This window comes from Chitinophaga rupis (assembly GCF_900109685.1).
Classification (GTDB): domain Bacteria; phylum Bacteroidota; class Bacteroidia; order Chitinophagales; family Chitinophagaceae; genus Chitinophaga; species Chitinophaga rupis.
This window is the reverse complement of the sequence record NZ_FOBB01000008.1, coordinates 57,672-115,342: the sequence shown is the minus strand read 5'-3', so window position 1 is coordinate 115,342 and position 57,671 is coordinate 57,672. Positions and strand designations below refer to the sequence as shown.

Here is a 57,671-nt window from a genome sequence, read left to right as displayed (position 1 = left end):
GCGCATAGGGCGCCCTTTAACTTATGTATTAAGTTTGCCATTGTGTCTGTAGGAGTTTAATTGTTTGAAATAGCCGGCTTAGTAAATACCATGCATGGGGATTACCGGCACTGCAAAGTAACGGCACCGGCTGGTACAAGGCAATGCAGAAAAGCAGGTAAGATTTGGATTTTTAGCGGCTTCGCTTTCTGTATCCCAGTGGAGAGATCTTTTCCGATATAGTAAAAAGCCGTGAGAAATAAGCATGATCATCATATCCCAGCTCTCCGGCTATCTCTTTAATGGTAAGATCCGTATAATACAGCAGGCGCTTGGCTTCCATGATGATCATTTTTTGGATCCAGTAGCTTACTGTAAAACCGGTAAAGTCTTTAACAGCTTCATTTAAGTAAGGGGTAGAGATCTTTAAAACACCGGCATAGTCAGAAGGTCTCTTTTTAACCTTATAATGCTGGAATAACAGGGCTTTAAACTGCCTGGTGATGGTAGTGCTCCGGGATTCCTTTTGCCCTTTACCCGTTTCTCCATTGGCATATTCCCGTGTGATGGTTCCTATTATAACATCCACCAGCCCGCGTTTTATGTGCTGCTGGCATGCATCGGCCCCGGTGGCCTTCACCTCATCAGCAAGGAAGGTTAAACAGCCGGTGAGCTTCTTTTTCTTTTGTTCTGAAACAGCTGCCGGCTCGTGCAGCAGGAAGTACTGATCCAGGATCGATTTATAGGTTTGCTGCACCAGGGAGGGTTCTACCGTTAGCATCCATACGCTGTCATTAGTCGCTGAAAAATGATGGATCTGCCCTGGCAGAATGAAATACACCGTACTGCCTTTAAGCATTACCTTCCTGAAGTCCAGCTCCAGGTTCAGCTTTCCTTTTTCCTGGAAAATAAAAATATAGTTCTCATCGCGGTGGGGGACCTCGGTAGCCGCTGTTTTAATGATCTGTGAAAAGCTGACAAGCTGCAAGCCATGATGTTTGACCTCATCGGTTGCAATAGTGGGGATCATATATTTATCTTTGGGCATAAGGGGTAATTCAGCTCAAAATACTATTTCCATCCATCCTTAAAAATAAATCTGGCAGGAGATCACTGCGGTTATACATCCATTCGTAATTAAAAAAGGTGCACATTTGTTGCTATCACCGTGAGAAAGGATGCAAATGTCACAACCTAAGAATTTTAGCGGCTTCGTAAAAGTACGCGGAGCCCGGGAACATAACCTGAAGAATATAGACCTGGAAATACCGCGCGATGCCTTTGTTGTATTCACCGGCGTTTCCGGATCCGGTAAGTCATCACTGGCATTTGGCACCCTGTATGCCGAAGCGCAGCGCAGGTACCTGGAATCTGTTTCGCCTTATGCAAGAAGGCTTTTTAACCAGATGTCGGTGCCTGAAGCAGATGCTATAGAAGGGCTGCCGCCCGCCATTGCCTTACAACAGCAGCGGGGCGCAGCCAGCACCCGCTCATTTGTGGGCAGCGTAACCACCTTATCCAACCTGCTGCGGATGCTGTATTCCCGGGCAGGTGATTATCCCAAAGGGCAATCCATCATTTATGCAGAGGGCTTTTCACCCAACACACCGGAAGGCGCCTGCCCGCATTGCCACGGCCTTGGGCGTGTGTACGAGGTAACGGAAAAATCCATGGTGCCGGATGATACCCTCACCATCCGCGAACGCGCTGTAGCGGCATGGCCTACTGCCTGGCAGGGGCAGAACCTGCGGGAGATCCTCATGACGCTGGGTTATGATGTAGACACCCCCTGGAAAGACCTGCCTAAAAAACAGCGGGACTGGATCCTTTTCACAGAGGAGCAGCCCGTGGTACCGGTATATTCAGCCTTTACGGCTGCAGAAGTACGGGATGCACTCAGGAGAAAGCTGGAGCCCAGCTATATGGGCACCTTTACCAGCGCCAAACGTTACGTGATGCAGACCTTTGCCAACTCGCAAAGCCAGCTGATGAAAAAGCGGGTATCCCAGTTCATGCTCAGCGCTGAATGCCCGGTATGCCATGGCAAGCGTGTACGCCCGGCCTCCCTTGCCGTAAAATTTGCAAAGCTGGATATTGCCGAGATGTCCGGCATACCGCTGCTGCGCTTAAAACACATCTTTGAGCCCTATGCAGCAGGCGCCCCTGCTGCCGGCCATAAAAATGCAGGGCACCCTGAAAAGAACCTGGTTACACAACGGATAGCGGAAGATATGGTCAAAAGGCTGGATGTGCTGATAGACCTTGGCCTGGGCTACCTGACCCTGGAGCGAAGCACCCCCACCCTTTCACCCGGTGAATTACAAAGACTAAGGCTGGCAACGCAGATCCATTCCAACCTGTTTGGCGTGGTGTATGTGCTCGACGAGCCTTCAGCCGGGCTTCACCCCGCTGATACACAAGCCCTGCTACGGGCGCTGGACGGCCTTAAAGCAGCCGGCAACTCCCTTTTTGTAGTAGAGCATGAGGTGGATGTGATCCGGCACGCCGACTGGATTGTTGATGTAGGACCTGCTGCCGGTGAAAAGGGCGGTGAAATATTATATAGCGGTCCGCCGGAGGGGTTAATGCGTGTACCCGCATCTGTTACCAAACGCTATCTGAATACACAGCCGCACAAAGCCCGTACAGCAAGGACGCCCAAAGGCTGGCTGCGGCTGGAAGGCGTTACGCGGAATAACCTGCATAATTTCAACGCTGCCTTTCCATTGGGCGTTTTTACCAGCGTTACCGGCGTATCCGGATCAGGGAAAAGCACCCTGGTAAGCCAGGTGCTGGTAGAGCTGGTGGCCACCCAGCTGGGACAGGCAGTACCGGCAGCCTATGAAGAAACAGAAATGCCGGAACAGCAGGTTTTACCGCTGGAAGGCCGTATTACAGCAGGTATGGATGCTGTTAAACGTTTGATAGTGGTAGATCAAAAACCGATAGGCCGTACACCCAGGTCCAACCTGGCCACCTATACCGGGTTATTTGATCCCATCAGGAAGCTGTTTGCAGCCACCAAAATGGCGAAAGCCCGGCATTATGATGCAGGCCGCTTTTCCTTTAATGTTGCAAAAGGGCGCTGCAGCCACTGTGAAGGAGAAGGCTTTGTGATGGTAGAGCTGTTATTCTTACCCAGTGTGTATGCACCCTGCCCCACCTGCCAGGGTACCCGGTATAATAGTAAAACGCTTGAAATTAAGTACAACGATAAAAACATTGCGGAAGTACTGGAAATGACGGTAGATGATGCTTTTCTTTTTTTCATAGATGAACCGCAAATAAAAAGACCGCTGGAAACCGTACAGCAGGTGGGCCTCGGCTACCTGCGGCTGGGACAGCCTGCAACAGAACTTTCCGGCGGCGAGGCGCAACGTATTAAGCTGGCCACGGAACTGCAAAGAACACAGCACGGCAACTCACTATATATACTGGATGAACCTACCACCGGCCTGCACCCATCAGACGTTGAAAAACTGATGGACCAGCTTAATTTGCTGGTAGACCAGGGTAACACGGTTATTACGGTTGAACATGATATGCATGTAATTGCTAACAGCGACTGGATTGTGGATATTGGTCCCGGTGCGGGCGATGAAGGCGGTAAAGTGGTGGCTGCGGGCCCTGTAGCTGATATTGCAGAAAATAAGCACAGCCGTACGGCGCCTTTCCTGGCAAAATATCTTAATAACGGAAGCAACAAATAGTCAGGCTAAGACAGCTGCCTTAAGCGGCACTGGTATGTTTTTCCAGCTTTTGCCGGATGCCGCTCACCAGCATTGCAAAACTTTCCGGTTTGATCAGGTAATCATCCGCACCTAATTGCATGCATTGCTGAATAAAGGTTAACATGGCAGAGGTGGAGAACACTATGATGGGCACATCGGTTAAATTCCTTCTTTGCCGGAGCTCGGCCAGTAATTCCATGCCATTCATCCTGGGCATGTTCAGATCCATGAAAATAATATCCGGGTTACTGAATTTCCGGTCGTTCATTAATTCCAGCGCATGCTCGCCGTCATATGCAGACAGAAGCTGAACAGTGCTGGTCACTTCTTCGAGCGCATCTTTAAATACTCTCCGGTCCTCAGCGTCATCATCTACCAAAAAAATCGTAACACCCTTGCTCATATGACTTGTAAAATATTTTGCCTATAATTAGTTTTCACCTGTTCCACCTTCCCGCTGTTACTTACCACAAAAATGTGACCGTTATTTTAAGTACTTATCCATTACCGTTCTTATCTCAACGATCAATGTTTCAAATTTATTGGGCTTCACCAAATAATCATTGGCTCCCAATTGCATGCACTCGATGATAGCGGATCTTTCTGAAGAGGTGGAATACAGGATAATGGGTATCAGATCAAAGCTTTCCATTCTGCGTAACTCAACTAATAACTCGGCGCCGTTCATGCGGGGCATATTCAGATCCAGGAAAACGATATCCGGATCAACATTTCCACCATTTATCAATTCCAGCGCATGTTCACCGTTAAAAGCGGAGAGCAGGAAAGCAGAGTTATCAATTGTTTGGAGAGCGGATTTAAAAAAATCCTGGTCATCAGTATCATCATCTACCAGGAACACCGTTCTATTCTTACTCATGGTATTGGATATGTACAGTAAAAATAGCAATATTTTTATTAATAAGATAGATATCAGACCCGGGAATGTCCTAAAAAAATCAAGGGCCGCCCTGTAAAGGGCAGCCCAATTTTTGTCAACCTTGACCCTGCCTCTCAGCAGGGCCTTCATCCGTGTTGGTTTTTGATCGGATAGTCAATTATCAACCTAAAAAAAGTTACAGGAACGGCTGCAGCCAGTGCTTTATTTCCTGCCAGGCTTCGGGCGCAAAATCGCCTTTCAGCTGAGAGATCTCTTCATTGGTGCAGGTATTACAATGCAGGAACAGGTGGTTCAGCCCTGGTATTACCTTTACCGTTACCTGGTTATTACCGCTTTGCTGCAGGGTATTTTTAATCATGTCCAGGTTTTCTTTATAGGGCACCATCATGTCCTTATCGCCATTCAGCGCCAGGAAAGGTACTTTGATCTGCTGCAGGAAAGGTGCCGGATCATACCGGAGATGGTACTGGTACCAGGGGCCGGTAGCCTGCCGTATGTAAGAGTCTGCAAAGAAGCGCATATGATCAAACTCACCCGGCTTATCCTTTGCATAGGCGCTGTCATCCGCATGTTTCCAGGCGGCATAGGCAGCGCGGAGCCTGGCCTCCATCAGGGGCGTATAGGCGTAACGGTAAGCGGTATCAAACATCAGGGTAGTAATGGTGTTATGCCGGTTCTTATCATAGTCTGAAATAGGCGCGGCGTTAATAATGGCGCGGTTCTGCAGCTTTAATGCATCCAGGCCCCTGGTGGCCAGCCCTGCCAGCGTTATTACAAAAGCTATATCCCTGTTACCTGCTGCAGCAATAATAGCGGCTGCGCCCCCTTCACTATGCCCTATAAACCCGATGGCTGCTACGCCGGGTTGGGTGCGTAAAAAAGCTACGGCTGCCAGCGCATCATTGGCAAAATCTTTCGTAGTGGCAGTTTCATACACACCGTTTGTTTCCCCTACCCCGCGGTCGTCTGTACGCAGCACTGCAACACCCAATGCAGCCAGGGAATCGGCCAGCGTTTTAAACATTTTATGCCCGGCCATGGTACCGTCACGGTCCTGCTTACCAGTACCGGACAACAGCACCACGGCCGGAAAGGTATGCCGGCCTGCAGGCAGGGTCAGCGTGCCGCCAAACCGGATGCTGTCTTTATTGTTAAAGTGCACCGGCTTGCTGATGGGTACTGCCTGGGCCTGGCAGAACTGTATAGCGGCCATGCTTAACAGGCAGCTGAAAATAAACTGCCGGCTCATCCTTCTTTCTTTAACAGCTCAATAATATAGGAGATCTCGTCTGCCAGCGCGCTGGGGCTGCCTTTATAACCGGTACCCAGCCAACGGATCATGCCATGCCGGTCAATGATCACTTTGGCGGGAATACCGGAAAACTGCAGTGTTTTGGTGTATTTGTTATAGGTATCATCCAAATGTCCGGAGGATGGACTTTTAGCATCCAGCAGCACATTCATATGAAAGTTCTTTGTTTGCAGGAATTTTTTGATCTGCTCCCGGTAATCGGGCCGGCTTTCCTGCGTGGCAATAAAGTAGAAATCCACGTTTTTGTCCTGGCTGTATTTATTAACGGCCATCTGCATGCCGGCCATTGCTTCTTTACAAGGGCCGCACCAGGTAGCCCAGAAATCGATCACTACTATTTTACCCTTCTGTTTATTCAAATCTGCCATCCCACCGGAAAGCTGTTCCAGCTTAAAGGCAGGGGCTTCCTTGCGGATCAGCTCTGCACGCAGCGCTTCCTGTTCAGCAGAAAGCTGCTCCGCATTCTTCATACCCTGAAAATGCGCTTCAAAGCCATTTTCATTGCCATGCTCTTTTATGTATTGTTTTTTCAGCAGGGCTATGATCTCAGGGGTAGCTTTATTGCTGCCGGCAGCATTTTCCGCTACCTGTAATGCTTCCGGCTGGCGGCCGTTATTATCCAGCAGCACTGCGTAAAGGCTCATAAAATCAGCTGTTTTGGCGTAGGGCTGGTCTTTTACTTTTTCCATCCATACCAGCGCGGTTTTATCATCCCCCTGCTGGTGCAGTATGAATGCATGTCCCATAAAGGCCGGCACGGCCAGGTTCAGCACATATTGCTTCCATTGCCGGGGCGAATAAAAACGGCTGTTGCTATCGTGCTTGTTAGTGGTATAAGCTTCAATATGCTCCACCAGCTTTTTTGAATAGGGAAATGCTTCCGCCAGCTTAATTTGATCATGCGCCAGTGCATTCACAATCAGTAAGCGGTGAAATTCAGTGAGGCATATTAAAGGCGCCAGGTCCATCATCTGGTCCAGTATTTCCAGGTTCTTACTCCTCATCACCTGCTGGTACACCACGCCGCGGTAAACCTTTTCATAGTACATCGCATCTGTTTCCGTATCCACATCCATGAATTTTTGCAGCGGGAACTGTTGCACAAATGTATTCCACAGGGACAGCCGCTCATTTTCTCCGGCCCGGAACATTTTGTAGATCATTTTATCCCTGGCTGTTATACCGTTGGGGAAGCGGTTAATGATCACCTGGTCCATAGAATCTGCTTTATGTGCGTCGCCCAGCAGGTTCCTGTAAGCTTTGCTGGCATTCATCAGCTCTGCTTCCGTGGCATCCGGTAATTTGCTGATGAAATCGATCTCCCGCAGGATAACGGTATTTGCCCGGGGCGCTCCGCTATGTTTCAGCACAGACATAGCGCCGTACATAATATGCCGCCTGCTGCCGGGGTAATATTTTAGCTCGTTGTTCATCCAGAATACGCCTACATCGTCTGCAATGCGGGCTGAATCTTCCACTGCGTGTGGTACCGTGCCTTCCATTATTGCCAGCCGCAGGAATGCCCAGGCAGCATAAGAAGTGGGCATTTGCCGGCCGTTCCTGTCAGATAACAAAACGGCATAGGTAGGTTTTCCGCCTTTGTCAGTAATGCCATTCGCCATAAAATTAGCCACCATAAATGCAGCGCTGTCCGGCAATAAATATTTTGCTACCCAGCCGGTATCTGTCATCTGCAGATCCAGGTCATGCGTTTCCCAGTTATTATGGCGGTATAACCATACTACGCCGCTCACCGGCGCCAGGCCTTTCAGCATGGTGTGTTCCGGGTTATAGGAAATGGTTACGGAGTCGCCTGCTATGGGCCTTTCCGGGAAAAACTTCGTGGCCTGTTGCGCCCCTGCCACACTTGCCAGCAATATCAGCGGCGCTGCCAAAGCCATTTTTAACTTATTCATCTGCGGATCACTTTATGTTTTGCTATTGGATTATTGTTATCTCGGGTTTTGTACCAGCGATGGATTTAACTGGATGTTGTACTGCGGTATTGGAAATAAATACCGGTTGCTGCCGGGGCTTAAGGTGAACGTTTCACCGGTAAGCAGGTTGGTGCGCGTAATGTTTTTTGCAAAACGGCTGTCTGTGAAAAGCCGTTTCTGATCAAGCCAGCGTACGCAGCTAAAGCAAAGCTCCCGCCTTCTTTCCTGCAATACTTTCACCAGCGCATCATCCGCACTGGTAGCGCTAAGCGGGGTGTAATCCGCAGCGCTGAAACGCGCAGCGCGCAGTGTATTTACCGTGTTCATAGCGTTGCCGGCCTCTCCGGCCCTGGCCTGGCATTCTGCTTTTATCAGCAGCATTTCCGGAACAGAAAGGCCAATGTTGCGGTTACTGCCGCTTACATTCTCTTTTGCGTATACCCGGTACACTTTACCATCCTGTGTATAGTCCTGGGTAAAATAGCTGTACCTGAAATCCTTCGGGTCATATAAGGCCAGCAGCTCGTCACTTAATACCTGCCGCGCGGAATATGCATGGCTGCTGCCGGCAATTTTGGAAAGAATGATCTCGGGATTATCCGTACGCTGCGGGTAGCTGCTGAGGGTGGGCAGGTTCAGTAAGGTATGCTGTAGCGTCAGTGCACTGTCTGCATACGAAGCAGCATCCTTATAACGCCCTATTTGCAGGTACACCTTTGCCAGCATAGCATAGGCGGCTGCTTTGGATGGATAGATGTTATGGGTATTACTTTCCGGTAAGGCGGGTATGGCTGCCTGCAGGTCCTTTAGAATATTATCATACGCCTCTTTCACGGTACCGCGTACTGCTACTTCCGCTACATCCGGCTGCAATACTAAGGGCACGCCCAGGTCAGCGGCCTGTGTGCTTTCATTATATTGTTTGCCATACATGTTCACCAGCATAAAATAGTTATAAGCGCGGTGTACACGCGCTTCTGCCAGCACTTCGTTTTTCAGCTGCGCGGTACCGCCGTTGCCGCTCATTACATCGCGTATCACCAGGTTACAGCTATAGTTGGCGGCATATAATACACGCCAGTCCTGGTCCGGGGCAAGAGCATCATAATACTGCGCGGCCCACATATAGGCATTGCGGTATTCATTGGAAAGGCTTTGCTGCATACCGGTGTCTTTATACTGTATATCGTCGGAGGTCATGTCCGGCATATCTACCGACCGTTCCAGCCGATCGGTATTATTCATCAGGTAACGGAAGTTGATGTAATCGCCCGGTGTAAGCGCCCCTTCGGTTTTTATATCAGTGTACTTGCTGCAGCCTGTGAACAGGGCGGCGGCCATCACCATCAGAAAAAATATATTGCTACGTTTCATCTGTTAATATTTATTTCGTAGTTATTTGTCTCTTATTTGCCTCAATGGATCTCCTTCGTCGATCTGATTCTTTTACGGGTCAGATGACATCGAAGATGCATCGAGACAAAAGAAATTTTAATAATGAACGAGATAAACCTCGCATTAACATGCCTTTTCCGCTGTAGCGGAACAGGTCGTGTGAGAAAATGTCTCATGCTCGGTTTCATTTAACTGCGTTTTGTGGTAAGATCAGAAACCAATGTTCAGGGAAAAATTATAGGAGGCAGCAGGCGGCAGCTTCAGATTCCTGAGCGTTGGCGGAAAATCAGGATCAATGCCGTCACTGTTCTTAGCCCATAATATTGCCAGGTTCCTGGCAGCTCCCGAAAACGTAATGTTCTTAAAAGGCAAACCGCGGTACAAGGAAGCCGGCAGCTCATAGCTCAGGGATACTTCCCGCAGCCGTATATGATCGCCGGGCAGCACGTTAATATCTGCATTGGCGTACCTCACCTGCCCGGTAATGCCATTACCCAACAGCCCCGGCACATTGGTAAATGCCTCATCGCCCGGCTTACGCCAGCGCTGCGCTAACAGGTTATTATAGTCGTAGTTAAGAAAACCATACCTGCCGGGATATTCACTGGGCACGGGCCGCTGGAAAACATACCCCAGCTTATAGGTAGCCATAACGAACAGGGTAAGGCCTTTGTAACGGATGGTTTGTGAAAAGCTGCCGAAATAAGGCGGCGCCAGGCGGCCTGCATTTTTAAGATCGCTGATATCTTTGGGCGACTGGTAAATACTCAGCGTATCGCCTTTACCGCCAATGATCAGCGGGCTGCCGTTCTTATCCAGCCCGGCATAGCGGAATGCCATCAGGTAATCTGTAGGCAGATCCTTAATAGGCCCGCCAACACCCGCAGATTGCAGCAGTGAGTTGGTAATGTTATACCGCGCATCTGTTACCTTATTGGTGTTATAGGAAAACACCAGCCTGGCCGACCATTCAAAATCTTTTTTACGGATCAGGGAGCCGCCCAAGGCCAGGTCTATTCCTTTACCATTCATGGTAGAGGTGTTGCGTGTAAGATTATCAAAGCCCAGCGTATTATCTACCGGGAAAAAAGCAAACAGGTCTGTGCCTTTCTTGTAATAAAATTCCAGGCTGCCGTTCAGGCGGTTCTCAAACATGCCATAATCCACACCAATGTTATAAACCCCTGTTTGCTCCCAGCGCAGGGCGGGATTGGCGGGTGAGATGATCCCGGCATAGGTTTGAAAGGGAGCCTGGTAGTTACTTGTTAAATAAAGCTGATCATACGGCAAAGCATTGGTGCTGATATTACCGTTAATGCCATAAGTAGCACGGATGGTGAGGTTATTGATCCAGGTGCCGGCCTGCATAAAATCCTCTTTGGATAATGCCCAGGCTACACCTGTGGACCAGAACGGTTTTGCACGGAATTTTTTATCAAGCCCAAAGTTGTTATAATCATCATAACGCGCGCTGCCGGATAAGGTGTACTTACCTAAATAGGTATACGAAAAGTTGCCCAGGTAAGAAAGGTAACGCCGGCGTTTGGATGAATAGTTTTGCCCGTTGGATGCCGTATACTGGTAACCATCTACCGTTGTATAGGGAGTAACATAATCAACCGGCTGGCTGTACTGCGTTTCCGGGTTATACCCATATAAACGGTTGTTGTTAATGTTATCAATGGTTTGCCGTACTTCCATACCTGCCAATGCATTTACCTGGTGCTTACCATTAAAATTCCGGTCAAGGTTCAGCTGCCCGCGCAGGCTGTAGTTATTTTTGGAATAGGCTGACGTTTCCATAATACCGCCTGTTGGTATGCCGTGCACCAGCTTACCATCGCTGCCAATGGAGGTAGCGCCATTCAGCATATCGCGGGTGTAATAGCTGCTGTCGCTGTGATAATTCTTGCCATCGGAGTTGGAACGCTCCACCATATACTGGGCGGTAAAGGACAGCCCTTTATAAATGGGTATGTTCAGCCCCAGGTTGGCGGCGTAATTGCTTTCATTAATGGTATTATCCAGCATGTCCATTTCATCCAGGTAGTTCATGCGCCAGGGCATATAACCCTGTGCTTCCAGCTGGTTAAGCCGGCCGGAGTAATAGGCCCGTGAATAGGATACCCTGTTACCGTTATCATCTACCAGCTGGTCATAAGGCATTAACGGAGTGGTGGAACGTCCGTACACACTGGCGCCCGGATCGCCTGATGTGTAGCGGAACCAGCTGCCGCGCAGGTTAGCGGATAAAGTAATATTCCTGAAAAATTTGAAGTCCTGGTTTACAGACAATGTCATTCTTTCACCGGCTGTTTTTTTAGCGCTGGTATTTTCCCGGTCATATGCACCGGATACAAAATAGGTATGCCGGCCGGTGCCTCCGTTGATGTTCAGGTCATAATGCTGGGTGGATGCGGGCCGTAACAGATATTTGCTCACCTGCTGCCTGGAATCGCGGCCTCTTAAAACGGCAAAGGCGGAATCTTCCTGTGCCTGGCTTACCTCTCCCCGCTTTAAACGGAACATCCAGTCTACCGCCTGGCTAATGACGCGCTGGTTGGCAGGATACGTATTCATCGGGTCCGTGATCATTCTTTTATCTACCAGCTCCTGCTCATAATCGATCATCTGCGTGGCATTCATTAAAGGAAGCGAGGAAAGCCGGGGCTTGCCGTTAAAACCCACGCCGGCAGAAAAAGAGATGTGCGGCGCGCCGTCATTCATCTTCCCCTTTTTAGTGGTGATCACGATCACACCGGCCGAAGCGCGCGCGCCCCAGATAGAGGCTGCAGCGGCATCTTTCAGGAACGTGATCTGCTCCACATCCGCGGGGTTAATAGTACGTATATCCTGCTCCGTAGGAAAACCGTCTATTACCAGCAGGGGCTTCCTGTTTACATCAGTGCTTATGCTTGAAATGCCGCGGATGCTTACGGTATAGCTTGTATTGCCCTCCACATTGCCCTGCAGGTTACCATATACAAAACTGTTATCAGATTCTGTAAGGTTCAGCTGCACGCCGGGCACCTGCCCTTCCAGGCGGTTGAGCACATTAGGCACCGGGATCTTTTCCAGGTCTTTAGCGGTTACCACGCCAAATGAGCCGGTGGCGCGCTCTTTGGGCAGGTTCACATACCCGGTGGATACTACTTCTACCTGCTTCAGCGTACCTACCCTTTCCTTTAAGGTTACATTATAGTTTTTACCTGCATCCAGCATCACGTTCCTGTTCTCAAAACCAACGCTGGAAAACGACAGCATGGTTTCATCTTCCGGGATCTGTATAAAATATTCACCGTTATCATTGGTAAAAGCCATTTTCTTTGATTCCAGGCCCAGGATGGATACGCCGGGTATACCCTGCTGCTCTGCATTGATCACACGGCCGTTAACGGCCCGTGTGCCTATGTTCGTGACCGTGACTTCTATTTGCCGGGTACCGGCCGGCTTTTCCTTACTTTTTTTTATCAGCACATTATTACCCTTTACAATAAAAGTAAGGCCGGTGTTATTGAGCAGCTGTTTTAACGCTTCGCTCAATGGCTGGTTAATACACTGAAACTGCAGGCGGGGAAGGCCTTCCAGGTCTTTTGACTGGTAGCCGAAATATTTTCCCGTTTGCTGCTGCATTTGCCGCAGCACTTCTTTAACCGTAGTGTTATCCAGGTGAAGCGTAACCGTAGCCTCATTCTGTTGTGCATAAGTAAGGGAATAGCCCAGGCATAACACTGCCATTAGCACAGTAACAATCTTTTTTGTCATCTCGTACTTTAGTTGGTTGATTAAAATGTATGTGGTCAGTAAACTACGTACCCATCATTGTTCTTTGTGTACCTGGCATTTGCCAGCTCGCATACTACATCCAGCGCATTCTCAATGGATGTGTTCTTCTTAAATCCTGTTGTGATAACCAGGTTGGCCAACCCGGTATTGCTGATCCTTATATTCACCCCGTAAAAGATCTGGAGATCCTTCAGTATATCCTCCAGTGTTTCGTCGTTAAAGCTGATATCGCCTGTTTGCCATCCGGCAATGGTGGCTGCGCCGGTATTACGTTGTTCTGCTGCGCCGGTTTGCATAGTCATGCGCAGCTCCTGTCCCTTTGTAAGTATAGAGATATCTTTTTCGTTTTTAGTGATCTTTACCTTACCTGTTACCACGGATACAATGGCCTGGCGGCGATCCGGGTAGGCTTTAATATTAAACGAAGTACCCAATACCGTTGTAGACATACCGCCCGCGGAGCGGATCACAAAAGGCCAGGCTGCGGCATTGGCTACTTCAAAAAATGCTTCCCCTTCCAGGTATACTTCCCTTTTTTCCGGATCAAAATGGTCCGGGTAACGCAGCTCTGTAGCGCCATTCAGCACAATACGGGTACTATCTGTGAGCACAATCACCTTTTTCTCATGGTTGCCGGTGCGGATGCTGGTAAAAGCTGATACTACCCCTACTCTTTTACCGGGGGCAGTATTGGCTGCCAGGGGCGCCTTCGTATGCTGCCGGGTAAGCAACCATCCGCCTGCTGTTATCAATAAAAGCAGGGCTGCGGCAGCGGCCCACCTGTAGGTTTTAAACCGGGAGCGTAAGGGCAGCACTTTCTCCCGCTGATGTGCAGTACCGGCAAGGTCCATACGGCCCTGGTTATTTACATAAGAGGCAGAGGGCGTTTCCATCCTGATCTCGCTGTAAAGCCCGTCCATTAAGGATATGATGGTTTCATCCTCCTTATGCGCTTCCAGCAGGTCAAAAAAATCGTCCCTTTCCTGGGGGGTACATTTCCCGGAAACGTATAGTCTAAACAGGTATTTGAAATGCTCTTTGTCCAAGCCTTATAATTTTTTCTGAAATCAGAAGTCAGCGGTTAAGATTGCTTATGTCTTACTTCCTGTTTCATTTTCTACGTACATGTGACGTTTGAAAAAGGGGGGATGTCCTATCGGGAAGAAAAAAAATTTAAAAAAGCTTTATTTGCCCGGCCACCACTTTACGGAGATAGCTGAGCGCGGCGGTGAGCTGATTCTTTACGGTGGAGGGGGAAATGTCCAGCTCGCGGGCAATTTCATTACGGCTGCGGCCTTCTACCTGGCTTAGCTGGTAAATAATACGGCGCTGAGGCGGCAGCTGGTTAATGGCTTCAGAAAGGGCAAACGCGTATTCCTTTGCCACAATGGTTTCATAGGTGCGGGACTCCTCCCACTGGTGGTCATTAAAATACTCCGCCCGCAGCTTACGGTCTTTGGCCAGCTGGCGCAGCACATCCAGCACTTTGTTGCGCACCATTTTATAGAGATAGTCCTCCATATTCTTAATATCATCAAACTGGTGGCGGATGGTCCAGAGCTTTATAAATACGTCTTGTATAATGTCGCGGGAAAGTAATTCTGACTGGGTTAGCTTCAGCGCAAAAAAGTAGAGGGGGCATTCAAAGTTGCGGAAATAGGCTGTAAACCGCTCCTGCAGCAACTTTTCATCCTGATCTATGAGCTCTTTTCCCTCCATTTTCAATTAGCGCATACCAGATTACGGTTGGTAGATCCGGCATAAACTTAATAAAAAAATAATTGTTTGGCCAACAATTGCTAAAATTTAGCCGGAAAATGAGCCTGATATACTATATGCCCGGGTCAGCGGATAGTTAACTTTAGGTTTAGATAAATAAAAACAGTCAGCACTATGATCACCCTGCAACGCAGCAACTCTGACAACGAAAATTTTCAGGCACTTGTAACCCTCCTGGACCAGGAATTAAAGGAACGCGACGGGGAGGAACATTTGTTCCTGGCACAATTGAACAAAACAGATCACCTGGAATATGTGATAGTTGCTTACGACCAGGATATACCTGTAGCCTGTGGCGCTTTAAGAGCCTATGCACCGGGTGTAATGGAAGTAAAGCGTATGTATGTTGTATTAAATAAACGCGGGCAGGGCATTGCCTCAAAGATGCTGCATGCATTGGAAACCTGGTGTAAAGAGCTTAATAGTACAACCTGTGTACTGGAAACCGGTAAGAACCAGCCGGAGGCCATTGTCCTTTATAAAAAGAACGGTTATAAACAGGTGCCGAATTTTGGGCAGTATGTGGGTGTTGAGAATAGTGTGTGTTTTGAGAAAAATTTAACTGAAGGAACCACCCCTTAGCTGCAGTTCCGGAGCTTACAAACAATAAAGCTACGCTATCCGTAATGCCCCAAAAAAGTGTTTGACCTTTTGGGCGTATTACAATCCAGCGTGGCTTTATTGTTACCAGGTCAGGAATTATATCCTTAATTAAGCGCTACTTTCTTTTCCCCGTTATTCACTGCCAGTATAAACTTCACCAGCCCTTTCATGTAAACCGCCTGATCATCATACATACACAAATGACTGCCATTGGGACAATATAAATAGCTCCCGTTCTGTACCTGGCCGGCTATCCACTTCATATGTTCAGGATCCATGGTATCATACTTTGCACCAATGCTTAAGGTAGGTACCTTGATCTGCGATAATTTTTCTTTAACATCCCAATTTGTTAGCTTACCGGATAAGCCAAATTCGCTGGGGCCCTGCATGGTCCTGTAAAACGATTCATTCATTTTACCCATGGCGCGTAAAACAGGGTCCGGAAATTCCGGCAAACGGCAAATATGCTTTGCATAAAAATTAGGCATCAGCAGCTCCATGTATTTGGGATTGTCAAAATCATTTTTTGCTTCAATAGCGCGGATGCTATCCAGGATCTTAGGATCTATCTGTTTTGCCAGTACATTATCTGCATAATTGTTATAATCCTTTGCGCTGGCCATCATATCAGAAATGATCAGGGCTTTCAGGTTTTGCTGGTATTTAAGCGCATATTCCATGGCTACTACGCCGCCCCAGGAATGGCCCCAGATGTAAAAATTTTCATTCGTAAGGTTCAGCGCTTTGCGCACCTGCTCTACCTCCTCCACGCTGCGGTTCAGATCATACAAGGCAGTATCCTTGGGATTATCAGAATTGCCACATCCCAGCTGGTCATAATAAATGTATTCTATTTCCTCCTGCGGGAAAAAGCTGTCAAATGCCTCCGCATATTCATGGGTAGCGCCAGGGCCACCTGTTATAAGCAATACCTTTATTTTGGGATTGTTGCCGGTACGCTTGGTCCAGATGTTAAACGTTCCTTTTGGGGTACTGATGGGGATGACCTTTACGCCACCGGTTTGCACGCCGCTATCCACGGGTGTAAAATAAGCAGTATGATCCCCGCCTGTGGCCGGGGTTTCATTGCAGGCCGCCATTACCAGCATGGCTTGCAAAAGCAGGATAATGTTGTAACTCTTTAGCATAATAAACGATTGATAGAATTGGTTTACGAAATTAGTACTAATTGCACCACAATACGTTGCTGCTACATATAAAAACGTTCCCTGCATCAAATTTAAGACAAGTATATTACAGTACTGTAGCCCTGCTTAAAGTAAAAAGTAAAAAAGTAAAAATTAAAAAGCCAAATGCCGCGAAAACAGGCAGATCCTGCGTTCGCGGCATTTAATCTTACATTTATCCCGTCATAAAGTCTTTAAAATAGCCTCTATGAACCTCCGTCGTCGGTTTACATTTTTCTTTTTTTACGATCGCTTTGCCAATCCATCAATTACTTTCACCATTTCACTAAATTCATTCGGATCATATAAGCGGGTAAGAAAAACTATTTTGCCGTTAGGGTCTATTACTACGTTACGGGTAACCCCGCTCTTTTTCACTGCAAAGCGGCCAAAGATATCAGCGCCCGGATCCAGGGCCAGCGGATAAGTGATCTTCATATCCTGGTGGAATTGCTGTACTTTTTCCAGCGGCTCATCGCGGTCAACCCCGATCAGGACCACATTCTTATCCTGGTAAGCTTTCCACACATCGCTTTCCAGGTGCGGCATTTCCTTACGGCATACACTGCACCAGCTGGCGGTGAACTGTAATACCACGATTTTTCCCCGGAGCTGCTTCAGGGAGGTTTTACTACCATCCTGCAGCAGCAGCTCAAAATCGTCCGGGGCCTGCTCCCCTACTTTAACCAGGTAGCCACGGTCGATGGCATTAGGGTCAGCGGCCTGTTTGCCCAGGTCATGATTAGCTGACTGCGCTTTTAAATGGTTACCCCAAACAGCTGATATGCTTACTACCAACAGGGTTTGCAGGATATTCCTAAATGCTTTTTTCATACTTAATAATAAGGAGAGTTGGTTTGATACACAAAGATATCAATTATCCGCAAATAACCTACTAATCCTATAGACTAATAATTTCGGAACGTTCCAGTGCCGGACTATCAGGGTCATAGCTTACAAAAACCAACAGGGAGCTGGCTTAGCTCACTATCTATTTAATTAGATAGTAACCATTATTCACAGGCTATTACCCTGCTTAAGAAAGTGCTTTTAACATTACCCCAAAAAGTACGTATGCGGCAGCTTGCATGTTCCCAAGCTCCCGTTTTAATCACCGGCCCGGTGATTGAAATTTCCTTTTTGCCAGGTTTGGCGTACTGATATTTAGTTACTAATGGGTAAAAAATCAGGTGGAAAATAAAATGAGGATCAATGGTATTAAAAAAAAATACGGCCCTGTGAACAAAGCCGTTTGCCTTTATAAATTCCACGTTATGAAAAACTGACGTAAAGATAAGTGTTTTTTGCTAAAACGTTTTAGTTAATTTTCATTTTTCTTAAAAAATTTTATAATTCCGGGGATAGATCAGGATCTGGCGGGCATTTTCCTCCTCAGGATCTGCACATATCTACCTGTCAATCATACACTTAATTTCATCCCCTGCCCCCGGGGATGGTTTAACCCTTTTATTGCAGCCATTTTGATCATTCTAAAAAAAAGGTGCACCACAAATGTGATGCACCTTCGTTTATTTAATTGCCAGGGACCTTAATCCTCTTTTGTTTTCGTATAAAAATTAAGCAAGGGAATATCCACCAGCACGGAGAGGCTGAACCGCAGATAAGTATTGCCTGAATAGTCGTTTTCAGTAGTGGTCACCTTTCTCAGGTTAGGTCCTACCTGTGCGCCCAGGTTCAGGGATATAGGGCTTTTCGGCAGGCCCAGTGAGAAGAATAAGCCTGGTGAAAAAATATCCTTCAGCTGAATGGAGGGCACTTCGTTCACAGAATCGTTCTTTACCCGGAAAGCTGCTACTGCGCCCAGGTCCACAAGAGAAAGGAACGCTGAATAAGACCAATGCGAACGGCTGGTGCTGATGGCTACCCCAATGGGTACGGTTACCCCGTAGGAATTTATCTTCACGTCCTTGTCTGCCTTAAGACCGCTAATACGTTCATAACCGGCATACAGGCCGGCATAGGCATTCAGCGAAACATTGAACGGAGATTCCCTTTTAATGCGGGAAGAACCGGCAGGCAGCGCAAATGCTTCAATAGCATCCGATACTTCCTTCGGCGAGTCTGCATCTGCTACCGTGGCCATAAAAGTACCGTAACGGAAAAAGTTCTTTGTAAGCCCGCTAACCGCCATCTCTTTTTGCAATTGCCCGTTAAGGGCTTTTTTCTGCTCAGCTGTGATGCCCGCAACAGCCAGCGAATCCTTTAATAATTTAACGATTGCGTCATGATCCCGGTTACGCACCAGGTCATAGATGTGCACTGCATCTGATACCGCAGCGGTATACCGGGCACGGTTCGCATTTACGATCAGCGAGGCGGCACCATCTGCTGTTTCAAAATACACGGAGAATTTTTGTTCAAGCCCGGGATCCTGCAGCCCTGGCAGCTGTGTTACGCGCGTGGCATATTTTAAAAGGTCTACCGATGCCTGGAAGTAAGTATAAAGCTGCTCTATTTTCATAGAATCGCTGCTTTGCCGCTCATAGGTTTTTACCAGTGTATTGAGACTTTGCGTTTTTATAACCAGGGTTGACAGGCAGTTGAACCATGCTTTAATATCTGCTTCATGGTCTGCCAGGTCGTTAATACTTTCCAGTACATTAAAAGTGCCGCTACTGGTTTTAAAGTTCAGCTGCGTAAACCTGGTTTTGCCATATTGGTATAACAGTCCTAAAAAATATTTTGCAGCTAAGGGGTTTGCTACTAATTGCTGGAGCATTTTAGGTGCAACCCAATAAGCTGTATTGGTTTCACTGGTCTGGTTACGGAGTGAAAAAGAAAACAGTTGTAAAAGCTCCACCGAGGTTCTGTAATTAGGATTGGTGACTACGCCTGCGGCGGTAAAGGTACAGTCAAATTTATCCAGCAAAGATGCATCATACAGGTCTATCATCTCACCGGGATGCACGCCGTCGCGCAGGCTGTTGGCAAAGTAAAGACCGCTGCGCAGGCTGGCTTCCAGCTCAGGATGCGCGGCAAAGAACAAGGGGTGATTATCAATGATGGAAGGCAGGTTGGCAGAGAGCTGCGCAATATCGTTCTTAAAGGCGTTCTGTAAGGTTTGTAAATAGCGGTTGTAATTATAAATATCATCGCCTACCAGGTATAAGGTGCGCCAGGTGGCAGGGAAAACGGTTTGCAGGTCCCGCAGCTCCGGTTTCGAAATTAAGTCCTGGAACTTTTTAAAGAAGGCGATGTTCAGCTCCTCCTTTCCGCGTTTAATAATAAAGTCCGTAGCACCCAGCGCAAGATTGGTTACATCCAGCCCGCCAACATTATCCAGCAGGGAGCCTACAAAGTTGTTGCTATTGTGGGCGCCGGCACCACCTATTTTTGACGTTACAAAGATCTGCAGGTGTTTGTTATCATTATAAGCAGCCTGTATAGCGTCGGGGCTATTTTTCACCTGGGCATAATAGGCCAGTATGTCCTGCCTCTGACCTGGTGAGAGATCGCCGGCAAGCCTTAATGCATCATTGATCATAGCACCTACATTAGCCGCAACTGTTGGCGGCTGCCCGGCCAGCGCAGGTGCAGGTACAGGCACAACGGGTGAAGATGCACTTGGTGCTACAGCCTCCGGATAGATACATTGCCGGGAAATGTGCAGGCTATCATTCAGGTACACATTCAGTGTAAATGTTTGCGCCAGCTGAAAGCTTTCAATTTTTCTGTCAGGAACTGCCAGTGTAAAACCCAGGTTATGAAGGAATAAGGTATCCCTGCTTGGCCCTACCGTATTCACCAGGGTTATTTTAAGCGCATGGTGGCCGGCATCATTCAGCGCCAGCTTCCAGGAGCTATCCAGGTTTATTAAGCCGGGCTTGAGCTTGCCTTTATAGCTAAAGGTCACATCTGCAAGCGTAGTGCCGTTTACATCTATCTTTAACAGATTTTCATTTTGGGAGAAGGCAGGGAAAAAGGTGCAAACAAACAGCACCATCGTCAGGTAAATTTTTGTCATCAGGCAAAGGATTTTTCCTTATGAAGGTTGAAGAAATTGGACAATTTTATAGCATAGGTATAGTTCTCATCACCGGCTATGATCATGCCGATGGCGTCGTTTTTTGCGTCAAATAAAAGCGCACCTGAATTGCCGGGCTGAGAGATCGGGAGCACAGTATTCAGCCCTTGCTGCAGCACAATCACATCCTGCACCATGCGCGACTTATCGCGGTAATCCACCTGTACTTCCGGGCACACGGCGTAAATAATGCCATTTGCAGCGGCCTGCGTTTCTACATCAAAATAGCGGAGCGTAATATGTTTCTTAATATCATCTGTTTCTACCAGGCGGTGTTTAAAGGGTGTGGACAGCTCCAGCTTTTCGATCAGCCAATCATTGGTGATAACGGGCATATTGGGCCGGCAGCGCGCCAGTCCGTAATCCAGCGTATTCAGAATGCCGCCCACTTCCAGGTCAGCTATAATGGTGTTAGTATTATTTACCACCAGCGGGTGTCGAATAAAAAGCGCATCAAAATCCGTATCCCCTTTCAGCACATGCCAGCAGGATAATACAAAGCGGTCCTCGTTAGTGGAATCTTTCAGGATACAGCTCAGCGATCCATGAGCAAAGGCCATGTTATTAAAGTTACCCACGGCATGCAGCGGTGCATTGGAGCGGGGGATTCCCGTTACTTTGACCAGCAGCCAGCCCGGCACGGGGTTAATGCCCAGCTTTGTAAGCAGGTCTCTGACCTCCTGCTCTGCTGCTGCTTCCGTTACATTTACCTGCACCTTGCAATTTCCGTCATTATCATAAAAGGTAAAGACAGCCCTTACGGAAGGCAGAGCTAAAAGCGATGCACGGTATTTCCATACAAATTCATCCTGCACAGTAGCAAATAAAGGCGTTACCTCTGCTGCCACTACTACGGCAGGTGCATTGGCATCCGGCAATACTTTTTTCACCAGCACCTCATTGTCGCTGGGTTCGGGCCTTACGCCCGCACCGCGCAGGCTTACCAGCTTCTTTAAAAGATCAAACCAGAAAGGAGCGCCCAGTGAGATCATAAGCGCAGTAAGCAAAAAACCCAGCAGGCGCAGGTCTTTAAAGGTGTTGCAGATAATATAACCAAGCGCAGCAAATTCCAGGCTGTCATTGGCCAGCATTTCCTTACGGGCATCCAGCAGCTTTAACAGGGTATCTTTTTTACCACGGAGCTCTTTTACTTTTGAAGTGTCCTTTATACTTCCCTGCAGCGCGGCCATTTTTATATCGAGGATCTGCCTGTCTGTTTGTTTTATTTCCGGCAGCAATGTTTTTACCGCCCAGCAGTTACGCTCCTCACTGGCCCGGTGCATGGAGTCGGCCACCCTTACTGATTTTGCAGCAGCATCCAGCTCCAGCAATCCGTCAGATAGCTTTGGCGTTTTTTTATGTACTACCTTATATTCTATGGGAGAGCTTAACTGGTCAAAATTCCAGCCCAGGCCCAGGAGCAAACCTGCATCCTCAATATCACGCTGCACATGCGCATAGCCGGAATCCAGTATGGCGGCCCGCCGGAGGCTGTCTTTATCCGTGATCACATTTTCAATAGTGGTATCATTGGCAATGGCAATGCTCATTTTTACCATCTCAGACCTTGCATCCGGATCACGGGCCAGGAGCTTTGTGATACGGATGGTATCGACATTAAAAAGTATAGATAACAACAGGCCGATGAGCAGCAGCAGGAACTGCATTTTACGTTTGTACCAGCCATTGGCGCGGTCCATGGTTTCATTGTACCAGCGCCGCAGCCCTTCTTTAAAAGCGGCCGTGTCGCCCTTTGCCTCCTGGTAAATGCCGGTCACATTTTTTGCCGTACGTGGCTGCATATGCAGGGTATTCAGCTTCAGGGCAGACGCTATCTTTTCATCATCCGTATTTCCCATACCCATTTCTATGAGCATACGGATGAACGTACTTACGAAATATACATCGGTAAGGTAAGAGGGGCGCGTTTCTGCAAACGGTGAGCGCCGCTCTGCCTTGGCAAGATATTTAATAGAAGGGTGCTCATAAAAACGGCCGGCCAGGCTGTTCTTAAAATCACTGTTGGGGAAAAGGAAAAACCACCGCACTGCGTTCACGATAGCGCTCCAGCGATTGCGCCATTTATCCCGCCGGGCATAATAACCGTCATTGAGCATTCTTTCCAATGCTACCCGCAGCAAAAGGGAACGCAGGTTAAAGGTGGTTGATAATAACTCGCCCAGAAGGCTGGCCAGCAGGCTGTATAGGAGATAGATGAGGGTGAGCCCTATCACCACATTTAGTACGGGGGAATCGAACATCTGTAAAGGTTAATTTACTGCTGATTGGGATTATCGGTTATATAGGGATTGAAAAACAGTAACGCTCATAGTCTTCCATCTTATCCTGTTACCTGAATAAAAGTAGTAATAAAAAAACAAAAAAGCAGTAAATTATTTGGGGTTATAAAGGCGTAATGCCGGGTTAACCGGCATTACAGGGTGGGATATAATCGTTCTATTTTTTCTTTTGTCAGATCTTTGGGATACTCCACTTCCGGGAATACATTGCTTTTGCGTGCGCCTATTTCACTATGCACTTTCTGATTAAAAATGCTGTGCAGCTGGTTGTAGGTATAATGCACGTTGTTATTAAGCTCATACACTGCGACGGTGAGCCCTGCGTAAGCGGCATTCAGCCGTTGCTGCGGCGTACCATGATGGTCGGGGGAATTGTAATAATAATCCCCGGAGGCATAAATGGCATTATAATAGGTTTGGATCTGCGCCCATAACCATTGCTTGGCCAATCCCATGTAGTAGCCCGAGAAGAAGTCGGCTTCCAGCTCCCGGTAAGAGGCTTTTGCATAATCCGTCCATCCTACGGTGAACTGTACACGATGCCCCCATTCATGGGCCAGCACACCATCCACCGGTAAAGGCGAAAGGTTATCGCTGCCTTCTATTTTACTGAAAGAACGCACCAGGTAGTAGAACATTTCATATCCAAAAAGGATCTTGCCATCCGGGCTGGCATATGCGTTACGGTAGTCTGCGCTGCTTTCGTACAGTACATGTACCTCAGCAGGAATATTATTCCAGAAGCCCTTTTGGATGCTCACTTCTCCTGCAAAGAACTGGTTGTTCTGCGCCGACTTAAAATCGTAGGTGCTGGCAGCGCCCATAACGCCGGAATTAGCGTACCCGGATGCATATCCCAGGCAACCGGCCATGTCTTTGTTCTGTGTTTCCTGAGGTGTTTTGTCATCTTTTTTACTACAGCCGGAAAGCCAGGCAATCAATATCCCGGCAGAAAAAAGGATTAACGTTTTTTTCATGTGAGAACAGGTTTTTAATAAAGAATAAACTGCTACGTAATACGCTTGGTTTAGAATGATTGATGTGCCACCATTTCAAAAATGGTGCCCGGAATGCCTATTCTTTTCATGACCCAATGTGGATGTTCCTGTTTTTTTATTTTCTTTACAAGTAAATCATTTTATCATGAAATACCGGCTCTTGTTGCTGCTGATCTGCTTTGCGCTGCCTGTACTGGCGCAGGATACTACTACTTACCTGGAGCAAAAAGATATCTTATACCGCAACGGAGAGCTGACGGATTACATGAAAGAGCGTTGCCGGCTGGATATTTATTACCCGGCTAAACAGGCCAATGCAGCGGTGATCGTATGGTTCCACGGTGGCGGGATAACCAGCGGCAGCAAAAGCATCCCGGAAGAATTGAAGCGCCATAAAATGATCATCATTGCGGCCAATTACCGCCTGAGCCCTAAAGTATCCTGCCCGGCTTATATTGAAGATGCGACGGCCGCAGTGGCCTGGGCGTTTAGCCATGCAAGGGAGTATGGTGGCGATACCGCTAAGATCATTGTATCCGGCCACTCTGCAGGTGGTTACCTGGCAGAGATGATCGGATTGGATAAGGAATATTTAGCTAAATATAATATTGACGCCAACCGCATTGCAGCCTTGTTCCCCTTCAGCGGGCAGGCTATTACACATTTTACCGTGCGTAAGGAAAAAGGCATTGCTGATACACAACCCATCATTGACAAATATGCACCCTTATACCATGTGCGTGCAGATGCGCCTCCCTTGTACCTTTACACGGGCGACCGGGAAATGGAAATGCTGGGACGGTACGAGGAAAATGCTTACCTGGCCAGGATGATGAAACTGGCCGGCCACAAAAGAACTTACCTGTATGAGTTTGATGGTTTTGGCCATGGAGATATGCCAGGCCCCGGTTTTCTGCTGATGCTTAAACAGCTGAAAGATCTTTGGAAACCCAGGCCGTGAGGTCATTATTCAACAGGGCGGAACATTTCCAGCAAATGAGCAAGCGCCTGTGGTGAATGTAAAACAGCGGTTTGTTCCAGCGTCATTTGTGCAATTTCAGCAGCTCTTGCACGCATCTGCTTTTCATAGGCTGCTATAGCAGTGTGTGTATCTGAAAAATCATCACTTAGCAGGCACTCTGCCAGCTCCAATGCATCCAGCATAGCCATGTTCACGCCTTCGCCTGCATAGGGCGGCATCAGGTGCGCAGCATCACCCAGCATGGTAAGGTCCGGCAATGCTTCCCAGCTTTGATCTACCGGCATACAATATTGCGGGCGGGGTATAAATGCGGAGCCGGCATGTACAAACAGATCGTCCCAGATAGGCGCCCAGCCGGCAAAGGCTGTTTTAAACCAGGCCAGCACCTGCACTTTATCAGCAAAATCGATCCCGCTGTTCTTTACCCAAAACTCATCTGCATTAAAACCTATTAAGAACGAAAGGCTGCCGTCACCTTTTGAGCTTACGATCAAAGATCTTTCATCTCCCATTGTAAAGATCTTTCCGCCACGTAAAAGCTGATGAATGTGAGGGATGGTATTTTCTGAATCATACACTGTGCCTTCCACCGCAGTAACACCCACATAAAAAGGTTTTACAGCCGTAATGTAAGGGCGGATCCTAGAGTTAGCCCCATCTGCTGCAATCACAAGGTCTGCATATGCAGCAGTGCCGTTCTTAAATTCAATTTTAATGGAAGATGCCTGCCTTTCCAGTGACGCAAAGTTGCTGTCCCATACCACGGTACCGGGCTGCAATGAATCCAGCAGGATGCCGCGGAGCGGGCCACGGTCTATTTCAGGGCGGGCGCTTTCACCTTCCTCAATGGAAAATTCATCCAGCAGGATATTTGCGTGTTTATCTGTAATACACAGCTTATCTGCACCAGGGCGGTAGCTGGCGTTGAATGCTTCCATTAAACCTGCTTTACGCAGCGCTTTTAAGCCGGAGTCATTATGCAGGTCTAACGTTGTGCCCTGTACGCGTACGTTCCTGTTCACATCCCGCTCATAAACCTTTACGCCGGCACCGTTCATTTGTAAGATCCTTGCCAGCGTTAGTCCGCCCGGACCGCCACCTACAATGGCGATCTGCTTGTTCTTAATTGTTTTCATTATAGAGTGTTTTTAAATTATTTCATGATGCCTTTTATTACAGTAGCACAGCATTCCAGCAGCACCTTTTCTGTAATGATCTGTTTAGGCCTTTCGGTATAGTCAAAGTATTCACTCACCAGCTCCAGCAGCACGGGGAAGATCATTGCACGGTATACATCAAAATGAAAATTCTTAATAGTGCCGGCTTTAATGTTGGCTGCTATAAAACGGTGAATAGGCGCAAAGAACTGTCCCTGCTGAATGTTCTGCTGCTGGTAGGCCTTGTTTAATAAGAGTGACGATTTACTATATTGAATTATTGCAAAAGCAGGCCGGTTATTTTTTAAATACTGGAAAGTATTCATCCAGATCTTTTTTACACCGTCAGCAAAATCCATTTGCTCACTAAAGTCTTTTAAAACGGCCTGCTCGTATGGCTCCAACACTTCATTAATAAACAGCTTAACCAGGAAATCTTCTTTATTCTCGTATTTAATATAAATAGTACGGGGTGAAACATTGGCTGCTTTAGCCAGTTTTTGCATGCTTAAATTTTCCAATCCTTCTTTGGCAATAATGTCCAGCGCAACCGTGCGGATGGCTTGCTCTTTTTCTAAATTTTTGGGCCGCATACTGTAGCTTTTATTTACAAGACAAAAATAAGTAAACGTTTATTTACTTACAACTATTTCTAAGAAGCGGAAATTAAGCTGCTATAAATCAACCTGTAATAAATAATATACTATTACCTTTTGTGGGAATATCCTATTATGTCATTAAGGATAAGCGGTTGTATGCTTTAAGATTAGTTCACTAATTTCGCCTTCTTAAACCTATGTCATGAAATTACCCTTGTTAACTTTTACCCTGCTGGTGTCCGGCATTTTTTCAAATGTGTGTTTTGCCCGGCCGTTTGCAGCTGGGGATCCGGCATCACCGGCCGCAACCAACCTGACCATGTTTGGCCGCGATACTTACCCGGGTGAGGATAGTACTTACGAACATTTAAAACAATCAGGGTTCACCACCGTGATCCTTTCCAGCTTTTATATACGTTCCAATGGTGATCTATATTCCGGCGATGATAGCAAGAATCCTATCATTCACGATGGTAAGTATGTGGGCGACCCTGAGTGGCTTAAACGGGTAGCGTCTTTAAAACAGGGCAAAACTTCCATTACCCGGATCGAGATCTTATTTGAAGGCAGGTGGTATAACCAGCCGCCGAACACTTATGATTATATACGGACCTGGGCCAATGATTCAACCGCTCCTGCGGGCGTTGTTACCGGCACCGGCGCCAACAGCACCCTGTATAAAATATGTAAGGTATTAAAAGATGCGGTAGGCGTTGATGCTATCTGTATTGATGATGAATCTGTTTACGATGCGATTTCCATTATACGGTTAGGATCAATGATCGGTAAGCTGAACATGCACATGACCCTGTGCCCGTATACAAAATTCTCGTATTGGAAAGGCATTCTTGACGGATCAAAGAAAGGGCTGATAGATGCCATCTATGTACAATGCTATGACGGCGGCGCGCGCAATACGCCCGGTCCCTGGAAAACGCACCTGGCCACGAATGTGCCCATTTACCCGATATTCCTTTGCCGCGGGGCTTTCAGCACCTGCGCCACAGATCATAACAGTAAATCACCGGATGAGATCAAAGCAGAAATGATCCGGTTTAAAAAGGAGTACCCGGGTATGACCGGCGCAGGCATCTGGCAAATGGCGGATGTAAACAAATATGTGAAGATGGATTGCGCCACGCAAATGCCGGAATCCGGTAAAGCTACTACTGTAACAGATTTCCTGGCGGATCTGAAGAAGAGCTTAACAGAGGGATTGTAGGATTAAAACGCTGGTATAAAAAAAGAGCAGGTCTCAGGGCCTGCTCTTTTTTGTTGTTAGTACCCGTCATCCAGCGTAAGGGTGGCAACCCTGTAGGCTGCCTTGGGCCAATCCGCTGCAGCAAAGGCGCGCCACCGGCTGGCATTCACCAGGTCAGCTGCTTCCTGCGTGGCTACGCCGTTATTCTTGCAGATCAATGCTTCTGCTTTGTTGAAATAAATTTCCGTTTTAATTCTTTCAGCTGCACCCGCCGCCCCGCTCAATAGACTGGGCGCCGGCTTCTAACGGATTACCATAACCGCTGCCCGGGTTGGCTGAATAAAAACAGCTGCCCCAGTCGCTGCTGCCGCCAATGGCGCCACTGATCATTCCATACAGGCCGCCTACTATCCAGCCGGGAATAAACCAGTCGCCCATAATGGTGTACTGGCGGGAGTGATACAGCTCATGCTCAAAGTCAGGCGCGCTGGTATTACCGTTCCATATATTAACGGTAGCTCCCAGGGTAACTGCGGAGAAACCGCTGGCGGAAGGATCATATTCAAAAGCGATAACGCCCCCCTTGAACCATTCCACATTATTCCAGGCGCCAAAGCCGGTACCAAAACCACCTATCAGCAACCCTGCGGTTGAGGTAATGGGTGAACGTGCAAATTTGATTGCAAAGCTGATGAAACCTAAGAAACGTTCGCCAAAGGAATCGCCCATGGAAGCTTTATCCAGGCCGCCGCAAATGGCCGGCCCGGCTACCATGGCAATACCACTGATAACCGCAAATCCCAGCCCGAATGTATTATAGCCGAACCATAACGATACAGCGCCTACTACACCGGAGTACAACATTTCCGATATAGAAAAGTCACCGCCGCTTATGGCCCAGTTAATGATATACCCTACCACGCCAGCTACAAAGCCTACGGCAGCTGCAATAGCATCGTCAATACCAAACCATAGCCCAAAGGGATCGATCATATTCACCGGGTTATTGAGCACGTATACATAAAGCTGCAGGCTGCGGGGCGCTTTAAAGAATTTTTCCGGCTGCTGTTCCAGGAAGTAAGGATCCGGGGTAAGAAAAATACCCAGTGAGGGCATATAGTAACGCCCACCGAAGAAAACCAGGTCCGGTATAGCATCATACTTTTTGCCGGAAAAGTTTTGTATAGCATCCAGCTCAGCGCCAAAAGCCATTTTACCAAACGCATAGTAATGCTGTTCGCTCAGCAGGGCCCCGGTTTGCAGGTCAGATTCCGCTACGTGGCTGCCTAAATGATCCTTATGAAAAACCACCCCACTGTTATCTTCACGCAGCATGGCAATAGCGCCGGTTTCATCAAACACCGTACGCTGCTTCTCATTACCGGATACCGTATAAATGTCATCAAAATTAAAAGTACGCTCCGTTTGCCCGTTTATGGTAGTAGCGGTTAGCACACGGGAGCCCAGGTGGTCGTAAAAATAAGTGATCTGCGTACCATCTTTATGCAACACTTTCACCAGCTGGTTACGGGCATCATATTCCATGGCAGCATCGGGCGTATGGGTAATATTCCCTGCCGCATCGTACTGGTACGTTTGTGCCGGCTGGTTACTTACACCGGTGATACGGTACGGGTGCTGCGCATCATCACGTGCAATTTGTTCTGCGCCAAACTGCTCCGGGTACTGTATAAGATTGCCCAGGTTATCATAGGCATAGTTATGCTCATAATTACCATTGGAGGCCGTGCCCGTTGCCCGTAGCAGCTGGTCCAGCTCATCATACATAAACGCGCGGGTGTGGGTTATATGCCCCGGCGCATTGGCGGCATCTGTAATATGGCTGATCAATCCCGTTTCATTATAGTCATAGGTCAGGTGCTGGTAATCCACTGCGCCATCCGGTGCAATGGTTTTAATACCCAGCAGCCAAAAGCTGCCCGGCTCATAGGTATATTCCGTGATCACACCGCTGGCATAGATAACCTTTGTACGTTTGCCCGTAGGCCCGTATTCAATTTTATTTACAATGCCGGGTATAGACTCTATTAAACCGCCACGGTTGTAAAGGATATTTACCTCCGCACCATCCGGGTATTTAATTTTCGTATAGCGTTTCAGGTTATCCTGCTCATACTCCGCCTTTAAAGGTTGTGCCAGCCCCGGGTAAGTACGTATTTTTGAACGCAGGCATCCGCATCGGGAATAGCTGAACTTTACTTCGCCAAAGGGTCCCTTTACTTTCATGAGCTTTCCCCTGGTATTCAGCTCACCGGCATCCCCTGCATCATATTCATAGGATTCTGCCAGGGTACCGTTCCGTCCTCCGAAATGTACTGTTTGCAGGCGGCCCATAGCATCATAGCTATTATATACCACATCCATCTTACCATCCTTTCTTTCTACCAGGTTGCCCATGGCATCATAAAAGAAAGTGTAGCTGCCGGCATCCCGGTAGCTGGAACGTACCCGCCTGCTCAGGCAATCAAAAGTATTTTCTACGGTAACCGCATCATTGATCAGCACCCGGGTCCTGTTGCCCGTAGCATCATAGGCATAACGGGTTACATTAGCGCTCTCCTTTTTTCTTTCTATAATAGCCAGCAGCCGGTCTTCCGAATCCAGCCATTCTGTTTTTGGCGTATCAAAATTATTATTGCCGGCTGCTTCCAGCAGATCCAGCGGATCATAAAAGCTACGGAAAGAAAGCCCCAGCTTAGTAACATAAGACTGGTGATGCCAATCCGTACGGCGGGTGCTCCGGCCAATGGCGTCATATTCATACAGGGTGAAATGCTCATCGTTCTCCTGGTCGGCTGTAGCAAATTCCAGGCTGTTGGAGAAGTAAGGCTGATACTCCCGCTTTGTTAAACCTTTGGTATTGTACTCCTTTTTGCCGGTTACAATAACCTGGTTGTTTTCTGCTTCGGCACGTACCTGCAGCTTCTCTCCCAGCCCGTCCAGGTACTCCACCCGCCTGGTTTGCGCCCCGCCCTTTTCCGCACGGGTAAGTGTGGTTTGCGAGCGGTGGGGTAAGCTATGATCATAGCTGTATTGCAAATAGGGCATGCCCGGCGCATCGTCGTGCCGGTACACTCCTGTAAGCTGCCCTGCTTTGTCAAATTCATATTTAAGTTCTACACCATTAGGATCTGTATTGGAAATAATGCCGCCGTATTTATATTCATACTCCATCTTTATTACAAGCCCGTTAGATTGTTCTACCTGCACGGGATACATCTTAAAATCATCATAACTGATAGTGGTGGTTAACCCCAGCGGACTGCGGCGTTCCAGCGTATTACCGGTGCCGTCTATACGTTGTTTAAACCGGTCAATAAAGAAGCATTCTCCCAATGCTGCATCCATTTCCTTTACATAACCCAGTGCGGCCATGTTATCCGGCTCCGCCCCATATACTGCTGTAAAGGCGGCTGCGCTCATGGCCAGCTGGCGTTCGCGGGTAATATTACCTTTGGTTGCCTGCTGCTCCGGCAGGCCGGTAAATGCCGGTCCGTCATAATACCAGATGGTAGCTTTCAGCACCTGGCCTTCCTTATCTGTTACGGTTTCCCGGCTTTTAAAGGAAGAGAGCTTTCCATCCGGCGTTTGCGCATATATGCTGGTTGTTTTCAGCAGCTGCTGCTCAAACACGCCCTGGTCATTCTTCCATCTACCGGTTTTTATTTCTTCGGTAATATTACCTGCGGCATCATAGGTGCAGGTTTTCTTTACCTCATTACATTCTGCATTGCGCTCGTAGTTCTTACTGGTGCTTTGCTGTTTTGCAACAAAATGGATCTTCCGGCCATCGGGTGCCAAGCCAACGTCCTGTATGAGATAGCTATTTTCTTCTGCCTTAAAGGGATGGGCGCTTTCCGGCGCGCCATCCTCACTATAGATCTGTGTTAATACGGGCAATCCTTTCTGCAGGGGATCCGTGTTATTGAAATAGGATACCGAACGGTTAGCTGCAATCGTATCATCGCCGTTCTCTATTCTTTCTGCTTTTGCAAAACCCATGAACTGCCTTGCCTTTCCATCAAAATGCCCATTGTAATAACGGAATGTGCTGGTGTTGGTAACACCGGTAGTAACATCCGTGCTGGTCACCTCCCTTATTACCGGTACGGGAAAAGGCAGAAAGCAGCCGGCTTTCAGCAAAGGATCTGTTGTATCCCGCTGATAGGTAATGGAGCTGCCGTGCACGATCTGTGTAGTGATACCGGTATTGTTAACAATAGATGAAAGCAGATAAGGTTTTGTACCGCCGCATATATCCAGGTAACGGTAAGCCGTTTTATTGCGCAGCGCATCCTGGTAGCTCCATAAAATACCATTGGTGCCGGCGCCTTTCATGTCGGCGATCACAATGCCGGCATTGGCTACCGGCGGCGTTCCGGTAATTATTACCGGATCGCTGAACTGCTGCCCGCTCTGATTGATCCAGCAATAGATACGGTCATAGTCTACATACAGCACATCCATAGCGCCGCTGCCATCCATATCCGCAAAGAACAAACGCGCCGGATCATAATTACGCGGCAGCCGCGGGGCATTGGCCATACGGATAGCCTTTCCCCACTTACCATTGCCCAGGTTGGGCCAGTACAGCAAACGCCCGCTGTGCACCTGCACCAGGTGAGTGCGCCCATCTCCTACCACATCTGCCATGCGGATGTGCGGATCATTCAGGTTCACTTCCGGCTGTGCATCATCGGCAAATACACGTTTTGTAACTGCAGGCTGTTGCTGCCAGCCCTCTTCCGCTTTATTGAAATAGTAATAAAAAGCTTTTCCATCGCTGTACATCATGTCCACCCGGTTATCGCCGTCCAGGTCTACCAGCCGCGTTTGTGCGCTGCCTACCGGTACATTGGGGCTTTGCCGGTAGCTAACCTTACGCCCCCAGCCACCGCCGGGCAGGTTTGGAAAATAACCGCCGGACTGCTGGCCGCCCACCATCAGGTCCGCTGTACCATTGCCTTCCATATCGGCAAATAAAAGGCTGTCCTCACTCAGGTCGGCGTGCAGCGGAATATCCTTCAATGTGTAGGGCTGTCCCCATTGCAGGTTGCCTTTATTAGGCCAGAACCTGGCTACGCCATTGGCCATTTCCATTACACCCTGCAGGCCGGTGCCTTCAAAATCCAGCAGGCTTACATCCGCACTTAGTAAAGACGGCGGGGTACTGCTGCCCTTCCCGGTAAAAATGCCCAGCTGTTTCTGCGAAGGATTAAAATGGTTGTATGCAAACGTAATGGGCGGGAAACTGATCTCCTCTACCACGTTATTTTCCTCATGCAGCGCCACCATGGCTGCCTGCTGCAATAACGAAATGTTACTGTAAGGCGCCTGTATATAGGTGAACTGGTAGCGTTTAATGGGCGCAGGCGCCGGCTGCAGCAGATTTACCTGTATGGAGCTGCAGCGCCATGTTGTTTTAATTTCATAACCAGTGCGGTAGCCGGAAAAAAGATCCGGCCTTACCGCATAGTTGAAAATGACCTCGTAAATAGCATACTCAATTTTTTTGATGTACGTATTACCGTCATTGGATTCATATTGATAAAGGATAGTGTTACCATTACTGTCGCTCATTTCATTAATGAACCAGGCATAAATATGCTCCTCAAAGGCCAGCCGTGCATTGGCGGTGGCGCCCAGCTTCAGCAGGCCGCCGGCTTTGGTGCGCACCTCCCAGCCATTGGCTGTTTTGGTGATGGTAGAAAATTCGTTCTCCACCAAAGGCCGGTATACCCCATTGCCCATATGCACCAGCTCCCTGCCTTCAAAAAGGAACACATCTGCCTCGTCATTAAATGCAGGCAGCCGTTTATCTGTGCTGCGGGTAATAGCCATCATATCCAGGGACCAGCCCATACCAAAGGGGCTGTTACCCCTGCCTGTGCTATATTTGAGGGCCAGGCTGGGTGTAAAATTATTAAGGCCTTTCGGCAGCTTGATGGGTACCTGGTACGATCCTGTGCCCGTGCCCAGGTCCGTTTTAAATGCTTCATCAATAGGCTGCATGCTTCCGCCACCGGATGGCAAAGGCAGCACATCCGGTCCTATTCCTGTGGATTTTGCCATGTTACATGCCTTTATAGGTGAAAGAATATTCCATAAAAAGGAACAGGTCTTTGATCTTTGTGCGGTCTAATCCCGCATTGTCAGCTTCCATCAGCTGTATCGTCCATTCCTTGTTCGTTTCTTTATCTATAAATACATTCAGCGGGTTGGCAGCGTCGGTACTATCTGATCTCATCACGCCAGCTGCATCCGTGACCGCCTGCACATTTATGGCTTCCTGTATTACCGTGAATTTCAGGTTAGCCGCGGGTATGCCGTCTGTTACTACTTTCAGGGAAATGTTCTTTACTACCTGGCTGATCTCATTGTAAGCAAAATCAGTGGCCAGCAGTTTGAATTTTAATTCGCCGCTGTCAATGAAGCTGAAATATTCATCCGGGAAAACAATCCGGAAAGGCAGCGCCATATTTTTGGACCCGGTTGCAGGCAGCGTGGCCCTGATGTTATTTTCCAGCAGGGTATCATACTGCGCGGTGTAATAAACGATCATCTTCACATCTGAAATGGTCTGGTAGTTCAGGTCATTAGCGGCCATGGGCATATCCAGCGTCCAGCTGGTGGCTACGCCGCAGTTCTCAAATACGTCCAGCACCCGCTGGTCCGGCTGAAAGATCACTACATCTGCGCGTGGGTTGTAATTAGACAGGTATAATGTTTCATGCGGCTGTATGCGGTAAAATGCATCGCCATTCTTTTTACGGTCGCGGGAAATGCCGGAGTTACTCAAGGTGCCATGTACACCGCCCGGCGGTATTAAGCCTTCTACCACCATTTCAATTTTTTTAATCTTACGCAGGTAAGCGCCGGGGTAAGCCATATCAAAATCGGCCAGGGCAGTCTCAAACTGCAGGCGGCCCGTATTTTTAAAGGTGGTCTGGAAGCCGGTAGGATTCAGCTCTGACAGGGAGAACATTTGTTTTACCGGTATGTCCTTGGATTTGGAATTGTTGATGCGGTCTATCGTAAAGTAGTTGATATCATTCAGCAGGTAATCGGCGCTCAGCAACCCGGAAATAATATTGGTATTGTAATCGCTTTTGATCGTATTTAACGCACGGCCGGTTTCCAGCTCGTAGGCCTTCTGCATTTTTTTAGCAATGCCAATGGCCCTTTGCAGATATGTTTTAGAGATGTACAACATACGCGTGCCCAGCTGGAACCATACTTCCGGGGTAAAGGTCTGCGATTCAAAACTGTTCAGCAGCTCCTGGGAATGTTTCTCATTCATTTCGGCGATCTTCTTTTGCTGGTTAGCTACTTCCACGCCTGCCTGCGCCATGGTCACCTGGTCGTTGGCCAGCTGCTGGTTGGCATCCAGCTCTGAAATGTTGCGGTCCATATTGGAGAGTTCCATTTCCCTTGACAGCATACCTTTTCTCCAGGCGGCATCTTCCATCACTTTATAGGCATCGCTGCCGGAGAGGGTTACATCTTTTCCTTCAGACGGGCTGTAATAGGTGTAGGACACCTCATATCCTTCCGGTCCGGAAGCGAATACACTGGCGGCTTCCAGGGCGGTGGTCTCGTAACTTACATCCGCATACTCCTTCTTCTGATCTTTTGCGTTCTGCAGGCGCAGGGCGGCCAGCGCTGCATTTTCCATGTTCACATCCAGCTCTGCCTGCGCATGTTCTACCTGTTTTTCCGCAAGGTCTACCTGGGCTTTGCTTAATTCAACAGACTGCTGCAATTGCTCGCGGGTCATTTCTTCATCTTCACCATGTGCGGTGAAATTTATATACTCCCTTTCAGCCTGTATGGCCTGTTGTGCAAAATAAGTGGCTACGCTTTGCAGGTAATCGAACTTAAAAATGGGAAAGTAATTAGTTGGGAAACCGGAATAATCCAGGCCGGCACGGATCATGCGAAGGCGGTTCCGGCTATCCAGCACAATATTCACGGCATCCGGGTTCAGGTCCGCCGCATCCGGGTCCGCAATTGCGGCTATGAGCGCGCTTACCTTTAAGCCGTAAGTATTCATTTTATCCTTATAGAGCGGGGAATCCGGCGTTTGATCGTCCGGTGTGATCACGTTCTTGTAAACGTCCAGCGCTTTTTGTATTTCATCATTTTTGTAAAATGAGTTACCCCATTCCAGGTAATTGCGGCCCATCCTGATCCATAAAGCAGGTACTTCTATATTAACATTAATGTACTGGTAAGCGGCTGCTTTCTGGTACTGGTCCTGTGCTTTATTAAATTCTCCCAGGTGATGATAACAATCTGCCAGGCATACCGGCAGCTGGTATAAATACATATGAGGCAGGTTAATGGCAATATCAGTGGCCAGATAATAACCTATATTCACTGCGTCCAGGGTGGTCAGGTCTACCCTTTTTTCATAATAAGCCGTTTTTACCTCTGCCTGGTTTATACCGGCAGCTTCTGTCCATTTAAATTTCATTACCTCATCTCCTCTTACCACACCCAATTCCTTAGCGGCAATCTTCTGGTTCTTTTCAATGTTGCCTTCAAGATCCTGTGTGATCCAGCCATCGCCCTGGTTAGGCAGCCGGAATAGCACACCGCCGCCGTTGCTGGCAGCCAGGTCATAGATAGCGCTGGGCTTAATGGTGGTACCTATCTGTACATCGCTTAAGGAGCCTTTAAAAGCGGTGGCGCCTGTGGACAATTCCTTATGGCCATTGCCATTGGTGAGTACAGCAGTATCTGTAACGGCAGATACGCTTTCTGCTTTTGCGGCTGCACTTACAGCGGCCGTGGAAAGCGCATTGGCCGTACTTTCTGCGGCAAAAGCTTTCAGCTGGGCCACAGACTGATCGGCCGTATGCGCTATTGCATTAGCTTCCTTACTAAGGGCTGCTGCTTCGCCGGCCTTACCTTCCCTGTTTAAAACGGCGGCCAGGTTCAGTTTTGTCTGGCTAACACCCAGCATGTCATTACCGCTCTCAAAACCTGCAGCGGCGGCTGCCAGGTAACGCCGGGCTTCATTCAGGTTGCCGGCTTGCGTGTACACCGCGCCTAAGTTAAGCTGCAGGGAAGCTTTTGCCTGTTTGGCATCCATTGTATCTGCATTGCTCAGGGCATCCAGTCCCTGTTTGAAGAACACTTCTGCATGCTTCCAGTCGCCGCTTTTGGCATACTCTACCCCCAGCATCGTGCTATCTCTTACAGCTCTCGGCATTTTATCGCCAGAGGTATTGATGCCCACAGCTTCATATTGCTGCGCATACTTCTGCACATCATCCGGCAGCGATTTCAAGCTTACATAGCTTACTGCCGATTGTATATTTTCAGGCGGTAAGGACACCGCCATTTCACTCCCTACTTTTAAAATGGGATCAAACAACTGGTTGTTTATAGGTATGGCCATTACAGAGGTGTGCACATACCAGGGTTTGTAAGTGGGGTACAGCAGCTGGAATACCAGGCCTTGTACATACTGGTACGTTTTCAGCGCTTCCTGGAATTTTTTCTTATAGAACAGGTTATTGGCCTTGGCAAAATTCAGCTGGATCGCACTCAGCTTCACCTGGTTCTTGGTATCAGTTTTCTGGTAAATACCTTCCTTGGCGGCAATGTCCAGCCATTTATCATGTTCAGCGGAAATGGCTTCATAGCTGGCACTTACGTAATGAAGAGTGGCTACATTTTCAAGGTACTTTGTTGGCATGGTTAAGTTTTTAGGAGTTAGGTAATACGTGGGGTTGGGAATTAATACGGCTTTCAGCCATGGTTTTACAATAGTTGCCTATGTTTGCCCATTGGACCGTATTTCTTTACTAAAAAGGATTGTTGATGCACATACAAACTTTCCTCTGTTGAGGAAAATAGCTATTGGGATTACGCTATTCCGGATAATGACGGACCCGGCTTTTATGTAGCATGAATTGAGCTGTAAGTAGGATTGAAGAAAATGAACTGTTTCAGGGGAACATAAAACCAATCTCGAAAAATAAAGCTACGCAATAATACAATGGCCTCAAAAAATAAATTCCTGAACACCTTGTCTATAGTAGCTTTTAGGAGGGTAAACAAAGCGGCAGCCGCTATTCCGTTAGCGGCTGCCGCCTTTATTTAATTCCCAGCTTCTGTTTTGCCGGTATCTGCAGGCCGTCACAATTGGCGGCTAAAGGAACGTTAACTATGGTTTAAGCTTTGCCCTTTCATACTGCAGGGGCCATTGTATATCATCCTGCAAAGCGGTGGCTGCATGTAATGGAAAATAAGCATCACGCAGGCTTTGCCGTGCTATAAAGATGAGGTCTGCCTGTTCATTTGCTAAAATAGCTTCTGCCTGTTCCGGCGTGGTAATGATGCCTACTGCACCTGTAAGGATCCCGCTTTGCTTTTTGATCTGTTCCGCAAACCCTACCTGGTAGCCAGGTGTAGCGGGTATCTTAGCTGCAGGTACATTGCCTCCGGAAGAAGCATCAATCAGATCCACTCCTGCTTCTTTTAAGATCAGGGCCAGCTTTACGGAATCTTCTATCGTCCAGCCACCTTCTGTCCAGTCGGTAGAAGAAATGCGTACAAACAAAGGTTTTCCTTTTTCCCACACCTGCCGAACGGCCTGCACCACGGCTACCACTAAACGAACCCGGTTCTCAAAAGAGCCGCCATATTCATCTGAACGCTGGTTGCTTAGCGGCGAATAGAACTGATGCAATAAATAACCATGCGCGGCATGGATCTCAATCACATCATACCCTACCTGTATGGCACGTTTAGCCGCTGCCGTGAAATCGCTGATCACCTGTTGAATGCCTGCCTGGTCCAATGCTAAAGGTGCTTCCTGACCCTCCTTAAATGGCAAAGGGCTCGCGCTGAAAGTTTGCCATCCATCCGTCGTATTTGATGGGATCTGCTTCCCTCCTTTCCAGGGCACTTCACAGCTGGCTTTGCGGCCTGCATGCGCCAGCTGAATGCCGGCTTTTGCACCCTGCCCGTGCAGGAAAGCTACGATCTGCTGCAGCTTTACACATTGCTCTTCCTCCCAGATGCCCAGGTCTCCATAGCTGATACGGCCTTCCGGGCTTATGGCTGTGGCCTCCTGCATCACTAAACCTGCACCGCCCACAGCGCGGCTGCCTAAATGCACCAGGTGCCAGTCAGTAGCAAAACCATTTACGGCCGAATACTGGCACATGGGCGATATGGTTATACGATTTTTAAAAGTAGTGTTCCCAATAGTGATGGGCGATAGTAATTTGCTCATGGTCCCTTTGATATTAAAGCCTAATAATAAGACAAATCTTCTAATTATCATGTAGCCGGGACCGGCGCTGCGCTATGGCCGCTCTCCATCAGATACCCAAATGAAAAGAAGGCGTCTCAAAGTAAGAGACGCCTTCTTTTACAAATAAGTTACCTTCCTTTAATTATTCTACGCAGGTTCTTGCTATCGTGAATGGACCAGGGCCACATTCCACATACCAGGTTTTACAGTTCCTGTCAAAGGTTTCAATGGAACCGCCTTTCAGCGTTTGTTGCCTGTCTTTGCTTAAGCTGGCAATCCGGATCTTCGATAGCGACAGTTTTTTTGATGGGATCTTTTTCATGATGCTTTTTTTAAGGGAAAGGATATAGATTAACTTTTAAAAGTTAGCCCATTTTACAGTGCTTTCCAAGGAACCGCCGTTCCTTTTTCAATAATCATATCATGTGAGCGAAAAGGGGTGGCAACAATCCGTTTAACTTTCATAGCGTTACGTAAATGGTCCTTGCAAAATCTTCAAAAACAAAAAGAAAGCGCAGATTATCAATAAAAAAAGCCGCTCCGTAGAGCGGCTATTAAACGAAAAACTCTGTTACAATCATAGAATGAGTTACAACAAGTGTAAGGCTATAGGATAGGGATAGTTATCTACTTTTAACATTGTAAAGATACCAGCAGCGGATCATATCTTTATCACATGTAGATGTTATTGCATGCAGAAAATTAACGCGTGAAAATCTTACTGCAAAATGGTCTATACACCTCAAAACTAAACGCTTGTAATTAAAACAGGTTTTAATAGTGTCATTTATACAATTATTATATACTATTTCGTACAACTAATACCACATGGCCATTCTCTGATGCTTCGCATCAGCGACCAGGTAAAATATGTTGCACCAAATATTGTTATCTGCAAAAACAGGATTAATGAAAAAGTAGTGTAAATATTTTATGAGCGCCGCCGGCTAAAACGTATCACTGTTGATCTGCTCTTTCAGCTTCATCAGGTCTGCCTTGGCATGATTCATTTTCTTCCGCCACCTGCTTACCTTTTTATTTTCTGATTGCGTTTGCTGCTGTTGCTGCGGTTGTTGCTGGGCTACCATATTGCTCATATTCGCCGGTGGGTGCTGTGTACTTTGCTGTGCATTAAATTCATCGATCTTTTTTGCAGCAGTGGTATAGCTGGTTTCAATTTTTGTGATCCGGTTCATGTAGCGGTTGTACTGCTCAATATTAATACTGCCCTGCATCCGCTTGTTTGATAGTGTTTGTTTCAGGGAATCCTGCTCCTGCTGAAAATTAAATTTCATGACTGCCGCAGTTTGTGTTTGCGGGCTATCATAAGGATCAAAGGAATAGGCTTTTTTAAACCAGGCACGGAAAGCGGTTTGCAGCGCGCTCACATTCTTACCGGTAACTGCCGGCAGCAGGGTAATGTCCTGTATATCCTGTACGCTGGTTGTACTGTCTGTCCCCGGTGGACGGCGGTTCTTCACCGCTTGTATCAGCTGCTGCAACACACCCTGCTCCTGCAAATAGATCATGAAGTAATTAGAGAGCGCATAATTCACTGTTGCCATACACAGGTTCTTATCTGCGCCGCCGTAAAAGTTATTCCAGTCGTATCCCAGCAGCTTTTCCAGCGAGGGCACCGTCTCTCCTATTTCAGCAAGGCGTTTACTTCGAAGATCATCCAGCCGCCAGGTTGTTTTATTACCCTGCAATACATCATTTTCCCAGTAAGAATTGGAATACAGGCCTGCAATGCCTTCATCCAGCCAGGCAGGAATATCGCCTGCATCGCCACGGATCACCAGGTGCCAGAGCTCATGATATAAGGTGCCTATAGTGGATGGATCATCTTCCGCAATACCCAGCAGGCTGAGGTCTGACAAAATGGAATACCCCAGCGGATCATTACCTATTTTAATATGATGTACATCCTGTGCAGCAGCCTGCAATGCGGCTTGTGAGGGCAGCAGGTACACTGTTATAAATTTATTCAACGGCCGCAGGGAATAATATTTTATGTAGAAATTGTATGCACGATCCAGGCTGCCTGCTACGCGCTCCAGGTTTTCTGCGTTGTAGGATCTGTCTTTGAGCGTAACCAGTATAAACCGTTTGTACACCCTGGCTTCATAAGCAGCCGGCAAAAAGCTTTGCAGCTTTGCCAGCGCTGTATCCGGCTGATCCATGTTAAAAATGCGCGCAGCCAGCGTTTCATCAGGCAGCATATTATCATAGCTCACCAGCGTTTTGTTCTCATAACAGTCCTCCACTATGTATCCACCTTTCCCTATCCTGCCCCGCACACCGGCGCCTACTTTGGGCAATGGGATAGTCATTGACGTTAGCAAGGTGCTGCCGGCAGCCAGTGGCGCGGGCCTTCCGGGCTGGCAGGCATTTTTCTCCTGCCGTATGAATGCCAGTGATCCATCATCCATCGGGTATTTGGCTAAAATGTAATCAAACCAGATGCTGGATCTGTCATAATACTTATCCATGCAAAGGCTCTTTGCAATAAAATAATCTACCAGGGCACATTTACCATACACGCTATCCCGCAGGCGGTTGGCTTCCTTAAATACTTCGGCTGTTTTTCCTTCCTGTAAAAGTTTGATGAGCCTTGCACGGTCTACCTGTATTTGTGAAAGAGCTGTTTTGCACGTCAGCATGACGAGGATGAAAATTAAGATCCGCATACGCTGTTTTTTAGGGGTGGGAAGATGCTGCCTGTTCTTTTGTAATAGTAACGGGCAGCTTGCTTATTTTACTGCTGTCTATTTTCCGGGTAGTGCTATCCTGTACATTCATAAAATTGGCGCCGCTCAGGTACAGCGGTACATCGTTCACATCTACCTCACCTTTGCTGATAATGCTCACCGACATTAATACAGTGCCTAATACGGCAAAGATCACCCCTGGTGAGGATGATACTACTTTAAACGTCAATACATCTTTCAGTGAGCCTTCCGTCTGCGTCTGATCTTCCCTTAATTTACCAATAATGAATACCGATCCTACAATGGCCAGGATCATACCGGTGAAGAAACCCAGGTACTTGGTATAAATGGTGGACATAGTAATGATGCCCGCCTGGTTGTAACGTTTATTAATGGTGTACTCTTCCATACGAGCCAGCACATACAATTGCTGATAGTGTAAATCGTTGGTGATGGCACTGCCCGTATCGGCAGGGGATGGCAGGCTCTTTTCAAAAATGGAGCGCTCCTGCTGGTACACGAATGCTTCAAACTTTTTCATCCGTAAGGTAGCCTGCACAATAAAAACACCGATCAGCACTGTTGGTAAAAGGATCATCCAGGGGAGCAATTTCAGCTGCCAGCTGGTATCCGGCGGCACGCCATCTGTTGATGGGGATTTGGGGGGAACATCAGACATAATAAATAATTTGCAGCTATCCGGGGTTTTGATCTCTATTGAAGGGGTAATAGCTGTACCTAAAGTAAAAATTATAATCCGGATTTCAAAACAGGAGCACCAGCCATCGTATATTTGCATATCTTACTACTTCCCCTTCTAAACCGATGTACATGTTCCAAAAAACAAGCTTTGATATTCCGGCCGGCATTACATTCCTGAACTGCGCTAATATGTCGCCACAGCTGAAAGCTGCCACTGACAAAGGTATTAACGCATTACACAAAAAACAGCACCCCTGGGTATACCAGGCAGCAGACTGGTTTAATGAGCCGGAACAATTGCGTGTAGCCGCCGCAAAGATCTTTCAAACAGCTGCAGATAATGTGGCGCTGGTACCTTCCGTAAGTTATGGTATGGCAGCAGCAGCCAGGAATATGCAAATAGCCGCAGGCAAAAGTATTGTGCTGCTGGATCGTGAGTTCCCCTCCAACTATTACGTATGGCAGCAATTAGCGCAGGCGCAGCAATTGCACATAAAAACCGTAACGCGGACCATTGGCGAGAACTGGACCAATGCCGTGCTGGCCGCAATAGATGAGCAAACCGGGCTGGTGGCCCTTCCCCAATGCCACTGGACAGACGGGGCTTTGCTACACCTGGATGTCATCAGTAAAAAAACACACGCGCTGGGCATACCGCTGGTGCTGGACCTTAGCCAGAGCCTGGGCGCGTATCCAATTAATATTGATGAAATAGCGCCGGATTTTGCCGTTTGCGCAGGTTATAAATGGATGCTGGGTCCTTATGGACTGGGCTACCTGTATGTTAATCCTAGCTGGCATGAAAAAGGCATACCGCTGGAATATTCCTGGCTTACCCGCAAAGGCAGTGAAGATTTTACACAGCTGGTAAATTATACGGAGCATTATAAACCCGGCGCACACCGCTTTGATATGGGCGAGTATTCACAGCTTAACCTGGCGCCCATTGCGCTGGCAGCAGTGGAACAGCTGAATGAGTGGGGTGTGCAGCCTATCCACAACTATCTTTCCACATTAACTAACAGCATACCCGCGCTTTCGAAACAGCTGCCTTTTGTACAATGTGAGGATATTGAGTATGCAGGCCATATGCGTGGCATTACCATACCGGATGCTGGCTGTTTACAGGCCATCAGAAAAGCGCTGCCGGAAAACAATATTCATGTAAGCTTCCGCGGTAATGCCATCCGTATTGCACCGCATGTTTACAATGATCAGCAGGATATAAACCGCTTGTTTGAATGTTTAGGTAATATTCAATCTACTGTCCGTTAGTAACCTGCAACCGGCAATCATACGTGGACCTGAACTGTCGCCTGTGGACTGCGGTCAGCATTATCCCAACAGGTCTTTTATAAATGTGGGCGCCTGCCGTTTGCGCGATGCCTGCTCATATGCATAGGCCATTGCTATTAGCTGTGGCTCCTGGTAAGCTGTTGCAAAAAAGGAAAATCCGGCCGGCAGCCCATGTACCAACCCCATAGGTACCGTTATATGCGGAAAGCCCGAAATAGCAGCCGGCATAGAGAAATAAGGACTGTTATCATAGTCGCCATTCACCAGGTCAATACAGCCGGCCAGGCCATTTGTAATGCCGGACAAAGCATCCAGCTTGTGCTCTGCCATCAGGTCAGCAATGATCTTACGGGAGCTGAGCGTTTTTTCTTTTGATTCCGTATATTCTTTACTGTTAAGATCCCCTTTACCATTGGCGTTGATCAGGGTTTCCTGTTTAAAGAAAGGCATGGCTTTGGATTCGTTGGCTTTATTAAAGGCAATTACATCCTCCAGCGTACGCAGTTTCAGATCCGTACCGGCCAGGTAACGGTTCACACCATCCTTAAACTCATACAGCAATACCTGGAACTCAGCCCGCCGTTCAATCGTTTCCAGGGCTTTTAACAGGTCTACCTCCACCACGGTGGCGCCCTGTGCTTCCAGTACCCCGATGGCCTCTTTTAAAAGGCCCAGCAGGCCGGGCGAAACCTTGTAGTGCGATTTTTCTACGCCAATGCGTTTGCCCTTTAAACCATTCTTATCCAGGAACTTCGTATAGTCTTTCAGGTACTTGCCATCGCTTTCTTTAGTTACGCCATCTGCCGGGTCTACTCCGGTAAGGGCGCCCAGTAAAATAGCAGCATCCTGCACAGTGCGGGCCATAGGACCGGCTGTGTCCTGCGTAGCTGAAATGGGAATAATGCCGGAGCGGCTCCATAAACCAACGGTGGGTTTAATGCCTACCAGGCCGTTAATAGATGCTGGTGATACAATAGAGCCATCTGTTTCCGTACCTATGCTGATGGCGCACAAATTGGCGGCTGTAGCGGCGCCTGAGCCGGAGCTGGAACCGGAAGGATTACGGTCCAGGATGTAAGGGCATTTGGTTTGCCCGCCCCGGCTGCTCCATGCGCTGGTAGAGGAGTCTGAACGGAAATTAGCCCACTCGCTCAGGTTTGTTTTACCTAACAGCACGGCGCCGGCTAAACGTAATTGTTTAATAATAAACGCATCTTCTTTTGCTTTATTACCCGCAAGGGCTAGTGCGCCTGCGGTGGTCATCATCTGATCGCCGGTATTAATATTGTCTTTTACCAGTACGGGAATGCCATGCAGCGGGCCTCTTACCCTGCCCTGCTTGCGTTCTTTGTCCAAAGCGGCTGCAATAGACAATGCTTCAGGATTCAGCTCAATAACTGAGTTGATCTTAGGACCCTGACGGTCAATGGTTTTAATGCGGTTAATATACAGCTGTGTAATGGAAACGGAAGTGGCCTGGCCCTGCTGCATTTTTTCCTGCAGCTGCGCAATGGTTATTTCTTCCAGCGCAAATGCGGGAGCAGCGGTAGTGGCCCAGCCGCTTAAGCTGGCCGCGGCTACACCCAGGCTGGTGAGGGAGCCGGCTTGCAGGAATTTTCTCCTGTTCATAGTAGGTTCATTTAAGATTAAAATAAGCAATTTATGCCATTATATAGTCGCTATTGTGGCTCAAAAGTTGCATGTATGCTCCTGTTATTTAAAACCTGCGAGCCTGCGTTTATGAATAATTTCACTAATTTGGCGGCCGCAAACAATCAACAAAATGAAAAACCTGATCATTACGGCAGCATGGCTGTCGCTTTTTAGCTTTAGCGCCTGTAAGCATTCGCAACAAACTACCGCTGCTTCCGGCGCCGGCGAACTGGAAACTGTACTATCCTTACCGGCCACTGTAAAAACCGGCAGCCCGGTTATGTTAACCTTTACCGTTAAGAACAATACGGGCAAGGCACAAACATTCTGTAAATGGCATACGCCTTTTGAAGGTGCAGGCGGATTTATGGCGGCTTACCTGGATATTACAGATGCTAACGGCGAAAACGCGCAATACAGGGGCGTTATGGCCAAGCGGATCATGCCCCCTCCCCCTGCAGCCTACATAAAAGTGCCGGCGCATGATAGTGTAACTACAACGGTGGATATACTGAAAGGATATGCTGTTACCAAACCGGGCGCCTACAAAGTGGTATACCAGGCCGGCGGCATGAGCGGCTTAAACAAAGTGAACGAGGCTGCCTTTACGATAACGGAATAAGGAATGTAAAATATAAAGTGGAATGCCGCGGTTATTATTCGCGGCATTCCACTTTTATATTTAAGATCTTAGATTTATCACTTTCCATTTTAAGCCTGCCGGGCTTTTACTAATTCAAAGCCTGATCGCGCTTAAAATAAATGCTGAAGGTGCTGCCCTTCCCCACTTCGCTCTCCACTTTGGTCATCCCACCCGTGGCATCTACAATCTTTTTCACCAGGTATAACCCAATGCCGTTACCATCTATTTCGTGATGCAGGCGCTTATAAATGTTAAAAACATTATACAGCTTACTTTTTTCTATCCCGATCCCATTATCCTTTACCTGCAGCACCAGGTAGCCATTTTCCGGGTAGCTGCTGATATGCAGCTGCGGAGTACGGCCAGGAGCCGCGAATTTTACCGCATTACTGACCAGGTTATACAGGATGCTGCGCAGGTTCTTTTTTGAGAAAAGCAGTTGCTTTTCCTGCAGATCTTTAAAAATGGTAGCCCCCGCAGCTGCTATTTTATCCTGGATGCTGAAAAGTACTTCTTCCAGCACTTCTGCTATGTTCACCATCTTTGCATCTTTCAGCATTTCGCTTTCTATCTTACCTATTTCTGCCAGCTCCCGCAGGTTCTCCTTAAAATTGATGATAGACGTTTGTATCATGCTGGCATATAAATTCACATCGGGGTCCTGCATGTCCAGCTTTTCATTCAGCAATTTCATCAGCCCTTCTATGCTGGTTAAAGGCCCCAGCAGATCATGGGAGGCGGAGTGCACAAAATTGTCCAGGTCTTCATTGATGCGTTTTAAACTCTGGTTGGTCCGGTTAAGGTCCGACTGGGCTTTTTTCAGCTCCGTTATTTCATTAAAGGAAATAATAGCGCCGTCCTGCTGATCATCAGACTGCCGGATGTAAGGCATGATCATCATCTGGTACCAGCGGCCGTTCTCCGCTTCCACTTCTCTTGACAGGGGCTGCCCGGTACTGATCACCGTCTTTATATCCTGCTCCATAGTGCTGCTCCTGATATTATTGGTAATATTATGGATAGGCCGGCCAATATCACTTTCCCGCAGATTAATGTGATGGACGGCAGCCGGGGAAAATTTCTTCAGTAGCAGGTCTTTATCCACAAACAGCTGCCCGTTCAGGTTACTGCGGAAATAATTGTCCATATCATCATTCAGCACGATCAGCTCTTTGATCTTCAGCTGGTAATCCGCATTAATGGTTTGCAGCTCTTCATTTACAGACTGCATTTCCTCATTGGCGCTTTGCATTTCTTCATTGGCCGATAGCAGCTCCTCATTAAAGGACTGCATATTTTCATTGGAGGCTTCCAGTTTTTCCAGTGACTCCTGCAGCCGGGCCCTGGTTTCCTGCAGCTCCTCTTCCAGGCTTATTACACCGGAGTCCAGGTATAATTGCTGATCAAACGCCAATGCCGCCGGGCCTTCTGCTACCGCTGCTTCTTCTTTAAAAAGCACTAACAGCAGCCGTATCCCGGTTTCCCCGACGCTCAGGGGCCTTATTTTCATGGTCACCACTTTTGCATGCGTATGATCCGGGATGGGTATACCCGTTACCGTTACCGGCTCATTTTGCTTCCAGGCGGTACGGGAAGCGGAAATAAAGGCTACGGCCAGCGGTTTGGGCAACAGCTCCATCAGGTTAAAGTTGAAGATCTTTTGCAGCAGGAAATTGTTGACCTTCCCAAAAGATCTTACAACAGTATTATCCTGATCTACACAAATACCTGCACAGTTGCTCTCTTCCATCAGGATTTCGGTTATTTCTTCCATCAGGTTATTTTTTTTATCTGTTCTGCCGGTTTTTTTAGACTGCGTAAGCAATGCTGTCTGCGGGTTAGGCACCAGGGAAGGAGTAAATATATCAAACCGCACCAGCTTAGAGGATGCCTGGTTGCGGTATATTTTCCATTTTTTACTGATCTCGTCAAGGTGAGGCATCAGCATACCGGGGTTTTCACTGGATCCCAGGAACAGGAAACCATTCTGCCGCAGTCCAAAATGCAGCATGGACAATACTTTGGCCTGCAGGGTTATGTTCATGTAAATGAGCAGGTTCCGGCAGCTGATCAGGTCCATGTTGCAATAAGGCGGATTCTTTACTACGTTATGCTGCGCAAAGATCAGCATTTTACGGATGTGCTGTTTAACACGGTAAGTATTGCCCTCTTTTATAAAATGCTGTTCCAGTCTTTCCGGCGATATTTCATTGGCAATATGTTCAGCATATACACCTTTGCCCGCATAATCCAGCGATGCTTTATCAATATCTGTAGCAAATACTTTTATGGCAATTGTTTTAGGGGCAGCGGCCAGCTGTTCATACAGCAGAATGGCCAGTGAATACGCCTCCTCCCCGGTAGCGCATCCAACTACCCATATCTTTATTTCATCGTGGTCTTTTTTGGCCTTGACGATCTCCGGCAGCACAAGGCTTTCAATAATCTCAAATGCTTCGGCATTTCTGAAGAAAGCGGAAACACTGATCATAAAACTTTTTGCCAGCGTTTCAACTTCTTCAGAATGTGCCTGCAAAAAGCGGTAGTAATCATCCGCCTGTACAAAATTATGATAGACCATCCGCCGTTTAATTCGCCGCAGTATAGTAGTGGGTTTATAATCTGAAAAATCGAATGGTAATCGTTCCCTTATCAGGTTAATCACAGACAGCACACTTTTTTCTTCCAGTATGCTTTTAGCAGCAGTAGTAGTATCATGCCCGTTATTACTGATATACTGCGCTATCACCGGCGGCATATCTTCCGGTAAAAGAATATGATCCACCGCACCCGTAGCAATGGCATTCATAGGCATACTGCTGTACTGCGCAACAGCAGGATCCTGTACCAGTACCAGGCCACCGGCGTTTTTAATATTCATAACCCCTTCACTGCCATCATCACCCGTGCCGGATAAAACAATGCCAATGGCCCTGCGGCCGCAGTCAATAGCTAATGCATTGAAGAATGTATTAATGGTTTTATGTGGCAATCCGGACCTTTCCTTATTGCGCAGCAGCAGGCGCCCGTTATAGATGGTCATATACTGCTGGCTGGGGATCAGGTATACCTGGTTCGGCTCTACCAGCATATCGTTGGTAGCTTCACTTACCTTTAATGCGCTGTGTTTGGATAATATTTCCACCATCCGGCTTTTATAATCCGGGGAAAGGTGTTGTATAATAATATAGGACGCGTGATCCTGAAGAGTATGATCAAAAAAAGAATGCAGCTCCTCAATACCACCGGCAGAAGCGCCTATGGCAATAATAAAATGTTGACCCTGATCACTGTAACTTTTCATGGTTGAAAATTTAGAGGCATACATAACTGCAGATCCCGGTACAATATAACTAAATGTAGGAATAAACAACTTTCTTCAGATCTGTTGGCAAAAACCGGTTATTTTGATCATTGCTGCAGTAGCAAGAGAGAGTAAAAAGCAATGCCTGTCTGGTGTATGCAGCTACGCCAATTTAGGTAAAATAATTCACATCCTGTTCAATAAAAAACCACTGCTGTCTGAGTAGCAGGCAACAGCAAATGATCAGTTTGAATATAGCCGGTGGATGGTAGTATCAGAACAGTACGCTCAACATCCTATCCGTTTGTTCATGATGGAATGCTGCAAATATTAACGCTGCATTCCACTTTTAATTTAGCCCCTGAAATAACCCGCAGCATAAGCCCTCCATTGCAAACCCGCCCCTTTATTATTAATTACCTCCTGGCCTTACATGAAAAAACCCGCCAGGGGTTGAGGCCCGGCAGGTTCTTTCCTGATTGCATGGTTCCCGTATACTATTTTTCCGCTATAACTTTTACATTCTTTAATACCGAGCTATCCCTTACTTCCTCGCTGGCAGTTTTTACAATCACATCGTTTAAGGCTAAGTCGCCAAAGATCTCTGTTCTGTTATCCACGCGGCGGCCGGTTTTTACCGGTACCCAGTCAGCTTTATTGTTAGCTACTTTTATTATGTACACACCCTGTGTTGAATTCAGCACTGCGCTGGAAGGCACTACAAAAGCAGCGGCATCCGCGCTGGTTAAGGGAATAGATACTTCTGCCACCATACCTGGCAACAGCTTCTTGTCCTTATTCTCCACATCCATTTCTATGCTTTGTGCGCGCAGGCGCTCATCCAGCACGCCGGACAAACGGGTTATTTTAGCTTTGAACTTTTGATTAGGTAAGGACTTAGCGGTGAAATCCACTTCACTCTTATTACCCAGGTAACCAATATATGCTTCAGGCACGCTTACCACTAAACGTAACTTCTTTTGCTCCTGCAGGGTAAAGATGGGCAGGTCTGAACCCTTGCCGGCCGGGCCTACATACGCGCCGGCACTCACATTCCTGCGGCTGATAACACCGCTGAACGGTGCGCGGATCTCCAGGTAATTACGGTTAGCGCCTACTTCGTTATAAGATGCTTTGGCCGCTTCCAGCTGCGCCAGGTCTGACTTTTGTTTGGCAAAAGCAATATCCAGGTCGTTCTGCGAAACAGTGCCCGGTGTTTTGCTGGTTTCCAGCAAACGGTCGTAAGTAGCTTTGCTGGACAGATAAACTGCTTCCTGTGATTTCAGGCGTGATTCTGCGCCGGACAGCTGGGAATTCACTTCCGGAGCTTCCATGGTTACCAGCAGCTGTCCTGTGCTTACTTCACTACCTACATCCACATACAGCTTTTTCACAAAGCTGCTTACTTTGGCATACAGATCCACACGCTGAAAAGCAACCAGCTCACCAGGTATCTGGATGGAGGATGACAGCTCGCCTTTTTGCAGGGTAAAGGCTTCCAGGGCCGGTGCAGCGGCGGCTGTTTCCTTCGTTGGTTTCTCATTCTCCGCCTTTGAAGAACCGCAGCTCTGCAGGATCACAGCCAATACCACCACTGGCAAAAGGAACAGGGCATTTTTTAATTCCGGTTTCATCCGCATATTTTTTGTCTTTTTAATCTGGCCGGATAACTTGTCCCGGACCTGCATCGGGAGAACTCCGCATATACATGTCCCCATGTGAGAAATGTTTATCATGCTTCGTTTCATAAAATGAATTTTATTTGCTTTTATATGCTCGCTCATAATTTTATGCTTTTACAGGTATAAAGTGAATGCTGTCCTCATCTTCCGGATCCAGGGATACGCTTTGTGTAGTGGTTCTGCCCTGTCCCCATGCAAAGGCCAGAGGCAAAATAAACAGCGCCGCAAAAGTGGAAGCAATCAGCCCGCCAATTACCGCACGGCCCAAAGGTGATGACTGATCGCCGGCTTCCCCCAGGCCGCTGGCCATCGGTATCATACCTACCACCATTGCAAGGGCGGTCATCAGGATGGGACGCAAACGCAGGGCAGCCGCCTCTTTGGCAGATGTTAGCGCATCTCCGTTGTGTACACGTATCTGCTCCGCATTGGTGATCAGTAATACCGCGTTGGAAATGGATACCCCCACAGACATGATCATCCCCATGTAAGACTGCAGGTTCAGCGTAGACCCGGCCAGCATCAGCAAGGCCAGGGAACCTAACAGCACCGCCGGCACCGTAGCCAGTACAATGGCAGATACTTTGAACGACTGGAAGTTAGCAGCCAGCATCAGGAATATTACCACAATGGCTACTATCAAACCGCTTTGTAAACTATCCAGTGTATCCGTTAACGTGCTGCTCAAACCTATCAGCTCCACGTTTAACCCTCGGGGTAAGTCACCCAGGGAGGCAATGGCCTTACGCACATCATTAGAAGCATCTCCAAGATCTTTATTACTCAGGTTAGCCGTTACCGTTAATATGGGTAAAGATCCCAGGTTATCATTTTCCCCGTAGGTAAGCTCCGGTGTAATGGTGGCCACATCGCTCAGGATGGGGCGCGCCGTGTTACGCAACAGCGGAATTTCACCTATATCATTCTGGCTGGTGATCTGGTTTTCCGGTACCTGTACCTGTACGTTATAACTCAGGCCGGCCCGCTCATCTACCCAGATATTCTTTTCCGTTAAACGGGATGAGGAGGTGCTGGCTATCAGGGAACGGGTTACATCGTTCAGGTCCACTCCCAGCTGCGCAGCGCGTACCCTGTCAATATTAATGTTCAGGGCCGGGTAGTGGATAGACTGACCCAGCTGCACATCGCGCAGATAAGGGATCTGTTTTAATTTCTCCACCATCTTTGCCGCATACTGCTCATTCAGCTTTTTATTACGGCCGGCAAAACGTACTTCTATAGGAGTGGGGGATCCCTGGCTCAGTATTTTATCCGTTAATTCTATCGGCTCAAAAGAAAGCTGTACCTGCGGATCTATATTGTGCATCCGGCCGCGGATCTTATCTTTCAGCTCATCCAGGTCAGTTTTATAATGCTCGCTTAACGCTACCTGCAACACAGATTCATGCGGGCCTGCCATCCATAAAAAGATGGGCGCCGTGGAAAACAGCTGTGGGTGCAGGCCTACAAAGGCGGAAGTAATAGATACGTTCTCCTTCCCTACTATATCATTCACCGCATTGGTAAGCTGTATGGTCTTCTTCTCTGTTTCCTCAATACGGGTACCATCCGGGGCGCGCATACGTACCTGGAACTGGGAGCCGTTCACCTTTGGCAACACATCGCGCCCAATACTGGTAATAAGCAGGTACACAATACCGGAAACCACCAGCAGGTAAGCGGTTACAATAAGTTTGCGGTAAGGCATCATCCTGTCAATAAAACGTAAATACCGGTTACGCAGCTTATCAAAGCGGCTCAGCTTTCCGTTATGACCAGGATGTTCTACCAGCGCTTTTTTCTGGTCCCAGGTGCTTTCACCTGCATGCAGGCCGGAGGCTGCAAATTCTTCCTGCTCTGTAAGCGGCTTGCCATCCGGGCCTTGATGATGTTTTACCTTCATGATCCAGTTAGCCATTACCGGTACAAAAGTTTGCGCCAGGAAGTAAGAAACGATCATGCTGAAACCAATGGCCAGCGCCAGTGGCAGGAACAAGGATCCCGGTATGCCGCCCATAGTAAATGCCGGTGCAAACACCGCCAGGATACAGAACAGGATGAGCAGCTTGGGAAAGGCTATTTCCTTACAGGCGTCCCAGATGGCCAGGGCCTTGGGTTTGCCAAGGTCAAAGTGCTGGTGTATATTCTCAATGGTTACCGTACTTTCATCCACCAATATCCCAATGGCCAGTGCCAGGCCGCTCAGCGTCATGATGTTAATCGTTTGCCCGAACAAGCTCAGGAACAGCACGCCTGATATAATGGAAGTGGGAATGGTTAAGATCACGATCAGCGCACCGCGCGGGTCGCCCAGGAACAACAGCACCATTAAACCTGTTAGCACAGCGCCTATGGCGCCCTCGGTCAGCAAGCTTTTAACGGAGTTTATTACATATACGGACTGGTCAAACTCGTAGCTCAGCTTCACATCGTCCGGTAGCTGTGACTGTATTTTAGGCAGGGCTTTTTTCAGATTCTGCACTACTTCCCAGGTAGAGGCATCGGCAGCTTTTGCAATATCCAGGTATACAGAGCGGCGGCCGTTAATGAGGGCATAGCTGGTGGTCACATCTGCACCATCTTCTACCGTAGCCACATCGCGCAGGTAAAGGTTTTGTACTCCGCTTTTAAAGAGGGGGATATTTTCAAAATCTTTTACCTGTTTAATGGTTGTATTGGCAGGGGTAATGTAGTTCTTATCGCCAATGCGCACATTACCGGAAGGCGCTGTTTGGTTATTGAGGCGCAGCGCTTCCACCAGCTGGTCCGGCGTCATGTTATGGGAGCGTAACAATTCCGGGTCGGCTTTAATTACCACCGTGCGGATGTTACCTCCAAAAGGCGTAGAGCCCACCAGGCCAGGAATAGAGGTAAAGGAAGAACGCACGTATACGTTGGCCATATCCAGCAGCTCGTTATTACTACGTTTGTCGCTGCTTAGCACCAGCTGTCCTATTGGTAAGGTAGAAGCGTCAAAACGTATGATGAACGGCGGGTTGGAGCCCGGCGGAAAAATGGCCTGGATACGGTTGGAGAATGCGCTCACTTCTGCTGCGGCCTGCGCCATGTTGGTACCGGGATAAAAGTTGATCTTGATCAGTGTTAACCCCTGTATATTCTTGGTTTCAATACTTTTTACCCCATTCACATATAACAGGATGTTGATGTACTGTTTACCAAAGAATGATTCCATTTGTGTGGAAGTGTAACCACCAAACGGGTGTGAGAGGTAGATCACCGGCATATCCAGCTTTGGGAAGATGTCGATCTTGATCGTTGTGACAGCTTTAATACCAAAGAAGCATAACCCGGCTACCAATACCAGGATGGTAATAGGCTTACGAAGTGCAAAACGAATGAGATTCATAATACTGTTGTGTGAATGATCAATACCAATTCCTTAAACTACTGCCTATCAAAGTTGTCCTTCAAACAGGTTAAAATCACCGCTGGCGGAGGCTTTCAGCAACAAGGCCTGCCATACATTGCTGTAGGCAATATCACGGTCGGTTTCTGCGCGTATTAACGTATAGAGTGCCTGCGTAACATCTACCAGGTTGGTGAGACCATTTTTATATAATACTGATTTCTGTAAAAACGCATCTGAAGCAGCTTTCACCTGTATGGGCGCTTCGTTATAATTATCCAGCGCATTGCTGATCTTAGTATCAGACAGCTTCAGCTGTGCGCGGATCTGCTGATCCGCCAGCTCATACTCCGCCTGCAAGCCTTTACTGATCAGTTTCTGCGACTTCACCTGCTGGGATATACGTAAAGGCTGCGTTATGTTCCAGGTAACGCCTATGCCAAAAAGGTAGTTGGTGCGGGTAGGTTTTACCCCGTCCCAGTACGACTGCTTATAAGCATCCAGGTTAGCGGCGTTATAGGAAGGATCAAAGCCGGAGCCGCGTGTTTGCAGCACACCTACCAGAGAAAATACCGGGTAGTTGAACGTATGGTAATATTTTGCCTGCTCATCGCTTACGGCTATACGGCTTTTAAACCATTGCAGGGTGGGATGGTTTTCAATAGCGGCAGAATCGGCCAGTACAGCCGGTACGCGGGCTACGAAAAAGGTATCCAGGTTAAAGTCCTGTGCCGGTACACCCATCAGCTGTGCCAGCTGGTTGGATTGTGTTTGCTGAAAGTCCAGCGCACGGGTAAGCGCGATCTTTGCATTGGAAACTTCTGCATTAGCCTGTGATGAATCCACCCCGGGATTCAAACCATTCTTTACACGGGTCACCACCACGCGGCGGAAAGTATCTGCCCGGCTCAGGTTCTTCTGGTAAGACAGCGTAAGCTTTTGCGCGGCCAATAAATTCAGGTAAGCGGCTGCTACCCTAATTTCCTGTTGAAAAATTTCCTGCTGCCAGTCCTTGGTATCCCTGGTAGCAACCGCTTGCACTGTTTTGATCTTTTCTTTGGCGCGGCCAAAAGCAAAAAAATCCCAGTTAATATTGGTAAGGTATAATCCGCCGAAAGCGGCATTCCAGTTCTGATCAGGTAAAGGCTGGCCTGCAGAGGCAACCGCCAGGCCGCCAAAGCCATACAGCGGGCCATTCTGGCCGTTAACGGTACCATAATCCTGCTGTGCAGATACATTCAGGTTAGGCAGGTAATCGCGCTTTGCCTGTACCACACTTGCCTGTGAAGACGCTGCATAACTGGATTTAGCTTTGATCGTTCCATAATTATTGAGAGCCGTTTGGATCGCATCCTTCAGAGTAAGGGTTTGTTGTGCGCTTAACAGAGAGATGTTGGCAACAATAAAAAATGAAAGGATCAATAAAAATTTTTTCTCAAACATGAACGGTCGATTTTGCAAAGTATTCATTTACGAAAGCTATAAATCCAAGTGCAAAATGACTACATCTTTTTGAAGTAATTTTGAAGTAAGAATACTTTTTAAGAAAATGATCAGGAAAATTCCGGGGCTGAAATCCTTTAGGGACAAGGCTTTCGCAAGGCATGTTATCAAGCATGCCACTATTGATTTAGATAGTAAGGTGGAATTTATACAAGGGCCGGCGCCAGGTTATCCTGCCGGTTCAGCTTCATTTCTTCCCGGGACCGGGGTTGAAAATCTACCTGTAATATATGTTGCTGGTTCCTGTATTGATAAGATACGTTAAAGCCGCTTACCTCGCAGATCTGTTTTACGATGGATAAGCCCAGGCCTACACTCTCACTGCACTGGTTACTTTTCTTAAACCGCTGGAACAGTTCCTCCGTGGGCATTACAGGCGGCAGGCCGGTGTTCTTTACCGTTAATTGCTTTTGTGTGAGGATCAGCTCAATGCTGCCATCCTGCACGTTATGGCGAATAGCATTGCCCAGCAGGTTATTCATCAGCATATCTGCCATTACCGGGTGTATCTTCAGCAAAATACCTTTATCGATCTCTGTTCTTACAGAAATATTTTTCATCTCAATGCGGTCCTCATAGGCCGCCAGTACGTCTTTGGCTATTTTGCAGAATTTGATCTGCTCTGAAACCGTGTACTCGTTATTTTCCAGCTTGGCCAGCAAGGTAAGGGAGCGGTTGATCTTGGAAAGCTTCTCAATGGCGTTCTGCATATCGCCCAACAGTAAAGCCTGTTCTTCTTCAATAGCGGTTTCACTTAACAGCTCCACCTTATTGCGCAGAACAGCCAGGGGCGTTTGCAGCTCATGCGAGGCATTCTCGCTGAATTCCTTGATAGCGCAGTATTCATCCACCGCTTTATCCGTCATTTTCTGTAAAAAGGAATTCAGCTCTTTAAACTCCTTAGTGCCGCTGGGGGAGAATTGTACCCGGTTCTTTACATTAAAGCCCTGGATGGTTTTTATGGTCATGCGCAGGGAATGCAGGATACGCTGAGAAACCAGGCGGATGGTAATGGCTACGCAAAGTATAATAAGCAGCAGCTTCCAGAAAACAGTATCCAGTATAACACTGTAGATCTGTTTGGCGCTGGGAATGTAATTGTAGGAAGAAATGCGGTAGGGCTGGCCCTTAATATCAAAATAGGAATGAACTGTTAGCAGGCTTAGCATGCCTTTGCTATCCTCTTCAAGATTGTCTGTTTTTTGCACCTGTACCCGGTTTTGCGGTAAGGCAGTGGCCAGTTTCACCACTTCCAGGTTAGTGCCTTTCGGGGCGATGGCATTCATGGCTTCTCCCCTGCTTAAACGGTCGGCCATGCGAACGTTCAGCTCTTTCAGGTGAGTGATCTCCGCCTTATTGATGTTCTTTTCCAGGTTGTAATAACAGATATATGCTGTAATAGGTGTTATAAAGATCATAACACCTATAAACCACAGAGAAAATTTGTCCACTAACTTCATCCGAAGGTATTTTTATGCACTGGTGGCATTAAACTTATATCCCAATCCATACACGGTAGCTATATAATCCGCTCCATTGGCCGCACTGATCTTCTTACGCAGGTTCTTAATATGCTGATAAACAAAGTCAAAATTAGCCAAATTATCTGTATAATCCCCCCA

At 47.7% G+C, this 57,671-nt stretch carries 37 protein-coding genes (2 of these 37 cut by a window edge); 6 read left to right on the top strand and 31 right to left on the bottom strand.

The genetic code is table 11. The features are described 5' to 3' along the window. Nucleotides 1-41: the 5' end (the start) of an alpha/beta hydrolase gene (locus BMZ54_RS25190; RefSeq protein ID WP_089918691.1), read on the bottom strand. The gene continues 739 nt to the left of window position 1, outside the view; 41 of the gene's 780 nt are visible here — the first part of the coding sequence; the start codon lies at nucleotides 39-41; its stop codon lies off the left edge, out of view. Between the two features lie 131 nt (nucleotides 42-172). Continuing rightward, a complete protein-coding gene (locus tag BMZ54_RS25185; RefSeq protein WP_089918688.1) occupies nucleotides 173-1,027 on the bottom strand; it encodes an AraC family transcriptional regulator in 855 nt (284 codons plus the stop codon). A gap of 136 nt (nucleotides 1,028-1,163) precedes the next feature. Between BMZ54_RS25185 and uvrA the strand changes: the two genes are divergently transcribed. After that, the gene (uvrA, locus tag BMZ54_RS25180) at nucleotides 1,164-3,689 is read left to right on the top strand and encodes an excinuclease ABC subunit UvrA (RefSeq protein WP_238386690.1); all 2,526 of its coding nucleotides are present in this window, start codon (nucleotides 1,164-1,166) and stop codon (nucleotides 3,687-3,689) included. A 19-nt stretch (nucleotides 3,690-3,708) separates the two neighbouring features. On the opposite strand, the gene BMZ54_RS25175 is transcribed toward uvrA, so the two are convergent. From BMZ54_RS25175 to BMZ54_RS25140, 8 genes are all read right to left on the bottom strand, one after another. Beyond that, nucleotides 3,709-4,113, bottom strand: a complete 405-nt coding sequence (locus tag BMZ54_RS25175; RefSeq protein WP_089918683.1) for a response regulator — start codon at nucleotides 4,111-4,113, stop codon at nucleotides 3,709-3,711. An 81-nt stretch (nucleotides 4,114-4,194) separates the two neighbouring features. Then, the gene (locus tag BMZ54_RS25170; protein ID WP_162277663.1) at nucleotides 4,195-4,590 is read right to left on the bottom strand and encodes a response regulator; all 396 of its coding nucleotides are present in this window, start codon (nucleotides 4,588-4,590) and stop codon (nucleotides 4,195-4,197) included. Nucleotides 4,591-4,786: 196 nt separating this feature from the next. Further along, the gene (locus BMZ54_RS25165; RefSeq protein WP_089918680.1) at nucleotides 4,787-5,860 is read right to left on the bottom strand and encodes an alpha/beta hydrolase family protein; all 1,074 of its coding nucleotides are present in this window, start codon (nucleotides 5,858-5,860) and stop codon (nucleotides 4,787-4,789) included. Next, complete coding sequence (locus BMZ54_RS25160) at nucleotides 5,857-7,839, bottom strand: TlpA family protein disulfide reductase (RefSeq protein ID WP_089918678.1); 1,983 nt, start codon at nucleotides 7,837-7,839, stop codon at nucleotides 5,857-5,859. The genes BMZ54_RS25165 and BMZ54_RS25160 overlap by 4 nt, the downstream gene beginning before the upstream one ends. 36 nt (nucleotides 7,840-7,875) lie before the next feature. Next, nucleotides 7,876-9,234, bottom strand: a complete 1,359-nt coding sequence (locus BMZ54_RS25155; protein ID WP_089918676.1) for a RagB/SusD family nutrient uptake outer membrane protein — start codon at nucleotides 9,232-9,234, stop codon at nucleotides 7,876-7,878. 231 nt (nucleotides 9,235-9,465) lie between these two features. Continuing rightward, nucleotides 9,466-13,020, bottom strand: coding sequence for a SusC/RagA family TonB-linked outer membrane protein (locus BMZ54_RS25150; protein ID WP_089918674.1), 3,555 nt, complete (start codon nucleotides 13,018-13,020; stop codon nucleotides 9,466-9,468). 35 nt (nucleotides 13,021-13,055) lie between these two features. After that, on the bottom strand, nucleotides 13,056-14,087 hold the full coding sequence (locus tag BMZ54_RS25145) for a FecR family protein (protein WP_089918672.1): 1,032 nt from the start codon (nucleotides 14,085-14,087) through the stop codon (nucleotides 13,056-13,058). A gap of 127 nt (nucleotides 14,088-14,214) precedes the next feature. Next, a complete protein-coding gene (locus tag BMZ54_RS25140; protein WP_089918671.1) occupies nucleotides 14,215-14,760 on the bottom strand; it encodes an RNA polymerase sigma factor in 546 nt (181 codons plus the stop codon). A 174-nt stretch (nucleotides 14,761-14,934) separates the two neighbouring features. On the opposite strand from BMZ54_RS25140, the gene BMZ54_RS25135 reads away from it, so the two are divergent. Next, the gene (locus BMZ54_RS25135; protein WP_089918669.1) at nucleotides 14,935-15,402 is read left to right on the top strand and encodes a GNAT family N-acetyltransferase; all 468 of its coding nucleotides are present in this window, start codon (nucleotides 14,935-14,937) and stop codon (nucleotides 15,400-15,402) included. 125 nt (nucleotides 15,403-15,527) lie between these two features. Here the strand turns inward: BMZ54_RS25135 and BMZ54_RS25130 are convergent, their stop codons facing one another. The 5 genes from BMZ54_RS25130 to BMZ54_RS25105 form a co-directional block, all read right to left on the bottom strand. Beyond that, entirely contained in the window at nucleotides 15,528-16,574 is a 1,047-nt protein-coding gene (locus tag BMZ54_RS25130; protein WP_238386689.1) for a proline iminopeptidase-family hydrolase, read from the bottom strand. 282 nt (nucleotides 16,575-16,856) lie between these two features. Further along, complete coding sequence (locus tag BMZ54_RS25125) at nucleotides 16,857-17,447, bottom strand: peroxiredoxin family protein (RefSeq protein ID WP_089918668.1); 591 nt, start codon at nucleotides 17,445-17,447, stop codon at nucleotides 16,857-16,859. A gap of 715 nt (nucleotides 17,448-18,162) precedes the next feature. Further along, nucleotides 18,163-20,598: a hypothetical protein gene (locus tag BMZ54_RS25115; RefSeq protein ID WP_089918664.1), complete on the bottom strand. Its 2,436-nt coding sequence runs from the start codon at nucleotides 20,596-20,598 to the stop codon at nucleotides 18,163-18,165. Continuing rightward, entirely contained in the window at nucleotides 20,598-22,919 is a 2,322-nt protein-coding gene (locus BMZ54_RS25110) for a hypothetical protein (RefSeq protein ID WP_089918662.1), read from the bottom strand. Before BMZ54_RS25110 ends, BMZ54_RS25115 begins: the two co-directional genes overlap by 1 nt. 173 nt (nucleotides 22,920-23,092) lie before the next feature. Then, on the bottom strand, nucleotides 23,093-23,935 hold the full coding sequence (locus BMZ54_RS25105) for a neutral zinc metallopeptidase (RefSeq protein ID WP_089918660.1): 843 nt from the start codon (nucleotides 23,933-23,935) through the stop codon (nucleotides 23,093-23,095). 166 nt (nucleotides 23,936-24,101) lie between these two features. On the opposite strand from BMZ54_RS25105, the gene BMZ54_RS25100 reads away from it, so the two are divergent. Then, nucleotides 24,102-24,917: an alpha/beta hydrolase gene (locus BMZ54_RS25100; RefSeq protein WP_089918658.1), complete on the top strand. Its 816-nt coding sequence runs from the start codon at nucleotides 24,102-24,104 to the stop codon at nucleotides 24,915-24,917. 5 nt (nucleotides 24,918-24,922) lie between these two features. Here BMZ54_RS25100 and BMZ54_RS25095 read toward each other — a convergent pair whose 3' ends face one another. Both BMZ54_RS25095 and BMZ54_RS25090 read right to left on the bottom strand, forming a co-directional pair. Then, nucleotides 24,923-26,074: an FAD-dependent oxidoreductase gene (locus BMZ54_RS25095; protein ID WP_089918657.1), complete on the bottom strand. Its 1,152-nt coding sequence runs from the start codon at nucleotides 26,072-26,074 to the stop codon at nucleotides 24,923-24,925. A gap of 17 nt (nucleotides 26,075-26,091) precedes the next feature. Further along, nucleotides 26,092-26,688, bottom strand: coding sequence for a TetR/AcrR family transcriptional regulator (locus tag BMZ54_RS25090; RefSeq protein WP_089918655.1), 597 nt, complete (start codon nucleotides 26,686-26,688; stop codon nucleotides 26,092-26,094). A gap of 208 nt (nucleotides 26,689-26,896) precedes the next feature. Here BMZ54_RS25090 and BMZ54_RS25085 point away from each other — a divergent pair, with 208 nt between their 5' ends. Continuing rightward, on the top strand, nucleotides 26,897-27,916 hold the full coding sequence (locus BMZ54_RS25085) for a hypothetical protein (RefSeq protein ID WP_089918654.1): 1,020 nt from the start codon (nucleotides 26,897-26,899) through the stop codon (nucleotides 27,914-27,916). Between the two features lie 56 nt (nucleotides 27,917-27,972). Here the strand turns inward: BMZ54_RS25085 and BMZ54_RS25080 are convergent, their stop codons facing one another. From BMZ54_RS25080 to BMZ54_RS25050, 7 genes are all read right to left on the bottom strand, one after another. Continuing rightward, on the bottom strand, nucleotides 27,973-28,113 hold the full coding sequence (locus tag BMZ54_RS25080) for a hypothetical protein (RefSeq protein WP_202909354.1): 141 nt from the start codon (nucleotides 28,111-28,113) through the stop codon (nucleotides 27,973-27,975). Nucleotides 28,114-28,153: 40 nt separating this feature from the next. Next, entirely contained in the window at nucleotides 28,154-33,988 is a 5,835-nt protein-coding gene (locus tag BMZ54_RS25075; protein WP_089918650.1) for a SpvB/TcaC N-terminal domain-containing protein, read from the bottom strand. Nucleotide 33,989: 1 nt separating this feature from the next. Then, complete coding sequence (locus tag BMZ54_RS25070) at nucleotides 33,990-37,622, bottom strand: Tc toxin subunit A-related protein (protein ID WP_089918649.1); 3,633 nt, start codon at nucleotides 37,620-37,622, stop codon at nucleotides 33,990-33,992. A 471-nt stretch (nucleotides 37,623-38,093) separates the two neighbouring features. Next, a complete protein-coding gene (locus BMZ54_RS25065) occupies nucleotides 38,094-39,167 on the bottom strand; it encodes an NADH:flavin oxidoreductase/NADH oxidase (RefSeq protein ID WP_089918647.1) in 1,074 nt (357 codons plus the stop codon). A gap of 163 nt (nucleotides 39,168-39,330) precedes the next feature. Further along, the gene (locus tag BMZ54_RS25060) at nucleotides 39,331-39,510 is read right to left on the bottom strand and encodes a class I lanthipeptide (protein WP_089918646.1); all 180 of its coding nucleotides are present in this window, start codon (nucleotides 39,508-39,510) and stop codon (nucleotides 39,331-39,333) included. Between the two features lie 625 nt (nucleotides 39,511-40,135). Then, a complete protein-coding gene (locus BMZ54_RS25055) occupies nucleotides 40,136-41,878 on the bottom strand; it encodes a hypothetical protein (protein ID WP_143081130.1) in 1,743 nt (580 codons plus the stop codon). Nucleotides 41,879-41,888: 10 nt separating this feature from the next. Next, a complete protein-coding gene (locus tag BMZ54_RS25050; RefSeq protein ID WP_143081129.1) occupies nucleotides 41,889-42,578 on the bottom strand; it encodes a hypothetical protein in 690 nt (229 codons plus the stop codon). A 152-nt stretch (nucleotides 42,579-42,730) separates the two neighbouring features. On the opposite strand from BMZ54_RS25050, the gene BMZ54_RS25045 reads away from it, so the two are divergent. Continuing rightward, on the top strand, nucleotides 42,731-43,876 hold the full coding sequence (locus tag BMZ54_RS25045) for an aminotransferase class V-fold PLP-dependent enzyme (protein WP_162277662.1): 1,146 nt from the start codon (nucleotides 42,731-42,733) through the stop codon (nucleotides 43,874-43,876). A 60-nt stretch (nucleotides 43,877-43,936) separates the two neighbouring features. On the opposite strand, the gene BMZ54_RS25040 is transcribed toward BMZ54_RS25045, so the two are convergent. Next, entirely contained in the window at nucleotides 43,937-45,526 is a 1,590-nt protein-coding gene (locus BMZ54_RS25040; protein WP_089918639.1) for an amidase, read from the bottom strand. Nucleotides 45,527-45,680: 154 nt separating this feature from the next. On the opposite strand from BMZ54_RS25040, the gene BMZ54_RS25035 reads away from it, so the two are divergent. Then, complete coding sequence (locus BMZ54_RS25035) at nucleotides 45,681-46,172, top strand: hypothetical protein (RefSeq protein ID WP_089918637.1); 492 nt, start codon at nucleotides 45,681-45,683, stop codon at nucleotides 46,170-46,172. A 109-nt stretch (nucleotides 46,173-46,281) separates the two neighbouring features. Here BMZ54_RS25035 and BMZ54_RS25030 read toward each other — a convergent pair whose 3' ends face one another. The 6 genes from BMZ54_RS25030 to BMZ54_RS25005 all read right to left on the bottom strand — a co-directional run. Then, complete coding sequence (locus tag BMZ54_RS25030; RefSeq protein ID WP_089919006.1) at nucleotides 46,282-49,497, bottom strand: CheR family methyltransferase; 3,216 nt, start codon at nucleotides 49,495-49,497, stop codon at nucleotides 46,282-46,284. 497 nt (nucleotides 49,498-49,994) lie between these two features. After that, the gene (locus BMZ54_RS25025) at nucleotides 49,995-51,131 is read right to left on the bottom strand and encodes an efflux RND transporter periplasmic adaptor subunit (protein ID WP_089919004.1); all 1,137 of its coding nucleotides are present in this window, start codon (nucleotides 51,129-51,131) and stop codon (nucleotides 49,995-49,997) included. Between the two features lie 154 nt (nucleotides 51,132-51,285). After that, the gene (locus tag BMZ54_RS25020; RefSeq protein ID WP_089918635.1) at nucleotides 51,286-54,546 is read right to left on the bottom strand and encodes an efflux RND transporter permease subunit; all 3,261 of its coding nucleotides are present in this window, start codon (nucleotides 54,544-54,546) and stop codon (nucleotides 51,286-51,288) included. A gap of 48 nt (nucleotides 54,547-54,594) precedes the next feature. Further along, on the bottom strand, nucleotides 54,595-55,989 hold the full coding sequence (locus BMZ54_RS25015; protein WP_089918633.1) for a TolC family protein: 1,395 nt from the start codon (nucleotides 55,987-55,989) through the stop codon (nucleotides 54,595-54,597). Between the two features lie 206 nt (nucleotides 55,990-56,195). Next, nucleotides 56,196-57,509, bottom strand: coding sequence for a sensor histidine kinase (locus BMZ54_RS25010; protein ID WP_089918631.1), 1,314 nt, complete (start codon nucleotides 57,507-57,509; stop codon nucleotides 56,196-56,198). Between the two features lie 12 nt (nucleotides 57,510-57,521). Continuing rightward, on the bottom strand, nucleotides 57,522-57,671 hold the 3' end of the coding sequence (locus tag BMZ54_RS25005) for a response regulator transcription factor (protein ID WP_089918629.1). Its footprint extends 534 nt past the window's final position; only the last 150 of its 684 coding nucleotides appear in the window; its start codon lies beyond the right edge, outside the window — the gene reads right to left on this strand; it ends in the stop codon at nucleotides 57,522-57,524.

Bases quoted from the DNA above. Each gene is read 5' to 3' on its own strand.
- BMZ54_RS25185 (WP_089918688.1), bottom strand. From the start codon at position 1,027: ATGCCCAAAGATAAATATATGATCCCCACTATTGCAACCGATGAGGTC.
- uvrA (WP_238386690.1), top strand. From the start codon at position 1,164: ATGTCACAACCTAAGAATTTTAGCGGCTTCGTAAAAGTACGCGGAGCC.
- BMZ54_RS25175 (WP_089918683.1), bottom strand. From the start codon at position 4,113: ATGAGCAAGGGTGTTACGATTTTTTTGGTAGATGATGACGCTGAGGAC.
- BMZ54_RS25170 (WP_162277663.1), bottom strand. From the start codon at position 4,590: ATGAGTAAGAATAGAACGGTGTTCCTGGTAGATGATGATACTGATGAC.
- BMZ54_RS25165 (WP_089918680.1), bottom strand. From the start codon at position 5,860: ATGAGCCGGCAGTTTATTTTCAGCTGCCTGTTAAGCATGGCCGCTATA.
- BMZ54_RS25160 (WP_089918678.1), bottom strand. From the start codon at position 7,839: ATGAATAAGTTAAAAATGGCTTTGGCAGCGCCGCTGATATTGCTGGCA.
- BMZ54_RS25155 (WP_089918676.1), bottom strand. From the start codon at position 9,234: ATGAAACGTAGCAATATATTTTTTCTGATGGTGATGGCCGCCGCCCTG.
- BMZ54_RS25150 (WP_089918674.1), bottom strand. From the start codon at position 13,020: ATGACAAAAAAGATTGTTACTGTGCTAATGGCAGTGTTATGCCTGGGC.
- BMZ54_RS25140 (WP_089918671.1), bottom strand. From the start codon at position 14,760: ATGGAGGGAAAAGAGCTCATAGATCAGGATGAAAAGTTGCTGCAGGAG.
- BMZ54_RS25135 (WP_089918669.1), top strand. From the start codon at position 14,935: ATGATCACCCTGCAACGCAGCAACTCTGACAACGAAAATTTTCAGGCA.
- BMZ54_RS25130 (WP_238386689.1), bottom strand. From the start codon at position 16,574: ATGCTAAAGAGTTACAACATTATCCTGCTTTTGCAAGCCATGCTGGTA.
- BMZ54_RS25125 (WP_089918668.1), bottom strand. From the start codon at position 17,447: ATGAAAAAAGCATTTAGGAATATCCTGCAAACCCTGTTGGTAGTAAGC.
- BMZ54_RS25115 (WP_089918664.1), bottom strand. From the start codon at position 20,598: ATGACAAAAATTTACCTGACGATGGTGCTGTTTGTTTGCACCTTTTTC.
- BMZ54_RS25110 (WP_089918662.1), bottom strand. From the start codon at position 22,919: ATGTTCGATTCCCCCGTACTAAATGTGGTGATAGGGCTCACCCTCATC.
- BMZ54_RS25105 (WP_089918660.1), bottom strand. From the start codon at position 23,935: ATGAAAAAAACGTTAATCCTTTTTTCTGCCGGGATATTGATTGCCTGG.
- BMZ54_RS25100 (WP_089918658.1), top strand. From the start codon at position 24,102: ATGAAATACCGGCTCTTGTTGCTGCTGATCTGCTTTGCGCTGCCTGTA.
- BMZ54_RS25095 (WP_089918657.1), bottom strand. From the start codon at position 26,074: ATGAAAACAATTAAGAACAAGCAGATCGCCATTGTAGGTGGCGGTCCG.
- BMZ54_RS25090 (WP_089918655.1), bottom strand. From the start codon at position 26,688: ATGCGGCCCAAAAATTTAGAAAAAGAGCAAGCCATCCGCACGGTTGCG.
- BMZ54_RS25085 (WP_089918654.1), top strand. From the start codon at position 26,897: ATGAAATTACCCTTGTTAACTTTTACCCTGCTGGTGTCCGGCATTTTT.
- BMZ54_RS25075 (WP_089918650.1), bottom strand. From the start codon at position 33,988: ATGGCAAAATCCACAGGAATAGGACCGGATGTGCTGCCTTTGCCATCC.
- BMZ54_RS25070 (WP_089918649.1), bottom strand. From the start codon at position 37,622: ATGCCAACAAAGTACCTTGAAAATGTAGCCACTCTTCATTACGTAAGT.
- BMZ54_RS25065 (WP_089918647.1), bottom strand. From the start codon at position 39,167: ATGAGCAAATTACTATCGCCCATCACTATTGGGAACACTACTTTTAAA.
- BMZ54_RS25060 (WP_089918646.1), bottom strand. From the start codon at position 39,510: ATGAAAAAGATCCCATCAAAAAAACTGTCGCTATCGAAGATCCGGATT.
- BMZ54_RS25055 (WP_143081130.1), bottom strand. From the start codon at position 41,878: ATGCGGATCTTAATTTTCATCCTCGTCATGCTGACGTGCAAAACAGCT.
- BMZ54_RS25050 (WP_143081129.1), bottom strand. From the start codon at position 42,578: ATGTCTGATGTTCCCCCCAAATCCCCATCAACAGATGGCGTGCCGCCG.
- BMZ54_RS25045 (WP_162277662.1), top strand. From the start codon at position 42,731: ATGTTCCAAAAAACAAGCTTTGATATTCCGGCCGGCATTACATTCCTG.
- BMZ54_RS25040 (WP_089918639.1), bottom strand. From the start codon at position 45,526: ATGAACAGGAGAAAATTCCTGCAAGCCGGCTCCCTCACCAGCCTGGGT.
- BMZ54_RS25035 (WP_089918637.1), top strand. From the start codon at position 45,681: ATGAAAAACCTGATCATTACGGCAGCATGGCTGTCGCTTTTTAGCTTT.
- BMZ54_RS25030 (WP_089919006.1), bottom strand. From the start codon at position 49,497: ATGAAAAGTTACAGTGATCAGGGTCAACATTTTATTATTGCCATAGGC.
- BMZ54_RS25025 (WP_089919004.1), bottom strand. From the start codon at position 51,131: ATGAAACCGGAATTAAAAAATGCCCTGTTCCTTTTGCCAGTGGTGGTA.
- BMZ54_RS25020 (WP_089918635.1), bottom strand. From the start codon at position 54,546: ATGAATCTCATTCGTTTTGCACTTCGTAAGCCTATTACCATCCTGGTA.
- BMZ54_RS25015 (WP_089918633.1), bottom strand. From the start codon at position 55,989: ATGTTTGAGAAAAAATTTTTATTGATCCTTTCATTTTTTATTGTTGCC.
- BMZ54_RS25010 (WP_089918631.1), bottom strand. From the start codon at position 57,509: ATGAAGTTAGTGGACAAATTTTCTCTGTGGTTTATAGGTGTTATGATC.